The organism is Cetobacterium somerae, assembly GCF_022430525.1.
GTDB lineage: Bacteria > Fusobacteriota > Fusobacteriia > Fusobacteriales > Fusobacteriaceae > Cetobacterium_A.
Genome location: NZ_CP092519.1, coordinates 1,441,787 through 1,499,457 on the forward strand (window position 1 = coordinate 1,441,787; position 57,671 = coordinate 1,499,457).

A 57,671-nucleotide genomic window follows, 5' to 3' on the forward strand; every position below is an offset into this window, starting at 1 on the left:
AACAGAGATAGAAGCAAACGAAAAATTAATGAAAACTATGGAGGATTTCCAAGCTTTTATTGATTAAATCTTGGAGGTGCTTATGTTAAGCGGAATGTATATACATATTCCTTTTTGCCTTAATAAATGTAATTATTGTGATTTTTTATCTTTTAAATCTACTGATGAAGAAAGAGAGAAATACGTAAATGCACTTATTAATGAAATTAATATGTATCCCAAATTTCCACTTGAAACTGTTTATTTTGGGGGAGGTACTCCCTCTTTATTGACTCCTGAGCAAGTTAGTAGAATTTTAAATAACTTAAATATTAAAAATAATGCTGAAATTACTCTCGAGGTTAATCCCAAAACAGTTACACTTGAGAAATTTAAACTTTTTAAAAAAGCTGGTATAAACAGAGTTAGTATTGGAATACAAAGCTTTAATGATGAACTACTTAAAACTCTAGGTAGACTCCACTCTTCTTCAGAAGGAGATGAAGCTTTTTATTTTGCTAGAAAAGCTGGATTTGATAATATCAGTTTAGACTTAATGTTTTCCCTACCAAACCAGACTCTAAATGATTTAAAATCTGATTTAAATCATCTATTTTCATTAAGACCTGAGCACTTCTCTATATATTCTTTAATTTGGGAAGAGGGTACTGATTTCTTTACTAAACTTGAAGCTGGAATTTATAAAGAAACTGACAATGACTTAGAAGCATCTATGTATGAACTAATTATTGAGGAAGCTCAAAAAAATGGATATATTCATTATGAAATCTCAAACTTCTGTCTTCCAGAAAAAAGAGCTATACACAATACAAAATACTGGAAAAATGAAGAGTATCTTGGAATCGGAATTGGAGCATCTGGGTATTATCAAGATATCAGATATAAAAATGTCTTAAAAATTCCTGAATATTATGCTAAAATATCTGATAACGTTAAACCTGTTTTAGAAGAGGAGTTTGTAGATTCTAATGAAAAAGAGATTTATGAATATATTCTTGGTTTACGAATTATTCCTGATGGAATTATTCCTAAAGGAAAATATATAGATCTTTGTAATAATTTAGTTGACGAGGGATTTCTAATAAAAAATAATTTTAGATATATTTTATCTAAAAAAGGTGTTCTCATGGCTAATGATGTTTTTAGTAAATTTATTTAATTATTTAGGAGGAAATTGTGGGAATTTCAGAAAATATTAATGATATCTTATTAGATATAAAAAAACTCTCTCCATATCCTGAAAAAGTAAATCTTGTTGCTGTCACTAAATATGTTGATATTGAGACTATAAAAGAGGTACTTAAAGGTGGTGCCCATATTTTAGGAGAGAATAAAGTTCAAATTTTGACTAAAAAATATGAAGATCTTTCAAATTATTCTATTAATCATAAATGGCACTTTATTGGAAATCTTCAGAAAAACAAAGTTAAGTATATTGCTCGTTTCATTGACATGATTCACTCTATTAACAAACTTTCTTTAGCTGAAGAAATTAATAAAAGAGCTAAAGAACATGATAGAGTTATTGAAGTTTTAATAGAGATAAATCTCTTTCAGGAAGATAGCAAGGAGGGTTACGATTATCAAGATTTTTTAAATGATATTCCTGCTCTTTTATCTCTTGAAAATATCAAAATTAAAGGTCTTATGACAATGGCTCCGTATACCGATAATGAAGATTTTATTAGAAATGGATTTAAAAAATTAAGAGAGTTAAAAGAGGAGTTAAATATTCTTTATTTCAATGATTCTTTAACTGAACTTTCTATGGGAATGAGTAATGATTATAAATTAGCTCTTGAAGAGGGAGCAACTCTTATAAGAGTGGGTAGTAAAATATTCGAATAAAATATGGAGGTATCAATGAAAATTACTAAATTTAAAAATGCTTTTAAAGATTTTACTGATAGTGTTGGACTTACTTTTGATCCTGATGAAGAAAATTATGAGGAATATCAAGAGGAAAATGAATTGTCTGCTCCAACTCCTAAGTTTGGCTTAAATAACAGTAGTAAAGAAGATGTTGTTCCAGCTTTTACAAACTCTATTCCTAAAGCAGAAATTAAAACACCTATTAACAATACTGTTCAAGAAGATTGTCAAACAATTTTTGTCAATCCGAAAAGTTTTGCAGAATGTAGAAAAATTGCAGATTATATAAAAAATGATAAAGTGGTTACACTAAATCTAGAAAATGTAAATGGAAAAGATGCACAAAGAATTCTTGATTTTTTAAGTGGTGCAATCAATATAAAAGAAGCTAAATGGATTCCTATTAGTAGAAATGTATTTACTTCTGTTCCTAAAAATATCAACTTCCTATATGATGGAAAAAATGATTTAAAACAAAATACTTTTTTAGATATTGACCACGAATAATTAATTTATGGAGGTTAATAATGAAAGCATTAGCGCTTTTTTCTGGAGGACTTGATAGTGCTCTAGCAATTAAAATTATAAAAGATCAAGGAATTGAGGTTATCGCTCTTAACTTTGTATCACATTTCTTTGGTGGAAAAAATGAAAAAGCTGAAAATATGGCTAAACAACTTGGCGTTCAATTAGAATACGTTAATTTTAGCAGTGTTCACACTGAAATTTTAAAAGATCCTGTTCATGGACGTGGAAAAAATATGAATCCTTGTATTGATTGTCATGCTTTAATGTTTAAAACAGCTGGTGATCTTATGGAAAAGTATGGAGCTTCATTTATTATTTCTGGTGAAGTTCTAGGACAAAGGCCTATGTCACAAAATTATCAGGCTCTAGAAAAAGTTAAAGCTCTTTCTCCTGGTCTTGAAAATCTTATTGTAAGACCTTTATCAGCAAAGCTTTTACCAGAAAGTGAACCTGAAAAATTAGGATGGATTGACAGAAGTAAACTTTTAGATATCCAAGGAAGAAGTAGAAAAACTCAAATGGAACTAATGGATAAATTCGGTATTGTAGACTATCCAACTCCTGGTGGAGGATGTCTTCTTACTGACCCAGCTTATTCAAAGAGACTTAGAATCTTAGAAGAAGATGGATTATTAGAAGATGAAAACTCTAATCTATTCCACCTTTTAAAAATTGGAAGATTTTTTAGATTCGAAAAAGGAAAATATTTAATAGTTGGAAGAGAGCAAGAAGATAATTTAAAAATAAATGAATTTAAAGACTATGGTTCTTTATTTATTAGAGGTAAAGAAGTTCCTGGACCTCATATGGTTGGATTTGGAGATCTTACACAAGATGAAATAGATTTTGCTTTAGATTTATTTTCTAGATACTCAAAAGTAAAAGGAACTACTGAAATAACTCTTTTACTAAATGGAAAAGATATAACTATTCCTGCTGTTGATCTCGAAAATTTAAACGAAAAAATTAAAAAGTATCAAATTACTATGTAGTTTTTGACAGCTAAGATATTTTCTTAGCTGTTTTTTTTTAATTTTTATTTTAATTTATTCAAAAACGTTATATAATTATTTTGTGTTCACATATACTAAATAATGTTAAGGAGGGGACAAATTATGAAGTTGTCCAGTTATCTTTCAGAAGATAAGATTATATCTAACCTAAAAGGAGAAACCTTTGAGGAACTTATTACAAATCTGCTTAAGGAACTTGCTAAGACCAATAAACAAGTTAAAGTAGAACAAGAAATTATGAAAAAGGCTATTTTAAAAAGAGAAAGTGAAGCTTCCACGTATATTGGAAATGGTGTTGCAATACCTCATGCCAGACTTGAATATTTTGATGATATTGTTGTTTCGATTGCTTTTCCTGAAAAAAATGTAACTATGAAAAATATAATGGGAGAAGACGAACCTGTTGATTTTATTGTTCTAATTGTTGCTGATGTTTTAAAAAACAAAAATATTCTTAAAATTATGTCTGGAATATCTAGACTTTGTCTTAAAAATAAGGATGTTTTCAAAGAGATTTTAAAATACAAATCTCCTGAAAAAACAATTGAAATTTTAAATAAAATGAAAATTGAAATAGATCATAATATTACCGCTGAAGACTTATTTACCACATCTATACTCCCTGCTAAAGAAAATAATACTCTTGAAGATATTGCGAAACGAATCATTATGGATAGAGTTTCTGGAATCCCAGTGGTTGATAACCATAATAACTTTTTAGGAGAAATAACAGAGCGAGAACTCATTTCTTTTGGTATGCCAAAACATACTACTATTTTAAATGATTTGAGTTTTCTTACTGTAGGAGAACCTTTCGAAAATTATTTAGTAAATGAAAAAATAACAACTATAAAAGATTTATATAGAACAGAAGGAATAATTACAATTGATAAAGATGCCTCTCTTATGGAAATATCATACATATTTATGAATAAAGGTGTTACAAGAATTTATGTTCTTGAAAATAACAAATATATTGGTCTCATATTTAGATCTGATATAATTAAGAAAATTTTACATATATAAGGAGAAAGTTTTTATGTATTCAATTAAAGCAGTTTCTGAAATGGTAGGTCTTTCTTCCCATACGATTAGATACTATGATAAATGTGGCTTGATGCCATATATAGCTCGAAATAAAAATGGAATTCGTTCCTTTTCTCAAGATGATATATTTTGGATTGAAATAATTAAATGTCTTAAAAATACTGGAATGACTATTGAAGACATTAAATCTATTGTCGATTTGAGTTTAAAAGGAGATCATACAAAAGAAGAAAGACTAGCTATTCTTTTAGAACACAGAAAAAAAATACTAGAACAAATTGACGAATTAAATAATAATTTAAAGAAACTTGATTTAAAAATTGCTTGGTATGAGAATAATTCTATTTCTTGTAAATAAATCTCTTGACTTAGAGTTAACTCTAAGGTTTATAATCTCACTAATTAATAATAGGAGGTTGATTTCATGTTAAATTTTAATTTTTATAATCCAACTCATATAGTTTTTGGAAAAGATACTCTTGATCAATTAAATACTTTAGTTCCTTTAAATGCTAAAGTACTAGTAACTTATGGTGGGGGATCTGTTAAAAAATTTGGAACATTAGAAAATGTTATTAAAAATCTTCCTGGAAGAAAAATTTTTGAATTTGGTGGAATTGAACCAAATCCACAATATGAAACTTTAATGAAAGCTGTTGATATTGCTAAAAAAGAAAATATAGATTTTCTTCTTGCTGTTGGTGGTGGATCTGTTATGGATGGAACTAAATTTATAGCTCTTGCTTCTAAATATGATGGAGATTGCCTAAATCTACTAACTCCAGATTTTGATTTAGCTCCAGTTGATTCAGCAATTCCTTTGGGAACTGTTGTTACTTTACCAGCTACTGGATCTGAAATGAATAATGGTGCTGTTATCAGTCATAAAGGATTAAAAGTTCCTGTTTTTAGTATGCATACATTTCCAAAGTTTTCTATACTTGATCCTACTTTAACATTTACTTTACCTAAAAATCAAGTTGCTAATGGTATTATTGATACTTTCATTCATACTGTTGAGCAGTATGTTACTTATCCTGTAGACGCTAGATTTCAAGATAGAACTGCTGAAGGAATTTTAAAAACACTTATTGAAATTGGTAAAACAACAATCGAAGAACCAACTAACTATGATGCTCGTGCTAACCTGGTTTGGTGTGCTACTATGGCATTAAACGGATTAATTGGTGCTGGAGTTCCTCAAGATTGGACTACACATATGATTGGTCATGAAATTACTGCTATGTTTGGTGTTGACCATGGAAAAACTCTTGCTATACTTCAACCAGCTATATGGGAAGTTAGAAAAGAGAAAAAAAGAGAAAAATTAATTCAATATGCTGAACGTGTTTGGAATATTGAAGAAGTTAACAATGATTTAAAAATTAAACAAGCTATAGAAAAAACTCGTTTATTCTTTGAAGAACTTGGAGTTAAAACTCATCTTTCAGATTATGGTATAACAAAAGATAAAATAGATGATTTAATTTTAGCTTTAGAAAAAAATCATAGAACTTCTTTATCAGAAACTGGAGATTTATCTTTAGAAATAAGTAGAGAAATTCTTGAAAAAGCATTATAATATTTTAAGAGGCTGAGAAGTTTTTCTCAGCCATTTTTTTAAAGAGGTGATTATTTTGAAAATAGATTTACTACAAGAAGCTAACCGTTGCTTAAATTGCAAAAAACCACTTTGTAAAATACATTGTCCTATATCCACAGACATACCTAATATTATAACTTTATTTAAAGAAAATAAAATAGATGAAGCTGGAGAAGTTTTATTTACAAATAATCCTTTATCTATATTTTGTTCTATTGTATGTCCTCATGAAGAGCAATGTAAAGGTCATTGCATAAAAGGAATTAAAGAAACTCCTGTTGAGTTTCCACTTATTGAAAAAGAAATTTCAACTGAATATCTTTCTAAGTTACCTTTAAATAAAAAAGAAAATAAAAAAATAGATATAGCTATTATTGGTGGTGGCCCTGCTGGTATTACTTCTGCTATTCTCTTAGCTAAAGAGGGATTTGATGTTACTATATTTGAAGCTTTTTCTAAATTAGGTGGTGTTTTAAGATTTGGTATTCCTGAATTTAGATTATCTAGAGAATTAATGGATACTTTTGAAAAATACCTTTTAAATTTAGGTGTTAAAATAAAATATAATACTTTAGTTGGTCCTACTCACACTATTCAAAATTTAAAAAATGATGACTTTAAGTACATTATCATTACGACTGGTGTTTGGAATCCTAAGCCTATGGATATAAAAGGAGAAACTAAGGGAAATGTTCACTATGCTATTAACTACCTTGTTTCCCCTGAGTCATATAACCTTGGACCTAATGTTTTGGTTATTGGTGGAGGTAATGTTGCTATGGATGCTGCTAGAGTTGCCAAAAGATTGGGTAGTTCTGTAACAGTAATGTATAGACGTGGTGAAGAAGATATGCCCGCTACTAAAGTTGAAATAGCTGAAGCAAAAGAAGATGGAGTAAATTTCAAATTTTACTATGCTCCAAAAGAGATTCTAGACGATACTATGATTTTTCTAAGAACTGAATCGCATACTGATGAAAATGGAAGAAAAAAACTTGTTACTTTAGAAGATACTGACATTGCAATACCTTACAGTTCGATTATCGTTGCTGTTAGTCAAGGACCTAAAAAAAATATTGTCTCTTCTGAAGATAGAATTAGTCTTGAAAAATGGGGAACGGTAATTGTTAATGACAATTTTGAAACAACTTTAGAAAATGTATTTTCTTGTGGTGATGTAGTCACTGGTCCTAAGACTGTTGTTGCTGCTGTTAATGATGCTAAGAAAGTAGTTGCCAATATTTTAAAAAAAGAGGAGTTGATTTAATCAACTCCTTTTTCTTATCTCTCTATTCTATTGTATTCTTCTAATGCTCTTCTTAAAATTATCATTGAATTTTCTATATCATCAACACTTGTACAGAAAGAAAATCTCACTTCATTCTCTCCCTTTCCTTCACTTTGATAAAATCCAGGACCTGGAGCTAATAACAGTGTTTGATTCTCATATGAGTAATCTGTTAATAACCATTTCGCGAATTTTTCTGCATTATCTATTGGTAATTTTGCAAAAGCATAAAATGCTCCATGAGGTTTATAACATACCACTCCTGGTATTCTATTTAAATATGAAAACAATAAATCTCTTCTATTCTGATATTTTATTCTTACATCTTCTAAATAGTTATCCATTGTATTTATTAAATTCGATGCTGCATGTTGTTCAATTGTTGAAACACAAAGTCTAGCTTGGCTAAATTTCATTATACAACTCATTAGCTCTTTATTTTTACTAGCTATTAAACCTATTCTTGCTCCACACGCACTATAATGTTTAGATATACTATCTACTAGTATTACTCTATCTTTCACATCATCTAATTGCATAAAAGATGTATAAGGAATGTCATCATAAACAAATTGTCTGTATACCTCATCCGCTATTATATATATATCTTTTTCCTTAGCTATTTGTGCTATCATTTCTATCTCATCTTTTGTATAAACAGTTCCTGTTGGATTAACTGGATTTGATAACATTATAGCTCTTGTTTTGTCTGTTATCAAAGACTCAATTTTTTCCTTTGATGGTAAATGGAAACTAGTTTCTATTGTTGTTTCAATAGGTACTACCTCTGCCCCTGCAAACTGGCAAAAACTTGTATAGTTTGAATAAAAAGGCTCTGGTATTAATATATTATCTCCCTCATTACATATAGCCATTAAGACAAACATAATAGCCTCACTACCACCTTGAGTTATTAATAAATCCTCTTCTTTTACATTAATTCCCATCTTTTGGTAGCTTTTAGCAAAACTTTCCAATAATTGTGGTATTCCTTGTGAATGAGAGTATTTAACTATTTTCTCTTTATAGTTATGTAATCCTTCAAAAAATGAATCTGGTGTCACTACATTTGGTTGTCCTATATTTAATTTATAAACTTTTATTCCCTTTGCTTCTGCTGCATCGGCCAGAGGAATCAACTTTCTTATTGGTGAAAAATTCATTTCTAATGCTCTTTTTGATAATTTCATTTTGTTCCTCCTAGCTTTATATTTGTATATTATTTTAAAAATTTTTTTTAATTTTCTAAATATGATACGATATTTTTTAAATAAAGTCAACTATTCCTTTATAAAAAAGAAGCAGAATTAATCTGCTTCACATCTCTTATCTATTATTTTCCCCAAGTATCAGGAGTTTTATTCCACTTTAAAGCTATTTCAGCTTCTTCTGAATCTATATAGTTCTCCTCTGTTGCAACATTAATTAATGAAGCGAAGTTTGAAAGTGTAACCCAAGGAATATGGTCTTGTTCAAAATTCTTATATGCTTTTTCAAACTCATATGAGAATATTGCTAATACTTCAACATCAATAGCTCCTGCTTCTCTTGCAGCTGCTACAGCCTTTATCGAGCTTCCTCCTGTTGATATTAAGTCTTCTATTATTATTACTTTTTTCCCTTCAAATTCAGCTCCTTCAATTTGTCTTCCTGCACCATGAGCCTTCTTTTCTCCTCTAATATAAGCCATTGGTACATTCATCTCTTGAGCTATAAATGCTGCCCATGGAATTCCTGCTGTTGCTGTTCCTGCTACAATATCAAAGTCTTTTTCTTTTAAAACTTCTATAAAAGCATCTACTACAACTTGTCTCTCTTTAGGGAATCCTATCATTTTTCTATTGTCACAATAGATTGGACTTTTTATTCCTGATACAAAAGTAAATGGATCCTTTACACTCAATCTAACTGCCTCTGTTCCTAATAATGATTTTGCTATATTTTTTTCTCTAGACATTTTTATAATTCACTCCTTCTCCAATTTTTTCTATAAAATTTTTACCATCATAAACAATATGACCTCTTACCATAGTTAATAGTACTTTTCCCCCTCCTACTATCCCACTATAAGGTGTCCATCCACATTTTGAGATTACATCTTCATTTTTTATAATCTCTTTATTATTTAAATCTACTACAACTAAATCTGCATCATACCCAACTTCTATCTTTCCTTTTCCAGCAATCCCAAATATTTTAGCTGGATTTTCTGACATAACTTTCTGTAAAGTTTTCATGTCTATTTTTTTATTTAATTCTTTTAACATCATCTCTAAAGAATTCTCCACCCCTGGTATTCCATATGTTGTTTTAGAATTTTTTTCCTCTAAAGTATGTGGTGCATGATCAGTTCCTATTGTATCAATAGTCCCATCCTCTATTCCTAACCAAAGAGCATCATTATCCTCTTTGCTTTTTAGCTCTGGTTTCATTATAAGTAATGAGTTTGCCATACTTGAATCTAAAAATAAGTGGTGTGGTGCTACTTCTCCATATATTTTTAATCCCTCTTTTTTTGCAGCTCTTAACTTTTCTACCTCACTCTTTTTAGAAAGATGACATAAATATAGTGGTTTTCTAAATTTTCTAGCTAAATCTATAGCTTTATCTACCATCTCTTCCTCTGCATGAACTGATATTATTTTAGATTCTTTAAATAAATTTTCTAAAACTTTCTCCTCTTCAACTAACATATCACCTGTTGACATATTCAGAAATATTTTAGTTGAAGCTACTCTATCTCTTACCTTTTTTATCTCTTCACTATTATCTAATTTACTTCCCCCAAAGTGAAATCCATAATCTACATAACTTCTATTTTTAGAATTGCTCTCTTTAGCATCTAAAATCTCTTTTGTTGTTGTATTTGGAACTGTGTTTGGCATATCTATAAATGTTGTTACTCCACCCTTAGCACATGCTTTACTTCCTGTTTCAAAATCCTCTTTATAAGATAATCCTGGATCTCTCATATGAGTATGCACATCTATTACTCCAGGTAAAACCCAGTTTCCATCCATATCTACAATTTCATCTATGTCTAACTCTTCTACTTCTGAGCATCTATATATTTTAACAATCTTTCCTTTTTCTACTAAAATATCCTTTATATCTTCTTCTCCATGATATAAAACTCTACAGTTTTTTAGCAACATAGACTTCCCTCTTTTACTCCCTCCTCTATTTCAGCTAATACTTTTTTAGCTGCTTCTACAGGATTCTCATTTTTAGTTACTGGTCTTCCTACAACTAGATAATCACATCCATTTAGTATTGCATCTTTAGGAGTCATTATTCTCTCTTGATCATTAGCAACTGACCATTTAGGTCTTACTCCAGGACATACTGTTTTAAAGTTTTCTCCACATAGTTCTTTAATAGCTTTTGCTTCCCACGGCGAACATACAATTCCATCCATTCCAGCTTCTTTTGTTAATTTAGCTAAATTTAAAGCTAACTCTTTTAATGTTAATTCACTTTTAAAAGTCTCTTTTAATCCCTCTTCTGAAAAACTTGTTAAAATTGTTACAGCAATTGATAGTATTTCCGGATTTACCTCTTTTACTCTTTTTGCAACTGATTCCATCATAGCTCTTCCACCACTTGCATGCACATTAAACATAAATACATCTTGTTTAGCTGCAAATAATGATGCCATTGTTGTTGTATTTGGAATATCATGGAATTTTAAATCTAAAAATACTTTTTTACCTTTTTGAGTAAGATATTCTACCATCTCTCCCTTTGAGTTTAAAAATAGCTCTAATCCCACTTTATAAAAAGAAACTGTTTCTCCTAAAATTTCAACTATATTCTTAGCATCCTCCATATTTGAATAATCCAATGCTATTATTAATCTATCTTTAATATTCATTTTTCCTCCGTTATTTTTATCTATTAGTTGTGTGCTGCTCCTACAATCTCTTGTATATTTTCTAATCCATTCTCTTCACAAAATTTTTCTAATCCATCTTTTATCTCAACTGGTAAAATTGGATTTGAGAATAATCCTGTTCCTAATGAAACCATTGTTGCTCCTGCCATCATAAATTCTATTGCATCCTCAGTAGAAGAAATTCCTCCCATTCCAACTATTGGTATATTTACATTTTTATATACTTGATATACCATTCTTAAGGCTACTGGTTTTACTGCAGGTCCTGAGAACCCACCAAAAGTATTTCCTAATACAGGTTTCCTCTTTTTAATATCTATTGCCATTCCTAGTAAAGTATTTATTAAAGATACCGCATCTGCACCATTCTCTTCTACAACTTTTGCTATATGAACTATATCCGTTACATTAGGTGATAGCTTTACAATCAAAGGTTTTGTTGTTACTTCTCTAACAGCCTTTGTTACAGCTCCAGCTACTTCTGGCTTAGCACCAAATGCCATTCCTCCATCTTTTACATTTGGACATGATATATTTAATTCTATCATATCAACTTCTGGAATATTTTCTACTCTTTTAGCTATTTCAACATACTCCTCTATTACTTTTCCATTTATGTTAACGATTATTGGAGACTCAATTCCTGATGATTTTATATTTTTTACAATTACATTTTCAAAGTAATCAATCCCTGGATTTTCAAGTCCAACACAGTTTAGCATTCCTCCTGGAGTCTCTGCTATTCTAGTTCCATAGTTACCATCTCTAGGTTCCATTGTTATTCCTTTTACTACAATTCCTCCCAAAACATTTGGATCAAAATAATCCTTATACTCTAATCCAAAACCAAAACATCCTGATGATGTTACCATTGGATTTTTAAATTCTTTTCCTAAAAAATTTGTTTTTAATCTATTCATCTTTTCCACTCCCTTAGTTTCCACAGCTACACCCTGTATTTTCTTTAGGATTTACATCCACTATTATTTTTGAATCAAAAACCGGTCCATCATGACAAACTTTTTTCATCCCATCTAATGTTTTTATTGAACATCCAACACATGCTTTAACTCCACATGCCATTCTTTCTTCTAAAGATACTTCACAAAACACATCTGCTTTTAGCGTTGTTTCTGCTACTGCTTCCATCATTTTATGAGGTCCACAAGTTTGAACCATATCTATCTTTTCATCAGATAAAACTCTACTTAAAACAGATATTACATTTCCTTTTTCTCCTAAAGAACCATCATCTGTTGTTATATATGTTTTTATTCCATCTAAATTTAAATTTTCTAATATATTTAAAGCTTCTTTCCCTCTTCCGCCAGCTATAAATATAACTTCATTTTCTTTTTTTAACTCATCTATTAGTAGCTTTGTTGGAGCGATTCCCATTCCTCCACCAACAACAACACACTTTTTATTTTTTACTTCTGTTGTAAATCCTCTTCCTAAAGGTCCTTGAATATTTAAAATTTCTCCAACTTCAAGTGTAGCAAACTCCTTTGTCCCTCCACCTTTTACTTCATAATAAAACTCTAAAATATTTTTATCTTTATCTACATAATGAAGACTGATTGGTCTTCTTAAAATTCTTATTTCATTTTTTAATTTTAACATAAAAAACTGCCCAGCTTTTGAATATTGAGAAGCCTTCTCAGATTCTATTTTCATTAAGTAGTAGTCTTCTCCAACTTTATAATTTTCTAATACTTTACAATCCTCTAAAAACATTTTTTCCTCCCAAATCTATCTTAAAATATTTTATTTTTTTATATCTCTATTACAGTAATAACAATATTCATGTTCTTTATCTAAAACATATTTGTTTTCTGTTTCCTCAAACTTTGTGATACATTTTTCATTACTACAAATAATTTCAGTTGATTTTCTAATATCTTTTTCTAGCCTCTCATACTTTAATGTTTCTATTAATCCTAAAGCTATTGAAAAAATCGCTTCTCTTGTTGGAACTCCATTTGCTGCTTGCTCAAAATATTTAGCGTGTTTTGTTTCATCCAAATCTATTTTTATTTCATCTACTCTAGGCAACGGATGTAAAATTATCATATCTTCTTTACATTTACCTACAATACTTTCTTTATCTATAATATAAACTCCAGCTACTTTTTCATAATCTTCTTGATTATCAAATCTTTCCTTTTGAATTCTTGTCATATATAATACATCTATCTCTTTTAATACATCTTTATAATCATTTAATATATGATATTTTATATTTTTTTTCTCAAGCTCTCTTGCAATATACTCTGGTATTTGGATTACTTCTGGTGCTATAAAGTAAAACTCACAGTTGAACATCTCTAATGCTTTTGTTAATGAATGAACTGTTCTTCCATATTTTAAATCCCCTACAAAAGCCACCTTTTTTCCTTCTATACTTCCAAATTCTTTTTCAATTGTATATAGATCTAAAAGGGTTTGGCTTGGATGCTCATTAGCTCCATCCCCTGCATTTATTACTGGCACTTTTGCTATATCTGCTGCAAAACGAGCCGCTCCATCTCTATTATGTCTCATAACAATTACATCCGAATAAGCTTCTGTCATCTTTATCGTATCTCTTAACGATTCCCCTTTTTTTAAAGAAGTAGCATCTGGTGAATCAAATCCTAAAACTTTAGCTCCTAATCTATAAGCAGCTGATGTGAATGATAACCTTGTTCTTGTTGAAGGTTCGAAAAATAAGCTTCCAACTATTTTATTTTTCAAAAGTTCTTCATTTTTTTTCTCTAACTCTTTTGCTACTCTTAAAACCTCTAAAATATCACCTTTTGTAAAATCTTTCATTGAAATAAAATCTCTCATTTTTCCTCCTTAATAATTTTAGTTAAAAAAAAAGGAATAGAAATTACAAATTAATGTAACTTCTATTCCATATATTAAAATCAAAATTAAAAGATAAAAATAATGAAAATAGTATTTTTTTCTTTTTTTCTTTTTTTAATCCAAAAATACTTAACAACTTTTTCACTTTTTATCCTCCCTGCTTTTTTTACGCTTTGAAAAGTATATCATACCTTTTTAAATTTGTAAAGCAATATTTTCCAGTGTAGATAAGGCAAATTCAATCTCTTCATCTGTATTAAAATATCCAAAAGAAAATCTTACTGTTCCTGTTTCATAAGTTCCAATAACTTTATGAGCTAATGGTGCACAATGAAATCCCGGTCTTACAAAAATACCAAATTCTTCATCTAAAATTTGTGCTAAATCTCCGCTATCAACACCATCTATATTTAAACTTACTACAGGTCCTTGTTCTCCTGTTAAACTTTTATAAATTTTTATTTTTTCTATATCTTTTAATCCATCTATAAATCTTTTAGTTAATCGATTTTCATGTTCTCTTATTTCATCCAATCCTATCTCATTTATAAAGTCTATTCCAGCTCCTAAACTTATTACTCCTGGAGTATTTATAGTTCCGGCTTCTAAAAGTTCTGGCATCTCTTTTGGTTGTCTCGAAAGTTTTGAAAAACTTCCAGTTCCTCCTTCTAAAAGAGGTTCTATTTTTACATTATCTCTCAAGCAAATTGCACCTATTCCTTGTATTCCAAAAAGTGATTTATGTCCTGTTAAACACAATATAGATATGTTGTGTTTTTCCATATCTATATACGAATACCCTGCACTCTGTGAAGCATCTAATATAAATAAAAGATTATGTTTTTTGCATATTTTTCCTATCTCTTCTATATTTTGAATAGTACCATTTACATTAGATATATGATTGATTACAACTGCTTTTGTTTCTGAAGTAATATTTTTTTCAATTTCATCATATGTATTAACAAAAGTCAATTTTATATTTTTTTCATCTTGCATATAAAATAATGGTCTTAAAACAGAATTATGCTCAAAATTTGTTGTTATAACATGTGAATTTTGAGGAATACCACCCTTTATTGCAAAATTTAATGACTCTGTTGCATTAGCTGTAAATGCTATATTTAAACTATTTTTCACATTAAAAAACTTTGCTATTTTCTCTCTCACTTCATATATTTTTCTTCCAGTTTCTACAGCTTTTCTATGCCCTGCTCTTCCTGGATTTGCATTATACTCTCTTACACCAATCTCTAAAGCTTTATAAACTGCCTCTGGTTTTGGTGAACTTGTTGCTGAATTATCAAAATAATAGTTCTTCATACTTTTCTCCTCTTAAAAAATAATAAAGAGAGGATTTCTCCTCTCTTTTATCTTAGTTTATTTTTGCAAAAACTTCAACTATATTGTATAAGTGATCCTTTATTCTTCTATAGTTATTTAAAATATCCATATATCCTGTACTTAACATTGCCGGCATTACATTTTCTGAAACATGCTCTAAATGCTCTGCTCTTGCTCTTTTATACTCTTCTTTTATAAAGTTACATTTTTTTATTGTTCCTATAAATAAATCTCTATCTCTTAATTCATAAGCTCTATTTATATCATCAAATAAATCTTCAACATTAGCATGTAATTGATTTAAAGTAGCTCTTTTATACTCACTTAATTCAATTCCATTATCTTGCATTTTTTTCATTGTCTTTGCAATTCTTAATAAGTAATCACTTACAGTTTCATACTCATCACAAGTTTGTAAATTTTCTCTAGTATCTTCAGTATTCGCATGATCTAATGTTCCATTTAAAATATGGAAGTTTACATCTGAAATCTCTTTTTGGAATAAATCTAAAGTATCTTCTAACTTCTCTATTTTTCCAACTTGATTATCTATCTTTTCTCTACCTGAAAGAACATTATCTAATTTCATAAATATCTCTTTTATATGTGTACCCATAGTTAAAATTTCTTTTTGTGTTTGTTCAACTACTACTGATGGTGTATCTGCCATTAAAATATCTAAATGAGTTACTCTCTCTTTTGCAACTGGTGAGTCTGATTTTACTACTTTACATAAGAAATCAGCTAAATATCCAGTAAATGGTATAAATAAACATACGTTTATTATGTTAAACATTGTATGAGCTGTTGCAATAGCTGCTGTTAAATTATTATCTGGATCTAAAATATGCTCTAAGAATCCTAAATAAAATCTAAATATTGTTGTTGCCCATAAAACTCCAGCAATATTAATTATTGTGTGTGCATAAGCTGCTCTTTTTGCATTTGCTGTAGCATTTAAAGATGCTAATAAAGCTGTTATTGTTGTTCCTACATTTTCTCCTAGAACTAATGCTACTGCTGTTGGATAATCAATTAATCCTTGTACAGCTAGTGTTATTGTAATACCTAACGTTGCTGAAGATGACTGAACAACTGCTGTTAATAACGCTCCTACCGCTGCTGCCTTTAATACTCCAAAATATGTATCTGCTGTAAACGCATGGAAAAGTGATACGAACTCTGGTAGTGATCTTAATGGTTTTAATCCATCACTCATTAATTCTAATCCAAAGAATATAAGTCCTAATCCCATAATTGCCATTGCTCTTGTTCTAGCTTTTTCACTAGTGAAGAACATTGTTGAAATAGCTGCTGCTCCAGCCATTGGAAGTCCATATTTTCCTATTTTTAAAACTAGTATCCATCCAGTTATTGTCGTTCCTATATTAGCTCCTAGTATTACTCCTAGTGCTTGCTTTAATGTTAATAATGATGCATTAACAAATCCTATTGTCATTACAGTACTTACAGATGAAGATTGAACTAGCGCTGTTACGAACACTCCCATTCCTATTGCCATAAAACGGTTTGTTGTAAGCATAGCAAGAATTTTTTTCAATCTCTCTCCTGCCATTTTTTGCATTCCTTTAGACATATTTTCCATTCCATATAAGAATAGACCTAGTCCTCCTAGAACCTTAAAAAAGATATCTAAGTACATTTTTCCTCCTAAATTTTACTTTTTTATTTTAATTTTTTTGGTTAAATAGTCAATCTGGTAAATTTTAACATGTATTTTAATAAATGTAAAATAAAAAACCATTTTTTAACTTAAATTTTACACGTTTTTAACATTAAAATAATTTTTCATAAAATAAAAAAAGAGGTGTTTTTTTTCAACACCTCATTTAACCCTTGTTTTTATTGATATCTACCCTTAGATATTCCTATATATTATCAAAAAATTCTTTTGAATTTTTTTCAAGTTTAAATCCTGCTATTTTATTTACAATAATCGCTATTGCTCCATCTCCAGTTACATTACAAGCAGTTCCAAAACTATCTTGTGCTAAGTAAAGGGCAATCATTATTGATGTTAATGTTGGAGGGAATCCTAACATTGTTTCAATAATTCCTAACGCTGCCATAACTGCTCCTCCAGGAACTCCTGGTGCTGCAACCATTGTAACTCCTAACATTAGTATAAATCCAAACATTGTTCCAAAAGTTATACTCATTCCATTTAACATCATTATTGCCATTGCACAACTTACTAATGTTATTGTACTTCCTGATAAATGTATCGTTGCACAAAGAGGTACAACAAACTCAGCAATACCTGTATTTACACCATTTTCTTTTGTTTGATTCAGTGTTACTGGTATCGTAGCTGCTGATGATTGAGTTCCTATTGCTGTAAAATACGCTGGTAACATTGTTTTTAATAATCTAATTGGGTTTGCTCCTGCCATACCTCCAGCTATAAAATAAAGTATTAAAAGTATTGTTATATGTAATAAAATAATTACAGCAAATACTTTAGAGAATACTGTTAATATTGTAGCAACTTGTCCAGCATAAGTCATATTTGCAAAAATTCCAGCTATATGTAGTGGTAAAAATGGAATAATTATATTTCTTATAATTCCTTCTACAACTTTTTGGAATTCATTCATTACATCTTTTATTGCATGCCCTTTTACTATTGCAATTCCTATTCCCAAAATAAAAGCCATTAATAATGCTGTCATTACATCCATTATTGGCGGCATATTTATTGTTAAATATCCTGATAATAATGCATGTTCCGGATTATCTGCTGTTTCTAGCATTGATCCTGTTTTTAAAATCATTTTAAATACTGCCGTATTTACAAAATATGTAAATGAACCTGCTAAAACTGTTGAAATATATGCTATTGCTGTCGTTACTCCCAACAACTTACCTGCTCCAGTTCCTAAATCACCAATTCCAGGTGCAACGAATCCGATTATGATAAGCGGTATTGAGAATTTTAAAAAGTTTCCAAAAATACCATTAAATGTTGCTAATAATCTTATAGGTACCTCCATTCCTAACATACCTACTCCAATACCAATTATAATTGCCAAAATCAGTTTTGGTAAAAGACCTATTTTTTTCATTTTTTCTCCTCCCAGTATTTAACTTTGTTTATAAAAGAATCAATAATATATGTAATACTACATTTTTTTCGGATTTGCAAATATTTTTTATGTAAGTATCATTAAATTTGTATTTTTTATATATATGTAGTAAAATTAATATAAAAACTTAATTATATTAAGGTCAAGGATGTGAAATATGATAAAAGGTAATGTTGAAGGAGTTAGAGATTCTATTTTAGCAGAATTAGATACTATTTATAGTATGAGTGTTGAAAAAGGAAAACTTGTTAGTCCTGAAATTGTTGCACTTATAACTGATATAACTCGAGTTATAAATCGTGAAATTAGTGTTTCAATTGATAGAAAAGGAAAAATATTAGAAGTAGCTATTGGAGATAGCAATAGTGTTGAACTACCTATTTTAGAAATTTCTAGTAAAAAATTAAGTGGAGTTAAAGTTATTCATACTCATCCCAATGGATATTCTAAACTTTCTATGATTGATATTTCAGCTTTATTAAAGTTAAAATTAGATGCTATATTGGCTATTGGTGTAGGAGAAACTGAAATAACTGGTGTTAATATAGGATACTGCAAAATAGAAAATCAAGAACTAACTTATGAAGAAATTGAAAATTTATCTTTAGATAAAGTTATGTCTACAGATTATTTAGATAAAGTTTTAGAAATTGAATCTGAACTTAGAAAAAGTGATGTTGTTGAAGATGATAGCGAATATGCCATAGTTGTTGGTGTAGATTCTGAAGAGAGCTTAGATGAATTAGAAGAATTAGCTAGAGCATGTGATGTTAATGTTGCAGGAAGAATTTTTCAAAAGATAAAAAGAATTGACAATATCTTCTATATTGGTAGTGGAAAAGTTAGAGAATTAGCTTTACTAAGACAGATTAAAAATGCTAACTTAATAATTTTTGATGAAGAGTTAAGTGGAGTTCAGATTAAAAACTTAGAAGCTGTTACGGGATGTAAAGTTATTGATAGAACAATACTTATTCTTGAAATTTTCGCTAGAAGAGCTAGAACTAGAGAAGCTAAGATACAAGTTGAATTAGCACAACTTAAATATAGAAGCCAAAGACTTATTGGTTTAGGTAGTATTATGTCTAGAACTGGTGGAGGAATTGGAACTAAAGGTCCTGGAGAAAAAAAGTTAGAGATAGATAGAAGAAGAATTAAAGATGAAATCTTTGCTCTTAGACAAGAGTTAGAAAAAATAAAAAAAATTAGAGCTCTTCAAAGAACTAAAAGAGAAAGTTCAGGTATTCCTAGAGTTTCTTTAGTTGGATATACTAACGTAGGAAAATCAACACTTAGAAATCTTCTTGTTGAAATGTATCCAAGTGATAATACTGTTAAAAAAGAAGCTGTTTTTGCAGAAAATATGCTTTTTGCAACTTTAGATGCTACTACTAGAACTATGGTTCTTCCAGATAAAAGAGTTACTGCTTTAACTGATACTGTTGGATTTGTTAGAAAACTTCCTCATGATTTAATTGAAGCTTTCAAATCTACATTAGAAGAAGTTATTTTTTCTGATTTACTTGTTCACTTAGTTGACGCTTCAAGTGATACTGTTGTTCAACAAATTAAATCTGTTGAAAATGTTTTAACAGAATTAGGTGCAATTGATAAACCGACTATACTTGCTTTAAATAAATGCGATGTAGCTACTGATGAGCAAATTGAAAAATTAAAAGAATTATATAACCATATGGATATCGTTGAAATTAGTGCTAAAAATGAAATTAATATCGATTTATTAATGGATAAAATTACAACGTCTTTACCTAGAACAATGAAAAGAGTAGAGCTTTTAATTCCATATTCAGATAGTTCGATTAATGCTTACTTACATAGAAATGCTATTATCGAAAGTGAATCTTATGAAGCTGAAGGAACATTAATTATTGCTACTGTTAGTGATGAAGTTTACAATAAATGTTCTAATTTCATTATAAAAGAAATTTAAGCCACTAAATTTTAAATAAAAAGCCAAAATTTTTGGCTTTTTATTTTTAAAATTTTTTTAAAAAATTGCATTGACATTTTTTTTATATTATGATACTATATTTTTGTGATTGCGGGAGTAGCTCAGTTGGTAGAGCGTCAGCCTTCCAAGCTGAATGTCGCGAGTTCGACCCTCGTCTCCCGCTCCAACAAAATATTTGGTACACCTGCCCCGTTCGTTCAGTGGTAAGGACAATAGATTTTCACTCTATAAACAGGGGTTCGATTCCCCTACGGGGTACCATTGGGGATATAGCTCAGTTGGGAGAGCGACGCACTTGCACTGCGTAGGTCAGCGGTTCGACTCCGCTTATCTCCACCATTTGCCTAGATAGCTCAGTTGGCTAGAGCACCCGGTTCATACCCGGGCGGTCGAAGGTTCGAATCCTTTTCTAGGCACCATTTGAAACTTTACACTCTTAATAAGAGTGTTTTTTTTTACTTTATTTTTTCTGTATAATTGGTATTAAAAAAAGCTGCTTTAAGCAGCTTTTTTTATCTATCATACTTTATATATTTTAATACTTGAATTATTAATGTTGGTATAAATGCTAATATTGTCATTTCTCCAAAATTCATTACACTCAAATCAGATACTGCAAACATTTCATGGAATGACGGAACTAATAAAACCATATATAATAATGCTGCTCCTAATAAAAATGCATATATACTAAACATATTTTTTGTTATTCCTAATTTTATTATAGAACCGTTTCCTCTACAATTAAACCCGTGAAATAATCTTCCTAAACATAGTGTTGAAAATGCCATTGTACTTCCTAAACCAACATCTCCTTTAGCATATCCTAAATAAAATGCAATCATTGTTACAATTGCAATCAGCATCCCTTCCATCAAAATTCTTCCTGATAATTTTTTATCTAATAATGGTGAATTAGCTTCTCTTGGTTTTTCATCTAATACATCTCCATGAGAAGGTTCCATTCCTATAGCAATTGCAGGTAAACTATCTGTCAATAAATTTATAAATAAAAGATGTACTGGTGCAAATATTACAGGTAAACCCATTAAAGAAGCATAAAATACCGCTAAAATTCCCGCTGTATTTCCAGATAATAAAAATCTTATTGAATTTTTTATATTCGCATATAAATTTCTTCCAGTTACAACTGATTTTATTATCGTAGAGAAATTATCATCAGTAAGTATCATCGATGCTGCATCTTTCGAAACTTCTGTTCCTGTTATCCCCATAGCTATTCCTACATCTGCCTTCTTAAGTGCTGGGGCATCATTTACTCCGTCTCCTGTCATAGCACAAATTTTACCTAATTTTTGCCATGCTGAAACAATCCTAATTTTATGCTCTGGTGAAACTCTTGCATAAACAGATATTCTTTCTACATGCTTCATAAGTTCATCATCACTCATTTTTTCAATTTCAACACCGTTTAAAGTTTCATCTCCATCTTTATATATACCTATCTCTTTTGCGATAGCCTTAGCTGTAACTTTATAATCTCCTGTTATCATAACTGGTTTTATTCCAGCTCTTATACAATTTTTTACAGCTTCTTTAGATTCTTCTCTTGGAGGATCAATCATACTAATTAATCCTATAAAGATAAAACTATCTTCATCTGAAAACTCTAATTCTCTTATTCCTTCTATCTCTTTCATTGCAAAAGCTAAAACTCTTAAACCATGTTCTGCAAAATTTATATTTGCTTTTTTTATTTTTTCTACATCTGCTTCTGATATTTTTTCAATATTCCCATCTTCTCTCAATATGTATTTAGCTTTTTCTACAACAACATCTGGAGCACCCTTAGTTATTAAATAATTTTTACCTTCAATCTCATTTAAAGTACTCATCATTTTTCTATCTGAATCAAACGGTAACTCTTTTAATCTAGGGTATTTATTTCTAATTTCAACTTCTGCTAAGTTATATTTATGCCCCACATTTACTAAAGCTATTTCAGTTGGATCACCAATTTCTTGACCATTGTTATTTACTGCATCACTACATAAAATAGCGCTTCTTAAGAGTCCAATTTCAATTTTTGAGTTTAAATCAATTTTTTCAGATTCTACTACTTTACCATCTACATAAAGGTGTTGAACTGTCATCTTATTTTGTGTTAACGTTCCTGTTTTATCAGAGCAAATTACAGAAACACACCCTAAAGATTCTACTGAGTGAAGCTTTTTTATAATAGCATTCTCTTTGGCCATCTTTTGAGTACCAATTGCTAAAACTATTGTTACTATAGATCCTAAAGCTTCTGGTATTGCAGCTACCGCTAAAGCTACAGCAAACATTAATGAATCCAATATATTTATTCCTCTAGCCACACTCATAAAAAATACAACTATACATAAAACTATTATAGCAATTGATAGTTTTTTTCCAAATTTCTCCAATGATTTTTGTAGTGGTGTCATCGCATCTTCTGTTTCATCCAATAATGATGCAATCTTTCCTAGCTCTGTTTTCATACCTATTGTTGTCACCAATATCTTTGCTCTTCCATAAGTTACTAAACTTCCTGAAAAAACCATATTTTTTTGGTCCCCAACTGTTAAACCTGTTGTATCTATAGTTTGAGATATTTTCTCTACACTTTCAGACTCTCCTGTTAATGAACTCTCGTTTACCATTAAAGAATGAGTTTCTAAGACTCTACCATCACTAGGAACAACATCCCCAGCTTCTATTAAAACTATGTCTCCAGGAAGCAATTCTGATGAGTTTATCTCTTGCTTTTGACCGTCTCTTATAACTTTAGCTTTAGGAGAAGACATTTTCTTTAAACTTTCCAACGATTTCTCTGCTTTTAAATGTTGAACAGTACCTAAAATTGAGTTCATTATAATTACTGCTAAAATTACTATTGTACTTTCTTTATTTCCAGAAACAAATGAAATTGCTGCTGCAACTAATAAAATTATTACTAAAAAATCCTTAAATTGCTCTAAAAAAATCGCTATTGCTGTTTTCTTTTCTTTACTGTTTAGTACATTTTCTCCATATTCCTCCTTCAGTTTTTCTAAATCCTGTTTTTTTAATCCTTCTTCAGAAGTGTCAAAATATCCTAACAACTCCTCTTTACTTTTCGAATAAAAATCCTTCATAGATTTCCCTCCATATAATTTTATATTTTTAATTATTTACCGACTTAATAGATATTTTCATTTTTCAAAAATAAAAAAAGACTTTCAGTGTAGGTTAAAACCTACACTAAAAGTCTTGTCACCTTTTTTAGGTGTATAGTACCAGATTTTTTCAAATCGAGATGTTGACACTATACTTTTGACTACTCCCTTTGAGTATATCTTTATCTTTAATATTACTTAATGAAGTTTATACTTTTTTTTTATATTTGTCAACTTTTTTTATATTTGTGCTATATCAAATACATCTAAATCCATCTTATCAACATTTAATTCTTGAACTTTTATTATTGCATTTAAAGTATCTATCGAAGTTAATACCTCTACCCCATATTCAATAGCCGTTCTTCTTATTTTAAATCCATCTCTTTGAGCATCATTTGCCTTAGTTGGAGTATTTATTAATAAATCTACTTCTCTATTTTTTAATAAATCTAAAATATTTGGTGATTCTTCATTTATTTTTCTTACTGCTGTTGCTTCAATTCCTTTTTCTGCTAAATATTTCTGAGTTCCCTCTGTTGCAAACAGTTGACAACCTAAGCTTTTAAGTGATTTTGCAACTGGTAAAAATTCATCTTTGTCCTTATCTCTTATTGTTAAAAGAACTTTTCTATTTCTTACATTTTGAACTCTTCCACCACCTAAAAGACCTTTAAATATAGCTTCATCTGCTGTATGTCCAACTCCTAAAACCTCTCCTGTAGATTTCATCTCAGGTCCTAATGATACTTCTACTCCTGATAATTTCTCTGTTGAAAATACTGGAACTTTAACTGCAACTACAGATGGCTTTTTATAAATACCAGTTCCAAATCCTAAGTTTTGAAGTTTTTCTCCCATTATTACTTTTGTTGCTATATCAATTACTGGAACTCCAGATATTTTTGCTATATAAGGTACTGTTCTTGATGATCTAGGGTTTACCTCAATTACATATAACTCATTCTCATATGCTATAAACTGAATATTCATCATACCTTTTATTTTTAATTCTTTTGCTATTTTTCTTGTAATCTCTTCAATTTTCTTTTCTGTACCCTCGTATAAATTTTGTGGTGGATATATTGTTATTGAATCTCCCGAATGTATTCCAGCTCTTTCTAAGTGCTCCATAACTCCTGGTATTAAAATATCCTCACCATCACATATCGCATCTACTTCTACTTCAATTCCATTTAAATATTTATCTATTAAAACTGGATTTTCAGGATCTCTTTCAAATGAAGCTTTTAGATAATTTACAAGATTATATTCATCATGACAAATCTCCATTCCTTGTCCACCTAGAACATATGAAGGTCTTACTAAAACTGGATATTGTACTTCTGCTGCTATTTTCTTTCCAAGCTCAACATCCCATACAGCTTTACCTTTTGGTCTTTTTATATCTAATTTTTCCATTATATCTTCAAACTTTTCTCTATCTTCTGCAGCATCAACCATCTCTGCTGAAGTTCCAAGGATTGTAACTCCTCTATCTCTTAAGTCATTAGCTAATTTTATTGCTGTTTGACCTCCAAATTGAATGATTACTCCTGCTGGTTTTTCCTTATCAATGATATTCATAACATCCTCTGTTACTAATGGCTCAAAGTAAAGTCTATCTGCAGTTGAGAAGTCTGTAGATACTGTTTCTGGATTGTTATTTATAATAATACTTTCTATTCCCATATTTCTTAAAGTTTTTATCGAATGAACTGTACAGTAGTCAAACTCTATTCCTTGCCCTATTCTTATTGGACCAGATCCTATTACTATAACTTTCTTTTTATCTGTTACATCAACTTCATCAAATTGATCGTATGTTGAATAAAAGTATGATGAATCTGCAGCAAACTCTCCTGCACATGTATCAACCATTTTATAAACTGGTTTAATTCCATAATCTCTTCTTTTTCTAGCGATATCTTGTTCCGTTACATTTAGCAACTGAGCTATTCCTTTATCTGAGAATCCTTTTTTCTTAGCATTTTTTAAGAATTTTTCATCTAAATCTTTAAGCTCCATCTTTTTCATTAACTCTTCTTGTTTTACAAGCCACTCTAATTTCTCCATAAAGAACTTATCTATTCCAGTTAATTTCTGTAACTTTTCTTTTACATATCCTCTTCTTAACATCTCAGCAACAACGAAAATTCTTTCATCATCTGGTCTTACAACTATCTCTTTTAATTCTTCCATAGTCATTTTCTCTACCACAGGATGCTCTAAATTATATCTTCCAATTTCTAATGATCTTAGTCCTTTTAAAAATGCAGCTTCAAAGTTATTTCCAATAGCCATAACCTCTCCAGTTGCCATCATTTTCGTACCTAGTCTTTTATTAGCTTTCTTAAATTTATCAAATGGCCACTTTGGAATTTTTACTACTATATAATCCAATGCTGGTTCAAAACATGCAAAAGTTTTTCCAGTTACTTCATTTACAACTTCATCTAATGTATATCCTAAAGATAATCTTGTTGCAACTCTTGCTATAGGATATCCTGTAGCTTTTGAAGCTAACGCAGATGATCTAGAAACTCTTGGATTTATTTCAATAATTGCATATTCAAATGATTTTGGATGAAGAGCAAACTGAACGTTACAACCTCCAACTACCCCTATCTCATTTATTATTTTCAATGCTGATGTTCTTAACATTTGATACTCTCTATCTGAAAGCGTTTGAGATGGTGCTACAACTATAGAGTCTCCTGTATGGATACCAACTGGATCTATATTCTCCATATTACAAACAGTTATACAGTTTCCATCTTTATCTCTGATTACTTCGTATTCAACTTCTTTCCATCCTAAGATTGATTTTTCAATTAATACTTGTCCAACTCTTGACAGCTTTAATCCTTTTAATAAAATATCCTCTAATTCTTGAGGGTTATCTGCAATTCCCCCTCCTGTTCCTCCTAGAGTATATGCTGGTCTTACAACAACTGGATATCCGATTTCTTTTGCAACTCTAAATCCATCTTCTAAAGTCTCAACTATTTTACTCTCTATTGTAGGCTCTCCAATTTTATCCATAGCCTCTCTAAATAATTCTCTATCTTCTCCTCTTTTTATAGATTCAATAGATGTTCCTATAACTCTTACATTATACTTCTCAAGTATTCCTTTATCGTTTAATTCAACTGCCATGTTTAGAGCTGTTTGTCCACCCATTCCAGCTAAAATAGAATCTGGTCTTTCTTTTGCAATTACTTTTTCCACAAATTCTGCTGTAATTGGCTCTATATATATTTTATCTGCAACTGCCTTATCCGTCATTATTGTTGCTGGGTTAGAGTTTATTAATACAACTTCTATCCCCTCTTTTTTTAATGTTTCACATGCTTGAGTTCCTGAATAATCAAACTCTGCCGCTTGTCCTATTATAATTGGTCCCGATCCTATTACCAGTGTCTTTTTTATCGATTTATCTAACATTATACGCCTCCTACAAACTCTACTTAAATAGCCTCAAAAATTATCCCTCTATTACTTTTAAAAAATCATCAAACAGATATTCTGAATCAGCTGGTCCTGGCCATGCTTCTGGGTGATACTGTACACATAAAATTCTATGCTCTTCACTTCTCATTCCTTCAATAGAGTTATCATTTAAATTTATATGTGTTACTTTCATTGATTCAGGCACTTTATCTACAACGTAACCATGATTTTGTGATGTTATAAATATTCTATTTTTTTCTAAATCTTTAACTGGATGATTACACCCTCTATGTCCATACTTTAACTTTGTTGTTGTTCCACCTAAAGCCCAAGCTAATAACTGATGTCCTAAACATATTCCAACAATAGGTAATTTTCCAACTAATTTTTTTATTTCGTTTATTACTCCAGTTAACTCTGCTGGATCTCCTGGTCCATTTGATAAAAACACTGCATCTAAATCATGTGATAATAACTCTTCTGCAGTTACATTCCAAGGAAATACAATTTGATGAACTCCTCTTTTTTCAAATGATCTTAATATATTTCTTTTAACACCGAAATCTATCACTCCTATTCTTTTTCCAGGTCCAGGAATTTCATAAATCTCTTTTGTGCTAACTTTTTCTACAGCATCACTATTATTAAATTTTGCAAAATGCTCATCTATCTCTTTTTGAGTTAAATCTTTTGAAGTTATTAGAGCTTTCATCGCTCCTTCTTCTCTTATTATTTTAGTTAAATGTCTTGTATCTACACCTTTAAATCCAACTACATTATATTGTCTTAAAAATCCATCTAATGTCATTTCACATCTAAAGTTATTTGGAAGCTTTGCGTCCTCTTTAATTATAAATCCTTTTAACTTTATTCCGCTAGATTCCATATCCTCTAAGTTTATTCCATAGTTTCCAACCATTGGATAAGTCATAACAACAATTTGACCATAATATGATGGATCCGTAAGTAACTCTTGGTACCCTGTCATTCCTGTATTAAATACAAGCTCTCCAACGCTTTCACCTAATTCTCCAAAAATTTTTCCATCAAAACTCATTCCGTTTTCAAGAATTAACTTCCCCTTCATCTAAACCTCCTAAATTTTTTGCATAAAAAAAGGAATATGAAAATCATATTCCTTGTCTATATAAATATTAAAATTAAAAACTAATAAATTTAAAAACATAAATAAATTATTAATAAATGAAATAAATAAATTTAAAAACGACAAATAGTTTTTCTTTTTTTTCTTAATTTTTGTGCCATTTTTAAAAAACATATTCCATCCTCCTTTTTTTTGCTCTGAGAAAGAGTATATACTAATTTTAAAAAGTTGTCAATTTTTATTTTTTTACTCTTGATATATTATGATTTACGTTGTAATATTACTACTGAAAAATCATACACATAAAACGGGAGGTTTTTTATGGATTATAAAATCGTTACCAATAATAATAAAGTTTTCAATTTTTTCAAAGAAACAGATAATGTAGTTTATTTAGAAGGATATAATATTGAAAAAGTTCTAAATTTTATCGAACAAAAATGTTTAGAAGGACATAGATTATTAAGTGACCCTATTTTATATAATTTAGAAAATCTAGATAATCCTTTTAAATCAATTTTAATAACAGATAAACAAATTGAGGACAATACTCACTCAATTAAAATAATTGTTGGTGTTTTAGATATTATTAAAAAAGTTAATTTTACACCTAAAGAAGTTCAAGACGAAATCTCTTTAGAAGAATTTAGATTTGTTGATTTAAATTTAATTAGAGATAGTATCACAAAAATTAGTTTACTTTAAATTACATTATTTTGGATAGGATTAAGTCCTATCCATTTTTTATTTTTTTATATAATTTTAATCTTTATTATTGTATAATAAAGTAAAACATATTTGGAGGAAATATATCATGGAGCTAATCATTTTAACTGGACTTAGCGGCTCTGGAAAGTCCACTGGTTTAAAAACTTTAGAAGATTTAGGTTTTTTTACAATGGACAATATTCCATTTCGATTTGCAGGAGTAATTTTAAAAGATTTAAAGAATTCTACTAAGGGAAACGGTGTAAAGCGAATTGCTTTAGGTTTAGATATTAGAACAATTATCAACGAAAATGATTTTAATACTTTTTTTAACGAAATCGATAATCTAAATATCGATTATAAAATAATCTTTTTAGAAGCATCTACACAATCTATTTTAAATAGATATAATTTAACTCGAAGAAAACATCCTTTAACAAAAGAAACTCTTTTACAAAGCATCGAGGATGAAATTTTTCTTATGGAGGATATTAAAGATAAAGCTAATCTTATTATAGATACTAGTTTTTTAAGTGCTAAAGAACTTTCTAGAAAAATCGAACTTGCTGTAGCATCTTTTTCAAAAAATATTCTTTTAAATATTCATTTACAATCATTTGGTTTTAAACATGGAGTTCCCATTGACGCTGATATGATTTTTGATGTTAGAACTCTTCCAAATCCATATTACTTAGAAGAACTAAGAGAAAAAACTGGCTTAAATGATGAGGTTTACGATTATGTTATGAGTTTTGAAACTTCAAGAATTCTTTATGATAAAATTTTAGATTTAATTACTTTTTTAATTCCAGGTTATATAAAGGATGAAAAAAGACACTTAACAATAGGAATTGGTTGTAGTGGTGGAAAACATAGATCTGTTTCATTTGTTAGAAAACTTGAAAAAGATTTAAAAAATATTAATGAAGTTAACATTTTTTCTATTCATAGAGAAAATGAGAGAGGAAATTGGTAAGATGATATGATAACTATTTTTAATAAAGAGATTCCAGCTAATCCTGGAGTTTACTTGATGAAAAATAACTCCAAAGTCATATATGTTGGTAAAGCTAAGAACTTATCTAAAAGGGTTTCTTCTTATTTCAATAGAGATCATCAAGATGAAAAAACCAAAGAGCTTGTCAAACATATTGATGACTTAGATTTTATAATCTGCAATACAGAAATCGATGCTCTAATTTTAGAAAATAATCTGATAAAAAAATATTCTCCCAAATATAATATTAGTTTAAAAGATGAAAAAACTTATCCATATTTGTTAATTACAAATGAAATTTTTCCTAAAATATCCATCGTTAGAACTACTAAAAAATTAAATCTTAACTCAGGTGATTATTTTGGACCATACCCTTATGGTGCGTGGAATTTAAAAAAAACGCTTTCAAAATTTTATCAAATTAGAGATTGTAATCGAGATATGGAAAAAATTTATCCTCGACCTTGTTTAAAATTTTATATGAAACTTTGCAGTGGCCCTTGTATAGATAAATCTATCATCTCTAAGTACCAGGAAAATATAAAAGATATAAAAGAAATTTTAAAGGGAAATACTAAAACTATTTTAGAAAAACTTCAAATTCAAATGACTCATGCTGCTGAAAATATGGAGTTTGAAAAAGCTATTTTTCTTAGAGAACAAAAAAAAGAAATTGAAACAAATATTCAAACTCAAATAAGTGATGCTAATAACTCTATTGACGAAGATATTTTTACATTTAGCCTTGAGGATAATAAGATTTTTTTATGTGTTTTAAATATTCGAGATGGAAAAATTTTAGGTAAAAATTTCCATGTAATTAATTTAGAATATAAATTCTACGATGATATTTTAGAAGAGATTCTTATGACTTATTACTCTAAATTTCCTATTCCCAAAAATATTATTTTCCAAGAAAATTTAGAAAATTCTCAAGATAAAATTAACACTTTATTTCAAAATATTTTTAGTAAGAAACTCTCTTTCTTCTTCCCTAAAATTAAATCTAGGAGAAAAGAGTTATTAGATATGGGATTACTTAATTTAAAAAAAGATACTGATAATTTTTATAATAAAAAATCTATTATCGAAAAAGGATTAAATGATCTATATATAAAATTAAAATTAAAAAGATTTCCATTTAAAATTGAATGTTTTGATATTTCTAATATTCAAGGTAAGGATGCTGTAGCCTCAATGAGTGTCTCTGTAGAAGGACGTAAAGCTAAGAAATTTTATAGAAAATTCAAAATTACAACTAAGGATACTCCTGACGATTTTCAAATGATGAGAGAAGTTATTGAAAGAAGATATAGTAAACTTCCTATTAATGAATTTCCTGATGTTATTTTAATTGATGGTGGACTTGGACAAATTAATGCTGTTGGTGAAATTTTAAAAGGAATTGGTAGGGATGGAATATCCGAACTTCTAAGTATCGCAAAAAAAGAAGAGGAAATTTATAAATATACAGAAAATACGCCATATGTATTTTCTAAAAGTGATGAAGCATTAAAAATTTTACAAAGAGTTCGAGATGAAGCTCATCGATTTGGAGTTACTTATCATAGATTACTTAGAAATAAAAGAGTTATCTCTAGCGAACTAGATAACATCCCTGGAATTGGTCCTAAAAGGAAAGAACTTCTCTTAAAAACTTTTGGATCTGTTAAACAAATAAAAAATGCTACTTTAGGTGAACTCGAAGAAATAATTCCAAGACACCTAGCCTTAAAAATAAAGGAGATGATTTAATATTATGAAAAAAATTATTTTACTTTTTTCTTTAATTACTCTTGTCGGTTGTTCTCAATTCTCTAGTAGAAAAGATCAAAGCCAAAACATTGTATTTCAAAATTCTGTTCCTCAAGGAAAATATAACTTCACAATAATTTCCTTAAATTATCCTCAAAGTTATAGCGATAAAATATCTTTTTACAAAACTTTAGATTCAAATTTATCTAATTTAAATGATGTTCAAGCGAATGGAATTAATCTTCTTATTTCAAATGAAATGAATAAAGATTTTTCTTCTCTTTTAAATACTGGATGGTTTGATAAAGAAATTTTAGGTATGAAAGTTGTTGAAGATCTTACAAATGATGATGTTAATTATTTAAATACAATTACTGTTTCAACACCTGAAAATGCTGGTAATTTACAAAAACTTTTAAACAGACAATATTACTTATTACTACAACTTACTGATAACGAATACATGTATAACTCAGAATTTTTATATACTGAGCTTGATAAAAGTCTTCTTATGGAAAGCGTCTTATTAAATAGGAAATCTTTAATTGATAACTTAAATAAAATTAAAAAGAATTTTGTTTATTCTATGCATAATGATATAGCTAATGCTCCTTTGTACTCTTCAAGCGAAAATATTAACTTGAAAAACTTTCCCAATAATCCTGTTATTTTTGAGAAGTCAGTTAATAATTCTGGATTTAAAGTTCTTTCTGACAATTTAATTATTTTTGTTGGAAATGGAAAGAATATTTATTCAACTGAAAATTATGATTTTACAGCTAATATAGTAACTCCAAATTCTTTAGATGAACTAAAAAATATCTCTAAAGACTCTACTGGAGTATCTAGAATTTTAAAATGGAAAAGAAAAGAATGGAGAAAAAATTCAACTAATGAAAATTTAGAAAAAAAATTCTCTGCTTGGGAGGAGAATTAATTGATTACATATTTTTCTTTTATTATTTTATTTTTTATATTCTTTTTAATTTTAAAAAAGCAAGAGAAAAAAAACTTTGAAGAGACAAGTAAAATTTTAAAAAGTTTTGTCAGTAAAGAATTTTTAAATGATATATCAGAAGATTTAAAAAATGACTATGAAAGAGCTACTACAGCTATTACAAAACAAGATTTAGAATTAGATAACTCTATTGAAGAACTTAGAGAATATAAAAAAGAACTTGAAGTTACCTATGAATCTCTTTTAACTAAATCTAAACAACTTGAATATAGTAACCAAGTTCTAGAGCAAAGAGTTGCTAGTTTATCCAATATCAACTCGCTTTCGAGAACTGTTTTATCCATAATGGAATTAGATAAAATTATCTCTACTATTTTGGATGCTTACTTTGTTCTAACTGGAGCTAAAAGAATTTCTCTTTATTTATGGGAAGATGGTAAACTAATCAACAAAAGGATTAAAGGAGAGATTCATTTTAGAGGAGAATTAAGTTATCCTCAAGAAGTTCTATCACAATTTACACGAAAAGATTATAAAAAAATATATAACGAAATGCTAAAAGGATTTTCTATTACACCAGATGAAAAAATAATAGCTTCTCCTCTTACAGTTAAAGGAAAAGAGCTTGGAGTTATTTTTATAATTGAGGATAAATCAAAACTTATTAAAAGTGATGAAGAAACTATCTCAGCTTTAACTATTCAAGTTGCTATAGCTATCAATAACGCACAGATTTACTCTGATCTAGTTATTAAAGAAAGAATGTCTCAAGAACTTGAAGTAGCATCAAGAATTCAAAAAAGAATTATCCCTAAGAAAATTAAAAAAGTTTTAGGACTTGATGTAGCAACATTTTTTGAACCAGCGAAAGAAATCGGTGGAGATTACTATGACTACTCTCTTTTAGATAGTAATACTTTTAGCATTACTATCGCTGATGTAAGCGGAAAAGGAGTTCCAGCAGCTTTCCTGATGGCATTAGGTCGATCTGTTTTAAAAACTTTAGAGCTTCAAGGAGAACAACCTTCTTGTAATGTAAGAAAACTTAATAAGCTTATCTATCCTGATATTACAGAAGATATGTTCATTACAATGATGCATAGTAAATATGATTATAATACCAAAACTATTACATATTCAAATGCTGGTCATAATCCTTTAGTTGTATATAATAGTATTACTCAACAAATTGAAACTCATTCTGTTAAGGGAGTAGCAATTGGATTTTTAGATGATTATAGCTATAAACAAGATAAAATTCACCTTAATATTGGTGATATCGTTATCTATTATACTGATGGAATTAGTGAAGCTGAAAATCAAGATAAAGAACTATTTGGAATAGAGAGACTTAAAAATGTTCTGTTAGAAAGCTCTCATCTTTCTTCAAAAGAGATAAAACAAAATTTACTGTCTGAAATTAATAAATTTCAAAACGGTTGTGAACAAAATGATGATATTACATTTGTTATAATAAAAAGAGAAGAATAAAAAAAGTTGACTACTTTAATATAACATAATATAATTTTATAAGGTTATTTTTTAAATTAACCTTGAATAAATTTAGGGAGGATTCTAAGTGAATAATTATATCTTAGAAATGCAACACATCAGAAAAACTTTCTTAGATGGAAAAGTTATCGCAAACGACGATATTACTTTGAAAATCTTAAAAGGTGAAAAACACGCTATTGTTGGTGAAAATGGAGCAGGAAAATCAACACTTATGAAAATGTTAAACGGTCTTTATACTCCTACTTCTGGTAAAATTTTTTATCACGGAGAAGAAGTGCAAATAGATTCACCTAGTAAAGCTGCTGAATTAGGAATTGGTATGGTTTATCAACACTTTATGTTAGTTCCTACTTTAACTGTTGCTGAAAATATGATTTTAGGTGTTGAACCTAAAAAAGGTTTATCTTTAGACATCAATAAAGCTAGACAAGATGTTATTGATGTTTCAAAAAAATATGGACTTGCTATTAATCCTGATGCATTAGTATCAGATTTATCAATCGGTATGCAGCAAAGAGTGGAGATTTTGAAAATACTTTTTAAAGGAGCAAATCTATTAGTATTTGATGAACCTACTGCTGTTTTAACTCCACAAGAGATTAAAGAACTTTATAAGATTATGGATAATCTTATTGCTGAAGGGAAAACTATTATCTTTATATCACATAAACTTCAAGAAGTTTTAGATATTTCAGATAATATCACAGTTATTAGAAGGGGTAAAGATATTGCAAATTTCCCTACTAAAGAAGCTACTAAAGAGAAAATTGCAAATGCTATGGTTGGAAGAGCTGTACTTTTCACTACAGAAAGACCTGAGGTTGAAATCGGTGAAGTTGTTCTTTCTGTAAAAGATGTCAGTGTTAAAGATCATCACGATGTAATAAAAGTTAATAACGCCTCTTTTGAAATAAGAAAAGGAGAAGTTTTAGGAATTGCTGGAGTTGAGGGTAGTGGACAAACTGAACTTGTTGAAGCTCTTACTGGACTTAAAGAAATCTACTCTGGTGAAATGATCCTTGATAATGTTATCTTAAAAAAGAAAACACCTAGAAAAATATCTCAACTGGGATTAGCTCATATTCCAGAAGATAGACATAAAAGAGCTGCGGTATCACAATTTAGTGTTATGGAAAATTTTGCTCTTGGTCTTGAAAGAGATGAGTATTCTAAATTTGGACTTTTAAATTTTTCTAAATTGAGAAAAGATGCAGAAATGTTTATGGAAAAATATGATGTTAGACCTAGAAGTGTTGATACTGAGTTTGGTAGACTTTCTGGTGGAAATCAGCAAAAAATTATAGTTGCTAGAGAGCTAGAAAAGAAAAACAATAACCTTATTATTGCTGGACAACCTACTAGAGGAGTTGATATCGGTGCTATCGAATCAATCCATAAACTAATTTTAAATGAAAAAGCAAAAGGGAAAGCTGTTATGGTTGTTTCCTCTGAATTATCTGAAATTCTGAATCTTTCAGATAAAATTGCAGTTATGTGTGCTGGAAAGATAACGGGAATTCTTTCTAGAGAAGAAGCAAATGAAGAAAAAATTGGAATACTTATGGCGGGTGGTAAACTTGATTAAAAACAAAAAAGTTTTAAATATTCTTGTACCTATTATAGCAGTTTTATTAGCTCTATTAATTGGTGCAGGTATTATTCTGTATATGGGTGAAAATCCTGTAAAAGCTTATTATTATTTATTTACTGGAGCATTTGATGGACTTACTCCTATTGCAAGAACACTTTTAGAAGCAACTCCACTTATCTTTACAGGACTTGGAGTTTTAGTTGCATTTAAAGGTGGTATGTTTAACATTGGTGCTCAAGGACAGATGACTATGGCAGGACTTACTGCTGCTGCTCTTGGTGGTTTTGTTGCTAATATTTTTATAAGCAATGTTTTTGTTATATTACTAATAGGTGGCTTAGCTGGTTTCCTTTGGGCTGCAATTGCCGGTTGGTTAAAAGCTGAACTTGGAGTTCATGAGGTTATATCTACAATTATGCTAAACTATATCGCAGTTAGTTTTGAGCAATACTGTTTAAACTATCCACTAAAGGCTCCTGGATTTAATCCTCAAACTCCTGCAGTTGCTGAAGCTGCAAGACTAGGAAAATTATTAGATGTTAGAGTTCCTTTAAATTATGGATTTATTCTTGCCTTAGTTGCAGTATTTTTAGTTTGGTTTATTTTAGAAAAAACAGTTTTAGGATATCATATTAAAGCTGTTGGTTTTAATCCTACTGCTGCTGAAAATAATGGAATAAATGTAAAAAAAATCATCATTTTAACTCTTGGTATATCAGGATTCCTTGCTGGTCTTGGTGGTGTTGAAAGAGTTCTTGGTGGTGTTGGTCAATATGCTTATAAGACAGGATTAACTGCTACTTATGGATTTGATGGAATTGCAGTTGCCCTTCTTGGAAAAAATACTCCTATCGGTGCTTTATTGGCTGCTATTTTATTTGCTGCTCTTAGAGTTGGTGGTAGAGCTATGCAATTTAATACAAGTATTCCAAGCCAGATGGTTATAATGATTCAAGCTATTATTATTTTATTAATTGCTGCTGAAAATATGATTAGATCTTGGTTAGAAAAAGGTTCAAAAGGAGGAGCTGAGTAATGGTAAGTATTATTATAAGTTTAATTTTAGCCACAATCAGACAAGCTGCTCCAATTCTTATAACAGCTATTGGTGGAATGTTTTCTGAAGTTTGTGGAGTTGTTAATATTGGTCTTGAGGGAATGATGCTTATTGGTGCTTTCTCTTCAGCTGTTGTTTCTTATTATACAGGAAGTTGGGTTCTAGGAATTTTAGCTGGTGCTATATCTGGTGGATTAATTGCTCTAGTTCATGCTATAATAAGTATTAAATATAGAGGTAATCAAACTGTATCTGGTGTTGCTATCAACCTTTTTGCATCTGGATTCACTATTTTCATGCTAAGAGTTCTATTTGAACAGGCATCTAATAGTCCATCTGCAACTAGAATTCCATTACTATTTGACTTCTCTTTATTAATTTATATTATTTACGGATTAGCTATTTGGTCTGGTTACTTTTTATATAAAACAGTTACTGGTCTTAGAATGAGAGCCGTTGGAGAGTATCCTTTAGCTGCTGATACTGTTGGTATTAGTGTTGCTAAAGTTAGATATTTTGGTGTTGTTATGTCTGGTGTTTTTGCTGGTCTTGGTGGAACATATTTAGCTATTGGAGCTCTTAGTCAGTTTTCAAAAGAGATGTCAGCTGGAAGAGGATTTATTGCCCTTGCTGCTCTTGTTTTTGGAAAGTGGAAACCAAAAGGTGTTCTATTTGCTAGTTTATTATTTGGATTTGCAGATGCAGCTCAAACTGTTATTCAACAATATGTAACATTTATTCCTCCACAGTTCATCCAAATGATTCCATACTTATTAACTCTTCTAGCTCTTGCTGGAGTAGTTGGAAAAGCAGTTGCACCAAGTGCTTCTGGAAAACCTTATGACAAAAATACAATCTAATTAAATTTATGGATGGTGACAATGAGTAAAGAAAAATTTTCAAGCGTAGGTGGACAAGCAGTTATAGAGGGAGTTATGATGAGAAATGCAGATCTTCTTGCTACAGCTGTTAGAAAACCCAATGGTGATATAGTTTATAAAAAAACAAAAATATCGAAGAGTAGAAATAAACTTTCTACTATCCCTTTTATCAGAGGTGCAATAACTCTATTTGACTCTTTAGTACTAGGAGTTAAGGAGCTTACTTTTTCAGCTAATCAAGCTGAAGTAGAAGAAGAGCAATTATCTCAAAAAGAGGCTGTTATGACTACCATTGTTTCTTTAGCTTTGGGAATTGGTCTTTTTATTGTTCTTCCCTCTGTTATAAGTAGTTTTTTATTTAGAGATAATAAAATTCATAGTAATCTTTTAGAAGCTGGTTTAAGACTTTCTTTCTTTGTGCTATATATATTTTTGATTTCTTTTTCAAAAGATATTCAAAGAGTTTTTCAATATCATGGTGCTGAGCATAAATCAATTTATGCATATGAGCAGCATTTAGAGTTAACTCCTGAAAATGCAAAGAAATTTACAACACTACACCCTAGATGTGGTACTAGTTTCTTATTAATTGTTATGTTTATTGCAATTATCGTTTTTACTGGTCTTGATTTTATACTACCTCCTCCAACTAGTTTTGTAACAAAACTTTTTACTAAAGTTATTTTAAGAGTTCTTTTTATGCCTCTAATAGCAGGTATATCTTATGAACTTCAAAGATACACTAGTAATCATTTGGATAACTGGTTAGTTAAATTAATTGCTGCACCTGGAATGGCTCTTCAAAGAATAACAACAAAAGAACCTGATCTTCAGCAATTAGAAGTAGCTATTGTTGCTATTAAGGTAGTTTTAAATGAACCCGTTGAAAATGCTATAGAAGTGTATTAATATAATATATTAAACATTTAAAAACAGTCTAAATTTTTTATTTAGACTGTTTTTTTGTTTATTTCTCTTGATTTAATTATTCAAGAGTAGTATATTTTAGATATAGATTTTTTATTTATTTGGGAGGGATTATGAACTATAAATTTAATCAAAATAAAAATTGTGAATTTTTTCCATGTCATAAAATGGAGAATACTGAGAACTTTAACTGTTTATTTTGTTATTGTCCACTTTATATGCTAGGAAATGAGTGCGGAGGTAAGTATAAATATACAGCTGGTGGAATTAAAGATTGTTCTGACTGCATTCTTCCTCATATAAAAGATGTTGGTTACGATCATATACAAAAGAAAATGATGGAAGTCATTGAAATTGTTAGAAATGAACATCTAAAAGAGATTGGAGAAGAGGACAAAATAATCAGCTTAAAATAATTTAATTATCTTTTATTAAGAGGTGATATTTATGAATCCGAATAATTTTACAGAAAACTCGATGCTTGCATTAACTGATGCACAAACTATTGCTCAAACTTATATGCAGCAAAGCATTAAACCCGAAATTTTAGCACTAGCTTTAGTTGCTCATAAAGAGGGATTAATTGTTAGAGTTTTAACAAAAATGGGAGTTAATACAAATTCTTTACAAAATAGTTTAGAAGATCTTTGTAATAAACTTCCAAAAATTCAAGGAGCTACTAATACTTCAATTGGATTAGACTCTAAAACAAATGAAATTTTAATGGAAGCTCAAAAGCTTATGCAATTAATGGGAGATTCATATATTAGTGTAGAACATATATTTCTCTCTTTACTTGACAACACTAGTTTTTTAGCAAAATTAGGAATTGACCGTATTCTATTTGAAAAAACTATTTTAGAGATTAGAGGAAATAAAAAAGTTGATTCTCCTAATCCTGAAGTTAAATATGAAGTTTTAGAAAAATATGGTCGAGATTTAGTTGAGTTAGCTCGTCAAGGTAAAATTGACCCTATTATAGGTCGTGATAGTGAAATTAGAAGAACTATCCAAATTATTTCTAGAAGAACTAAGAACAATCCCGTATTAATTGGTGAACCTGGAGTAGGTAAAACTGCTATTGCTGAAGGTTTTGCACAAAGAATATTAAATGGAGACGTTCCAGACTCTTTAAAAAATAAAAAGGTTTTCTCTTTAGATATGGGTTCACTAATTGCTGGTGCTAAATTTAGAGGAGAATTTGAAGAGCGTTTAAAAGCTGTTTTAAAAGAAGTTGAAGATTCTAACGGTGAAATTATTCTATTTATAGATGAAATACATACAATCGTTGGAGCTGGAAAATCTGATGGTGCCATGGATGCTGGTAACTTACTAAAACCTATGTTAGCAAGAGGAGAAATAAAAGTTATTGGAGCAACAACATTAGATGAATATAGAAAATATATTGAAAAAGATCCAGCTTTAGAGAGACGTTTCCAAGTAGTTATGGTTAATGAACCAACTGTTGAAGATACAATCTCTATTTTAAGAGGTATCAAAGAGAAATTTGAAGTTTATCATGGTATAAGAATAACTGATGGTGCTATTGTTGAGGCTGCTGTTCTTAGTCATAGATATATTCCTGATAGACAATTGCCTGATAAAGCAATTGACCTTATAGATGAAGCTGCAGCTATGATTAGAACAGAGATGGACTCTATGCCAGAAGAGTTAGATCAATTAACAAGAAAAGTTATGCAATTGGAAATTGAAAAGGAAGCTCTAAAAAAAGAAACTGATCCGTATTCTAAAGAAAGACTAGAAATTTTAGAAAAAGAACTTTCTAGCTTAACAGAACAGAAATCACTTTTAAAAGCACAATGGGAAAACGAAAAACAAGATTTAAATAAAGTTAAAGATATTAAAGCTGAAATTGAAAAAGTTAAACTTGAAATTTTAGAAGCTGAAAGAAAATACGATTTAAATAGATTAGCTGAATTGAAATATGGTAAATTAGCTACTCTTGAAAAAGAACTTATAAAAGAGCAAGAGCGCCTTGAAGAAGTTCCAATTAATAAACTTGTTAAACAAGAAGTTGGAGTTGAAGAAATTTCAGAAGTTATATCTAAATGGACAGGTATTCCACTTTCTAAACTTATGGAAAGTGAAAAGGAGAAACTTTTAAAATTAGAAGATAACTTAAATGCTAGAGTTATTGGACAAGAAGAAGCTGTTAAAGCCGTATCTGAAACTATTTTAAGAGCTCGTGCTGGACTTAAAGACCCTAATAGACCAATTGGATCTTTCGTATTTTTAGGACCTACTGGTGTTGGTAAAACTTACTTAGCTAAATCTCTAGCTTACTTCCTATTTGATGATGAAGAAAATGTAATAAGAATAGATATGAGTGAATATATGGATAAATTTTCGGTTACTAGATTAATTGGTGCCCCTCCAGGATATGTTGGTTATGAAGAGGGTGGACAGTTAACTGAAGTAGTTAGAAGAAAACCATACTCTGTTATTCTTTTCGATGAAATTGAAAAAGCTCATCCTGATACTTTCAATATACTTTTACAGGTTTTAGATGATGGTAGATTAACTGATGGCCAAGGAAAAGTTGTTGACTTTAAAAATACTTTAATTATTATGACATCTAATATTGGAAGTCATTTAATTTTAGAAGACCCTAGTTTAAAAGAGGAAACTAGATTTAATATTAATCAAATGCTCCTTTCTAATTTTAGACCTGAATTTTTAAATAGAATAGATGAAACTATAATATTTAGAGGTCTTGGACTTAAAGAGATTAAAAATATTGTTCGTCAACTTTTAAAAGCTTTAGAAAATAAATTAAAAGATAGAAAAATCAATTTTAAAATTACTGATAATGCTGCTGAATTTTTAGCTAAAACTGCATATGATCCTCAATTTGGTGCTAGACCATTAAGAAGATATATTCAAAAATATATTGAAACTGAAATAGCTAAAATTATCTTAAAAGGAGATGTTAAAGAAAGAGAAACTGTCGAAGTTGACTATAAAGATGAAGAACTTATCTTTAATATTATTCATTAGAAAAAATGGACTTCGGTCCATTTTTTTTGTTGACATTTTATAAAAAAAATGGTATTATTATATAGCTTGGCAACGATAGCTACGGAGGTACACCCAGTAACATTTCGAACCTGGAAGTTAAGCCCGTAAACGCCGAAAGTACTTGGGGGGCAGCCCCCTGGGAGGATAGGTAGTTGCCAAGCTTTTTTATTGGCTGATTAAATAAAAAACTAAAAATATCTTAGTGTAAAAAAAGGGACTTTAAAAAGTCCCTTTTTTATTTATCTTCTATGGTATCTTGGAATAATCTCTTCCTCTTCATCAAATCTTGGATTTGTTATATTATTTGATAAATCTTTATAATCTAACTCATATGACTTATTTTTTGGAATTGAACAATATATTTTATCTCCTGGATTAATTATTTGTCCCTCTTGTATATGTACAGCCCCGCTAATAAAATCTAGAACTCTCTGAGATTTCTCAGAATCTAAATCACATAAATTTATATGAACTATCTTTTCAGACTTTATATGCTCTACGCATTTTAAACAATCCTCGAATCTAGTGGGCTTTAAAAAAATTATATCAAAATCTGCCATTTACATACCCTCCTTTTTTTATAAAATTATACACTATTTATAAGTTTTCTACTACTTTTTTTATAATTTCCTCTAGTGAAAGCTCTGTTGTAAATCCAGCTGCTTTTATATGTCCTCCACCACCAAAAATTCCTGCTATTTTATTTACATCTACATCATGTTTACTTCTTAAACTTCCTTTTATTTTTCCACTTTCCTCTTCTCTTAAAAATAAAGAAACTTCACTACCACTATAGTTAATTAATTCTTCTACAATGCCTTCTGTATCATCTTTTATAGCATTTAAATTTTTTAATGCTTCATACGATAAATAAAAATACATTAATTTCTTTTCCTCTACAAAGACCATTTCACTTAATGCTTTTCCTAGAACCCTCATTCTTTCATAAGATTTTGTTTTAAAAAAATCATTTACAATTTTATTGTTGTTTACACCTATTCTCATTAATTCAGAAGCTACCAAAAATGTTTTATCTGTTACATTACTATGAGCAAAGTTTCCTGTATCATTTACTAATCCTAAATAAATTGCTTCACCCATTTCTAAAGTAATCTCTATATTCAAGTCTTTTAAAATTGAATACATAATTTCCGAAGTTGAAGAAATATCTTTCACTACATTTATATCTCCATACTTTGGATTACTTATGTGGTGATCTATATTTATTTTAAATATATCTCCTATTAATTTCGCAACTTTCCCAACTCTTTCCACTGTAGCAGAATCTACAAAAATAGCTAAATCATAATTTGGATTTATGACATCCTCTGTTTTTTTTATTTTGTCACATCCCTTTAAAAATGCTATATTCTTTGGAACATCATCTTGTAAAACAAAATCTATTTGTTTCTCTGGATATTTTTTTTCAAGTCCTAATAAAAGAGCTAATCCAGCCCCTACTGTATCTCCATCTGGGTTTACATGGCCTACAATAATTATATTATTGCTTTGCTCTATCTTTTCCTTTATTTCTTTCATTATTTTTCCTTTCTATTTTTTAAAGCACTATCTATATCGAAAGTATAACCTCTGCCTAATACTTCATGAACATCTGAAACAACAACAAAAGCCTCTTTATCAACCTCTGTTATAAGTTCTTTTAATAAAAATATTTCTCTATTTCTAAGAACTGTTGTTACAACATCTCTTCTATTTTTTGAATATAATGCTTCTGCTTGATAATAGTTTCCTGTTTTTCCTAAATCCTCAACAATTATTTTTCGCACTTTTTCAACTTCAGAAGTCACTATATAGGCCATTTTTGCGTTACCTAAACCATTAATTAACTTATTTATAACTATTCCTGTTGCATATAAATTTATTAATGCATACAATGCTTTTTCTGCACCAAAAATATATGCAGCTAGTAAAACTACTGTTGAATCTATTAGTATTAATGCTTGACCTATTGGAATTCTAAAAAATTTATTTAAAATTCCTGAAATTATGTCACTCCCACCTGTTGTTCCACCATTTTTTATAACTGTTCCTAATCCAATTCCCATTAAAAGTCCTCCATATAGAGTTCCTAGAAAAATATTACTGGGATTAGTAAAATCTATAATCTTATCTATTTCAGGTATAATCTTTTTTATTAATTCAACATTCAAAGATAAAAATGAAATTCCAGCTAAAGTTTTAGCTCCATAAGATTTTCCAAAAATTTTAACTCCTATTATAAATAGTGGTATATTTATAACAAATATTAATGTCCCTACAGGTATTCCTGTTATATAGTTTATTAAGATTGAAAGACCTGTTGCTCCACCTGGTGCCAAATTAGATGGGACTAAGAATGCATTTATAGCTATTGAAGCAATTAATGTCCCTATATAAATATAAATATACTCTCTCAAAATCTTAAATTTATTTCTTTTCAATTTAAATCCCCCGATTCTTAATCATTATAATTTTTATTTTTTAATTCTTTCAAGTAAACTTCTTCTGAGTTATACCCCATTCTCTTAGCCATAAGATTCATTACAGCTATCTCCACCATTGCAGCTGCATTTCTTCCAGAAGAGATATAAAGTTTTATTTTAGGAATTTCATTTCCTAATAAGACCTCTGTTGACTCTTGATAATCCATAGCTGTTAAATAATCTTCACTTTTTAATTCTTGAAGCTCAATTATCATATCAAGTCTTTTGCTAATTCTTACTGCCCCAACACCGTATAATGCTTTAACATCTATAATTCCTAATCCACGTATCTCCATAAAATATGGTAACTTTGATGCTCTTCCTGTTATATCACCTATCACACCTTTTTCAAATCTAACTGAATCATCTGCTATTAACCTATGCCCTCTATGAATAAGTTCTAAAGCAGTTTCACTTTTTCCAATTCCACTTTTTCCAGTTAACAAAACACCAAAACCATATAACTCTACAAAAACTCCATGAACTGATGTTGAAGGTGCAAAGTAATTTTCTAAATAAGCACTAAATGTAGCCACAACATGACTTGGTCTATCTAATTTTGTTTCTAATAATATAATTTTCTTTTCAATAATTTTATTTAAAAAATAATCGGGAATATTTTTTACTCCAGAAATTATAATAGCTGGAAAATCTTCATCTAAATATCTTTCTAAATTTTTTTCTTTATCTATTGTTGGTATACTATCTAAATATTTAAATTCAGTTTCTGTAAATAATTGCAATCCTTTATATCCGTCCTCACCATACATATCGAAATAACCAGTAAGAGCTAAAGATGGTCTGTAAACTCCTGTTGTTGTTATGTACTTATTATCTAAAAACTCTTCTCCATTTAAAACATTTAAATTAAATCTAGATTTTATATATCTAACTGGCATACTTGTTTTATCATTCACAACTAAACCTCTCTTTTTATTTTCTCTGTTTTCTTCAATTAACTTTTTAGATTCTTTCCAAAAATACTCTGCTGAATTTACTCCTGTTTTTTTCAATCGATAATTTATTGCTGCTGTTTCAATTATAATAGCTAAATTTCTCCCTTTTCTTACAGGTAATGTTACTTTCGGTATTTTAAATCCTAAGAATTCTTCATATACTTCATCTAATCCTAGCCTATCATAAAATTTTCTCTCATCCCACTTTTCAAGTTCAATTAATAAAGTAATTTTTTTTCTTTTTCTTGTGCTTTTTATTCCAAAATGTGTCGTAACATCTATATCATTACCATCTTTTCCAAAAAGATAGAAGTGACTATCACCATTTTCTTTATCTGCTGTATTAGATCCTAATATAAATCTATTAGCTATATTTTGAACTTTTAATCTAGTATCTGTTATAAATTTATGTCCTCTTTCTAAAAGTTCAACTGTTGCACCAAGTCTAGCATCTTCATATCCTTTTAAAAGTATTCCAACACCATATATATCAAGTAGTATACAATTATCAATTATAATCTCTTCAGCTAATACTTTTTGTAAATAAAATTTAGCATTCCTTATAAACTCTATAGTTTTATTATTTGATTTTAATACAGGTTTTTTATATCTCTTAGCTATTTCTACTATTTCATCCACTATATTATTTTCTACAGTTACGATTAATGCCGGAAAAGGATAACTTAAATATTTTTCAAGAATCTCTTTTCTTTTTTGTTTTTCCACTCTTTCTAAATACCCAATCTCTTTTCTACCTAAAACATTTATATTACTTTGTAGCTCTTCTCCTTCTGAAAAAAAACCACTTAATTCATAACCAACTCTATAGACACTTTGAGTTTTTATTTCTTTTTCCATATTTACATCTAATAGTGGAATCAACCCCAAAACATTTGCTAAATCATTAACTTTTGGAAATATTCTTGCTCTAATTCTTTCCATTCTAAGCTCCTCTAGTTATTTTTATAGAAATCTTTCTCTCTCTCTTTATATGTTCCATTGATTTTTTCTAAAAACATGTTTTTGTGTTGCTCTCTTTTTATGTATTCATTTCTTAAAATAATTATGTGCTCATATAAAAAATACCCAATCGCCATAACTACTACGAATGTAAAAATCTTAAAAAAAAATCTACCTCTCATTATTTCAATACTTCCTCTTTAAATTTACTCAATAAATAAAATGACCCACAAAGTAAAATGATTTTTTTATTTTCTACTTTAGATAAATTAAATGCTTCAACGATATTCTCTCTATAATCCTTATTTTGTTTATTAGATTTTTCAAATAACTCTAGAGCACTTTGGCCTCGAGGATTTTCAGATAATGATGTAAATATAATTTTACTTACATTTTCTTCTAAAATTTCTAATATTTTTTTAGAATCTTTATCCTTTAATATTGAAACTATTGCCACAATCTCATTTTTTTTAAATCCTTTTTTTAAAGTATCACAAAGTGTTTTCATACCATCTTCATTATGAGCTCCATCTAGTACAATAACATTTTTATCAGTAGATATTATTTCAAATCTACACTGCCATTTTACATTTTCTATACCTTTTTGTATTACATCTGGCTTTATTCCTAACTCACTTAAGACTTCATAAGCACATAAAAAGTTTTTATATTGATAATCTCCAAATAATGAAAAATTATACAATGTATTATTTATTTCAATAACCGTTTTATATTTTGTAAAATCTAAAAAATATTTAAAGTTTTTATATTTCTCAATTACATTTACATATATTTTAGTTTTTTCTTCGATTCCTTTTAGAAATTCTAAATCAGAACTTCCTACAATAACTTTAGAGTTTTTCTTTATTATTCCAGCTTTTTCACAAGCTATTTCATATATATTTTTTCCTAAAAAATCAGTATGATCTAGACTAACATTTGTAATTACACAAATATCTCCCTCAATAACATTAGTTGCATCAAATCGTCCACCCATACCAACTTCTATTACTGCATACTCTACTTTTTTATCAGAAAAATATTTAAACATCATCGCTGTGGTAACTTCAAAAAATGTTGGAGTTAATTTTAAATTTTCAACTATTGATTTTACATAGGCATAATAATATGCTATATCTTTATCGCTTATTTCAATACCATTAATTGATATTCTTTCATTAAATTTTAAAATATGGGGGGATGTATATTTCCCAACTTTTTTTCCATCTTCTATTAATACCTGCTCTATTGTTGTCGATGTTGAGCCTTTTCCATTTGTTCCTGCTACATGAATAGTCTTATAATCTTTTTGAGGATTTCCCATAGCTTCGCAAATATCTTCAATATTTTTCAAACCTAGTTTTATTCCATGCAGTGAATAGGAATATAACTCGTTCAATAGTTTTTCAATATCCATACATTTCCCCCTTAATATACAATTTATATTAGTTCTAACATTCCTTCTATTATTATTTTTGAATTTTGTGCTGCTAATTTCACAAATTCATCAAAATTCATATTTGCATCGTGATTAGCTTTATCTGATATTGATCTTATTATTACAAAAGGTTTGTTTAAAACATAACATACATGAGCTACTGAAGCTCCTTCCATCTCTGTACACTCACCTACAAATGTATCTCTTAACCATTTTATTTTATCGTTTGATGCTACAAATTCATCTCCACTTACAATTGTTCCTGTAAATACTCTTTCTTTTCCAAAATTCTTTTCAGCAACTTTTTTAGCTAATTCTATTAACTCTTTATCAGCTTTAAATTTAGAGTTCTCCATTCTAGGTATTACTCCATAATCATATCCAAATGCTGTACAGTTAAAATCATGCTCTATTAAATCTGTTGATACAACTATATCTCCAATATTTATATCTGGATTCAAGCCTCCAGCTACACCAGTAAATAAAACTTTATCAACTTTAAACTCCTGTATTAATAGTGTTGAACATATTGCTGCATTTACTTTTCCTATTCCACACTCAACCAATACAATCTCTTTTCCTAATAAAGTTCCTCTATAAAACTTATATCCTCCTAGCTCCCTAGTTTCATTTAAAACCATAGCTTCTTTTAATTGAATTACCTCTTCATTCATTGCACCAATTATCCCTAATAACATTTTTCCTCCTAGCCTTTTATATTCTCATTTTTTATTTTTTTATAAAGTTTCCATCTATCATGAAACCACATCCATTGATTTGGATGATTTTTTATTATATTTTCTATTATATTCATCATAAGTTGAGTATTAACTTTAACATCATTTTTAAATGAGTTTGTTCTAACTAACTCTAACTCTTTTGTAAAATATGTTGTGCAAGTGTTATTCTCATGCATTACATTATAACCTATAACTATTGGTAAATTATGTTTTAATGCTATATTTATAGCCCCTGTTGGTGAAACTGTCTCTTCTCCAAAAAAATTTACTGTTGCTCCTTTATCTCTGTGATCTGAAAATAATGCTATTATATTTTTCTCTTCTATCTGTTCCAATAATTCTCTAGATGTTTGCTTAGATTTTTTTAGTAATATTACATTTAATTTTCTTCTTGCTTCTGTTATAAAATTATCTATATATGGATTTCTTTGAGCTTTCGCTACAGTTACACTTTTATATTTCTCACCAGCTTTTAAGGTAGCTTCCATATTTCCCATATGTATAAGAGCAACAACAATTCCATTCCCGTCTTCTTTTACAGAAGATACTCGATTAAAATCCTCTAACTCTACATTTGTTTTTAAATAATCCTCAAACCATAATGTTGAAATAAAGGCTTTTGCCATTATTTTATACGATTCTTTTGCTATTTTTTTTCTTTCTTTATATGTCTTATCTGGAAAAGCCAGCTTTAAATTTGCCAAAGCTATTAATCTTCTCTTTTTTATAAGATAATAACCTAGAATTCCTAACCTCTCAGCAAATTTAAACCTTGTTTTTTCTGGAAATAGAAGTAAAATATAACGAAAAATTTTAAATATTAAATACTGAATTTTATACATTTTTTTATCACCTATCTCTATTAATTTAACAAATTTATTATATCATAGAATAGAAAGTTATGCTATTTTTATAAGAAAGGGTGAGCTTTCGCTCACCCTTCATTAAAATACTATAACCATTACATTCTCATCCGGTCTTTGTTCATTAGATTTTCTATTAACTTTTCCATTTGTTACCCAATCAAAAAGAAATTTAATGTGTGATTCCATATTTCTAATACATTTTCTAGTTCCCTCAACGGTTCCTAATGTTCCATCTTTTTCTCTTAAGAAAAAGTCTCTATTTATATTTTCTTCAAAATTAATTGGTGTTCCATGAATATATCCTCCACCTGAAAAACGTATTGCATATTTTGCCATTCCAGCTGCATTATTATATTCATCTCTATAACCCATCTCATATTTCAAGGCAGGAACTATAAAGTATCCTTTAGGAGTATCAAATCCTAAAGTACTTTCCATACCTGTTTTGTTTAATGTATAAGAGATTAACTCCCACTGACCTTCAGAATTTTTTTGAAAAATACCTTGATTTTCATTTTCTAAGTCAATTACAATAGCTTTTCTAAAGTTTGCATTTACTGCTGGATATCTTGTTATAACATTTTTACTTACTTTTAATGGCTTTTCAGCTATTGAAAGTGCATTTACATATACATCATTTCCACTTGTAGATTCTATTGACATCAATGATCTATCAGGTATAAATATTGTTTCTCCATTATAACTTGCTCTAGCATTTTGATCTGCTGAAACTCCATATTTATCCTTAACTCTACTCATATTTTGATTACTAGGATTTGGAACATACGTATTTATTGATACCAGTTCTTTTCCTTTTGCTGATTCTGATTGTAAAAATTGTGATAACTTATGTAATCTATTGTTCATCTCTTCGAATTTAAATCTTCTTAATGTAACTAACATTGCTGAAATATATCCCTGAACTCTATTTCCATTTTTATCTTTTAACTCTACTTTATACCACTCATTTCCACTCGATTCAACTTTTTCTAAAACTTTTAATTTTGTATTAAATGGAAATCTTACAATCTCTTTAGAATATATTGATGAATCTTGTCTAATTGGTGCATCTACACTTTTTATAAAAACATAGTTTAAATATTCTGGCTCAGCCTCATTATTCATTATATTTACGTGAACACTCATTGGTATTACATTTTCGTACTTCTCTTTTAACGTTTTAGTAACAGCATGAAGTGGTTTTGATAAAAAAGTAAGTCCTAAAATCATAATCCCTAAAGAGATTAATTTGCTTTTTTTCATTATAACCCACCTATTTTAATTTCGATTCCATTAGTTCTGTAACTATCTTTGGATTTGCCTTACCTTTTGATAATTTCATAACTTGTCCAATTAATCCTTTTAAAACTCTTGGCTTTCTACCTTCATCAGAGTTTTTAAAGTCTTCTACCATCTTAGGATTTTCAGCTAACACTTGATCTACTATTCCTTCAATCTCTCCTAAGTCAACAACCTGTATCATCCCTTCTTCCTTTACTATAATTTCTGGATCTCTAGCATCATTTAATTTTATAGTAAATAACTCTTTCGCTATTTTAGAAGAGATAACTTCTTTTTGAATAAGATTTATTATTTTTCCTAAATCTTCAGAATTTATCTTAGATTCCTCTATAGATTTTCCACTCTCTTTTAATTCTCTTAAAACTTCTGTCATTATCCAGTTTGATGAAAGTTTAGCATTATTAGTAACTTTTACCACTCTCTCAAAATAATCAGCCAGCTCAATCTCATCTGTTAATATATTTGCATCATATTCTGGTAATGCATAAGTTTCAATAAATCTTTTTAATTTTGCCGATTTTGATTCAGGCATTAATTCTTTTACTCTTTCAATTTCCTCATCTTTTATAACAAGCTTTGGAAGATCTGGTTCAGCAAAGTATCTATAGTCCATTGCATCCTCTTTACTTCTCATTATTCTTGTTACTTGAGCGTCATCATCCCAAAGTCTAGTTTCTTGATCAATAGTTCCACCGTTTTCGATAGCCTCAATCTGTCTTCCTATCTCATAGTCAATAGCTCTTGCAACTGCTTTAAATGAGTTTAAGTTTTTTACTTCGACTCTTGTACCAAAAACTTTACTTCCTTTTTCCATAACAGATATATTTGCATCACATCTTAGAGATCCTAATTCCATCGATACATCACTTATTCCAGTATACTTTATTGTACTTTTTAAAAGGTTTAAATACTCATAAGCTTCTTCAGAACTTCTTAAATCTGGTTCAGATATTATTTCTAAAAGAGGCATTGATGCTCTATTGAAGTTTATTAATGATTCAGACCCTGCATGTATAGATTTTCCTGCATCCTCTTCTATTTGTATTCTAGTAATTCCAACAGTGAACTCTCTACCTGAATTTAACTTTACATCTAAAAATCCTTTTTCACAATATGGTTTTTCAAATTGAGTAATCTGATAATTTTTAGGAGTATCTGGGTAGAAATAATTTTTTCTATCAAATCCACTTACATTATTGATTTTACAATTTAAAGCTAATGCCGCTTTTACAGCATATTCAACTACTTTTTTATTTAACTTTGGTAACGCTCCTGGATGTCCTAAACATATTGGACATGTATGTGTATTTGTTGGTGAATTATCATAGTCTGCACTACATCCACACCAAACTTTTGTTCCTGTTTTTAATTGAAGGTGTACTTCAAGTCCTATTACCGATTCCCACTGTCTCGCCATTACACTCTCTCCTTTATCGCTTTTTCAAAAGCATCTCCTGCTTTTAAGATATCTTTTTCTCCAAATGCTTTTCCTAATAATTGTATTCCAACTGGTAGTCCTTCAGTCATTCCTGCTGGTATTGAAATTCCTGGTATTCCTGCTAGGTTTGCTGGTATCGTAAAGATATCCTCTAAGTATAACTCTACCGGAGTCTTTTTAGCATCCAATCTAAAAGCAGGTCCTGGTGTTACTGGAGTGAATATAATATCAACCTTTTCAAAAGCTTTATCAAAGTCATTTTTTATTAATCTTCTAACTTTTTGAGCTTTTTTAAAATATGCATCAAAGAATCCTGCACTTAAAACATATGTTCCTATCATAATTCTTCTTTTAACTTCATCTCCAAATCCTTCACTTCTAGATTTTGTATATAATTCATCTATATTTGAAGCATTTTTTGTTCTATGCCCATATCTAACACCATCAAATCTAGCTAAATTCGAACTAGCTTCTGCAGGAGCTAATACATAGTACGTTGGAGCTGCATATTTTGTATGTGGTAACGATATTTCTACTATCTCTGCACCTAAAGATTTAAAAGTTTCTAAAGCTTCATCTACAACCTTTTTTACTCCTGGATTTAGGCCCTCTATGAAGTATTCTTTCGGCACACCAATCTTCATTCCTTTTATATCTCCAGTTAAATAATCTAAATAATTTGGAACTTCTACTTCTTCAACTGTAGAATCGTAGTCATCTATCCCTGCTAATGTATTTAAAGCTAAAGCAACATCTTTAACTGTTTTAGCAAACGGACCAATCTGGTCTAAAGATGACGCAAATGCCATAAGACCATATCTAGAGATTCTTCCATAAGTTGGTTTTAATCCAACTACTCCACAAAATGATGCTGGCTGTCTGATACTTCCTCCTGTATCTGATCCTAGAGATATATAACATTGATTTGAAGCAACCGATGTCGCTCCTCCTCCACTACTTCCACCAGGAACTCTATCTAAATCCCAAGGATTTTTAGTTGTTTTTTCATAAGCAGATGTTGTTGTTGTTGAACCCATAGCGAATTCATCCATATTTGTTTTTCCAATTATTATAGCATCTGCATCTTTTAATTTTTTTACAACTGTTGCGTCATATATTCCTTCATATCCTTCTAGTATCTTAGAAGCTGATTGTGATGGTTCTCCAATTGATACCATATTATCTTTTATCGCTACTGGAATTCCTGCTAAAGCTCCTACAGTTTCTCCATTTTTTATTTTATAATCAACTACTTTTGCTTCTTCTATCGCTTTTTCTTTTCTAAGAGATACAAAACTTCCAATCTCACCATCAGTTTCTTCTATTCTATCAAAAATAGCTCTAACAACCTCTTCAGATGTTAGTTCTCTATTTAATATTTTTTCTTTTATTTCAAAAGCTGTTAACTCGTATATCTTTTTCACAGAAAAATCCTCCTTTAAAATTTATTCTCCAACTACTTTAGGTACTATTAATGCTCCATCCTCTGAAGCAGGTGCATTTTTCATAGCTTCCTGGACAGTTAGAGACTCTCTTATTATATCTTCTCTTAACTTAACTCCAGTTTCATGAATTTGTACTAATGGTTCTACCTCATCAGTATTTATTTCACCCAAAACATCTATATACTCCAATATATTATTTAGGTCTGCTTGGAATCTTATAATTTCCTCTTCATTAAATTCTAATCTTGCTAATTTAGCAACATTTAGAACCTCTTCTCTTGTTAAAGACATCTATCTTCCTCCTATATTCTATAATGATTTTAAATACTTTATCTCTTGTGATGTTAGTTTTCTATATTTTCCTAACTCTAAATTTCCTAAATTTATCTTTCCAATAGCTTCTCTTCTTAAATATACTACTGGATGTTTTACTGCATCAAACATTCTTCTAACTTGACGATTTTTTCCCTCTCTAATAGCTATTATAACTTCACTTCTACCTTGAGCTCTCTTTAATATCTTTGTCTTAGCTGGTAATGTTTGTCCATCTTCTAAGTTTATACCTTTTGCTAATTTTGAAAGATCTTTATCTCTTATTTCACCTTTTACAATTGCAAAATACTCCTTATAAACTTCTCCTTTTGGATGTATAACTTTATTAAAGATATCTCCATCATTTGTCAAAATTATTGCACCTTCAGTATCAGCATCTAATCTTCCTATTGGATATAATCTTTCTTTAGTATCTATTAAATCTGTAACTGTCTTTCTTCCTCTATCATCTTTTGAAGCACTTAAAACACCTTTCGGTTTATTCAATAAAAAATAAACTTTATTTTCTGATTTTGGTTTTTCAAATAGCTGTCCTTTTATATAAATCTTATCTTTATCCGTAACTTTTTGTCCTGGTGTTACATCATTTCCATTAACTTTTATATCACCATTTTCAACAAGCTTATCTATCTCTCTTCTTGACGCATAACCACTCTGGGCTAAGTACTTATTTATTCTCATTGGTTCCATTTAATTTCTCCTTCATATCTTCATATTGTGGTAGTTCTTCTACCGATGAAATTCCTAGGTAACCTAAAAACTTATCTGTTATTTCATATAAATTTGGTCTTCCTATAGTTTCTCTTTTTCCACAAATTCTTATAAACTTTCTTTCCTCTAAGGTTTGGACTACTCTATCTGTGGAAACACCTCTTACTGCTTCTATTTCACTCTTAGTTATAGGTTGACGATAAGCTATTATTGATAATGTTTCTAAGGCAGCATTTGATAATTTTTTAGGTTTTACATCTTGTTTAAAATAGAGATTTACTATTTCTCCACATCTTGGATTTGTTATTAAATACACAATTTCTTGATCTATTTCAATATTTATTCCCGTATTAAATCGCTCTTTTTTTAACTCTTCTAAAATTTGTAGAATTTTTTCTATAGATACTGAAAAAAACTTACTTAAATCTCTTACTTTTATTTCGTCTCCACCTAATAAAAGTATCGACTCTATCTGTTCCTTTATACCAATTATTTCTTCTTTAATCATATTAATCCCCTATATTGAATATTTATCAAATATAAATATACTTCTTCTAAATCTAATTCATTATATTTTTCATTATAATTGATAAAATAATCTATATTATAAAATATTTTATCACTTTCAACTATATAATTATTTTTATATAGTAATAGTGATAAACTTAAATTAGCTTTACTATCTATATTATCATCTTTTTTTAATAATCTAATCAAATTTTTTGTATTTTCTAATAATTTATTTATATTTTTTATTTGATTCTCTTGTGATAAAATATCTAAATATTTTATATAGTTATTATTTTTAATAATTCCAGAAGAATTCAATATTTCTTTTTTTACTTTTTTACTTATATCTTCTTTCATTAATTCTATTTCATTAAATAACAACTCATTGTTTTGTAATTTTTCTATTTCTAATAAAAAATTATAAAATACCAGACTATTTTCTAACCAATCGCCCTCTTTATTTATTATACTTTTATAAGATTCTTGAATATCATCTTTAACTTTTATAAAATTATTCTTTAATAATATTTTAATATTTTTATTTTCTTTCAAATTAGATAATTTTATATAATAATAATATGTAAACATATTTTGAATACTATCGCCTCTATCAAAGTTAAATTCAGGAATCACTCTTTCTCTATTTAATATACCATTTAAATATATGACTTTCAATTGCTCCATATACTTTGCTCTACTCATGTTCATATTTAAACTATTTTGATTACTAAAAGATATCAAATAAAGTTTCTTTATTTGATTAATAACTGTTTCTCTTAAATAATAATATTTTTTATTAAAGTTATTCCAAAACTTTTGTTCTCTAGCCATAACTTCTGAAAAAGAAATATTTAAAAATCTTGGTTTCTTTTTACTAAATACGATTTCTAAGGAGTCATCTTTTTTATTCTTAATATCTTTTACTAAGTATATTCGTTCATTCAATCCTTTTAATAAAGTAGTTTCTAATGACTTTACTTTAAAGTTTTCAAAATCTCTTTCTGTCGCCACAAGAATATTAGATTTATTATCTTTCGAGAAATTCAACATATCATATTTATAATATCCATCTTTATTCTCGATATTTCCTTCTAAGATTAATGGAGAAAATTTATAAACTAACTTATATGGCTCATTCCATTTAACACCATTTAAATTAGTATAAATAAATATATCATTCTTATTTTCATTGGATAATATTATATACGATTCCACAATATTATCATTTATGTTGTATTTCATATAAAAAATATTCTTACCATCTATAAATTTTGTTTGCGTATAGTAATTTCTTGCTCTATATATTTTATAATCTTTTATTAATAATATTTGTAAATTTGATAGTACATCCTTACTAAATTCTCTAGCTTTTACATTTGTTAAAATATTATTTTTGCCATCATAAAAAAGAGCTATCTCACCATTTGTGATGAGATAGTTCGCTCTCAATATTGAAGATACAAATAAAATTAGTAATATTACTCTCTTCATAATGCCTCTTTTTAATAGTCACTTTCAGGAGAAATTAAAACTCTTTTATATTTATCAAATTCTTTTAAAAGTTGTTGAATTCCATTTACAACTGCATTTAAAGGATCTTCTGCAACAGTAACCTCTAAACTTAAGCTCTCAGCTATTCTCTTATCAATTCCTCTTAATAGAGCTCCTCCTCCAGCTAAATAAATTCCTTTTCTTTTTATATCAGAAGATAATTCTGGTGGAGTTTTTTCAAGAATACCTTTTATCTCTTCTATTATTAAAACTACAGCTTCTTCTAAAGCTTCAGCAATTTCAGATGAATAAACTTTTACATTTTTAGGTAATCCACTTAATGCGTTTCTTCCGCTAATTTCAATAAAAATATCCTCTTCTAAATCTGTTACTGCTCCAACTGCAATTTTTATCTCTTCAGCTGTTTTTTCACCAATAAATAGGTTATGTTTCTGTCTAATGTAATCTATGATTAAAGAATCAAATTTATCTCCAGCTATTTTTAAAGATGATGTTTTCACTATTCCTGCTAAAGATATTACTCCAATCTCAGTAGTTCCACCACCAATATCAACAACCATATTTCCTTCTGGCTCAAATATATTTAATCCAATTCCTATCGCTGCTGCCATAGGCTCTTCTATCAAATAAGCTTCTCTCGCTCCAGCTTCTCTTGTTACATCCATAACAGCTCTTTTTTCTACTTGAGTTACTCCAGCTGGAACACATATAATAACTCTTGGACTTGACAAACTTTTTCCTCTATTTACAATTTTATAAAACTCTCTTAACATCTTTTCAGTTATTTCATAATCTGCAATAACTCCATTTTTAAGAGGTCTTATGGCCTCAACTGTATGAGGTGTTCTTCCTATCATTTGTTTAGCTTTATCTCCAACCTCAAAAATATCTTTTGTTTTTGTATTAATTGCTACAACTGATGGAGCATTCATTATGATTCCTTTATTTTTTACACAGATTAATGTGTTTGAAGTTCCTAAATCTATTCCTAAATCATCTGAAAATATTCCTAAAACTTTTCCAAATATTTTTTTCATTACAACTCTCCTTAAATTAATTTATATTTTATTTAAACTTTCTATTGGTATTTTTAAATTGTTTAAAGTTTTTATAAAATGATTTATTGGAAACCCCATAATTGCAAAGAAATCTCCATCTATTTTATCTACAAAAATTGAACCTAATCCTTGAATTCCATAAGCTCCAGCTTTATCCATAGGTTCTCCACTCTCTATATACCACTTTATCTCTTCATCACTTATCGGCTTAAAATAAACTGTACTTTCGACAGAATTTGTTATTTTTATATTTTTCTCTAAATTTATCAAT

The 57,671-nt window shown here is 29.1% G+C and carries 53 protein-coding genes, 4 tRNA genes and 1 rRNA gene (2 of these 58 running past the window's edge); 26 read left to right on the forward strand and 32 right to left on the reverse strand.

The genetic code is table 11. The annotated features are described in order from the left end of the window. The 9 genes from MKD34_RS06590 to MKD34_RS06630 all read left to right on the forward strand — a co-directional run. Positions 1-67, forward strand: the final stretch of a protein-coding gene (locus MKD34_RS06590) for a phospho-sugar mutase (protein ID WP_240218799.1). Its footprint begins 1,625 nt before the window's first position; the window shows 67 of its 1,692 coding nt (coding positions 1,626-1,692); its start codon lies off the left edge, out of view; it ends in the stop codon at positions 65-67. A gap of 15 nt (positions 68-82) precedes the next feature. After that, positions 83-1,159 (forward strand): radical SAM family heme chaperone HemW, encoded by a 1,077-nt coding sequence (gene hemW / locus MKD34_RS06595; protein WP_240218800.1) that lies wholly within the window; start codon positions 83-85, stop codon positions 1,157-1,159. A gap of 17 nt (positions 1,160-1,176) precedes the next feature. Next, complete coding sequence (locus tag MKD34_RS06600; protein ID WP_240218801.1) at positions 1,177-1,848, forward strand: YggS family pyridoxal phosphate-dependent enzyme; 672 nt, start codon at positions 1,177-1,179, stop codon at positions 1,846-1,848. A gap of 15 nt (positions 1,849-1,863) precedes the next feature. Continuing rightward, on the forward strand, positions 1,864-2,379 hold the full coding sequence (locus MKD34_RS06605) for a cell division protein SepF (RefSeq protein WP_240218802.1): 516 nt from the start codon (positions 1,864-1,866) through the stop codon (positions 2,377-2,379). Between the two features lie 20 nt (positions 2,380-2,399). After that, positions 2,400-3,392, forward strand: coding sequence for a 7-cyano-7-deazaguanine synthase (locus tag MKD34_RS06610; protein WP_240218803.1), 993 nt, complete (start codon positions 2,400-2,402; stop codon positions 3,390-3,392). A gap of 123 nt (positions 3,393-3,515) precedes the next feature. Then, positions 3,516-4,439 (forward strand): PTS sugar transporter subunit IIA, encoded by a 924-nt coding sequence (locus MKD34_RS06615; RefSeq protein ID WP_240218804.1) that lies wholly within the window; start codon positions 3,516-3,518, stop codon positions 4,437-4,439. Between the two features lie 13 nt (positions 4,440-4,452). Continuing rightward, a complete protein-coding gene (locus MKD34_RS06620; protein ID WP_240218805.1) occupies positions 4,453-4,818 on the forward strand; it encodes a MerR family transcriptional regulator in 366 nt (121 codons plus the stop codon). A 66-nt stretch (positions 4,819-4,884) separates the two neighbouring features. Further along, a complete protein-coding gene (locus tag MKD34_RS06625) occupies positions 4,885-6,042 on the forward strand; it encodes an iron-containing alcohol dehydrogenase (RefSeq protein WP_240218806.1) in 1,158 nt (385 codons plus the stop codon). A 55-nt stretch (positions 6,043-6,097) separates the two neighbouring features. Beyond that, positions 6,098-7,330, forward strand: coding sequence for an NAD(P)-dependent oxidoreductase (locus MKD34_RS06630; RefSeq protein WP_240218807.1), 1,233 nt, complete (start codon positions 6,098-6,100; stop codon positions 7,328-7,330). A gap of 14 nt (positions 7,331-7,344) precedes the next feature. Here the strand turns inward: MKD34_RS06630 and MKD34_RS06635 are convergent, their stop codons facing one another. From MKD34_RS06635 to MKD34_RS06680, 11 genes are all read right to left on the reverse strand, one after another. Further along, positions 7,345-8,541 (reverse strand): pyridoxal phosphate-dependent aminotransferase, encoded by a 1,197-nt coding sequence (locus MKD34_RS06635; RefSeq protein ID WP_023052013.1) that lies wholly within the window; start codon positions 8,539-8,541, stop codon positions 7,345-7,347. Between the two features lie 143 nt (positions 8,542-8,684). After that, the gene (gene pyrE / locus MKD34_RS06640; RefSeq protein WP_240218808.1) at positions 8,685-9,308 is read right to left on the reverse strand and encodes an orotate phosphoribosyltransferase; all 624 of its coding nucleotides are present in this window, start codon (positions 9,306-9,308) and stop codon (positions 8,685-8,687) included. Next, positions 9,301-10,506: a dihydroorotase gene (locus tag MKD34_RS06645; protein ID WP_240218809.1), complete on the reverse strand. Its 1,206-nt coding sequence runs from the start codon at positions 10,504-10,506 to the stop codon at positions 9,301-9,303. The genes pyrE and MKD34_RS06645 overlap by 8 nt, the downstream gene beginning before the upstream one ends. Continuing rightward, complete coding sequence (pyrF, locus tag MKD34_RS06650; RefSeq protein WP_240218810.1) at positions 10,497-11,225, reverse strand: orotidine-5'-phosphate decarboxylase; 729 nt, start codon at positions 11,223-11,225, stop codon at positions 10,497-10,499. Before pyrF ends, MKD34_RS06645 begins: the two co-directional genes overlap by 10 nt. A gap of 23 nt (positions 11,226-11,248) precedes the next feature. Further along, on the reverse strand, positions 11,249-12,166 hold the full coding sequence (locus MKD34_RS06655) for a dihydroorotate dehydrogenase (protein WP_040406266.1): 918 nt from the start codon (positions 12,164-12,166) through the stop codon (positions 11,249-11,251). Positions 12,167-12,179: 13 nt separating this feature from the next. Further along, positions 12,180-12,983 (reverse strand): dihydroorotate dehydrogenase electron transfer subunit, encoded by an 804-nt coding sequence (locus tag MKD34_RS06660; RefSeq protein ID WP_240218811.1) that lies wholly within the window; start codon positions 12,981-12,983, stop codon positions 12,180-12,182. A 30-nt stretch (positions 12,984-13,013) separates the two neighbouring features. Next, a complete protein-coding gene (gene pyrB, locus MKD34_RS06665) occupies positions 13,014-14,078 on the reverse strand; it encodes an aspartate carbamoyltransferase (protein WP_240218812.1) in 1,065 nt (354 codons plus the stop codon). A gap of 43 nt (positions 14,079-14,121) precedes the next feature. Next, positions 14,122-14,244, reverse strand: coding sequence for a hypothetical protein (locus MKD34_RS14080; RefSeq protein ID WP_023052020.1), 123 nt, complete (start codon positions 14,242-14,244; stop codon positions 14,122-14,124). 50 nt (positions 14,245-14,294) lie between these two features. Continuing rightward, entirely contained in the window at positions 14,295-15,422 is a 1,128-nt protein-coding gene (locus MKD34_RS06670; protein ID WP_240218813.1) for an aminotransferase class V-fold PLP-dependent enzyme, read from the reverse strand. Between the two features lie 52 nt (positions 15,423-15,474). Further along, positions 15,475-17,106 (reverse strand): Na/Pi cotransporter family protein, encoded by a 1,632-nt coding sequence (locus MKD34_RS06675; RefSeq protein ID WP_023052022.1) that lies wholly within the window; start codon positions 17,104-17,106, stop codon positions 15,475-15,477. Between the two features lie 226 nt (positions 17,107-17,332). Further along, entirely contained in the window at positions 17,333-18,529 is a 1,197-nt protein-coding gene (locus MKD34_RS06680) for a dicarboxylate/amino acid:cation symporter (RefSeq protein ID WP_240218814.1), read from the reverse strand. A 178-nt stretch (positions 18,530-18,707) separates the two neighbouring features. On the opposite strand from MKD34_RS06680, the gene hflX reads away from it, so the two are divergent. From hflX to MKD34_RS06705, 5 genes are all read left to right on the forward strand, one after another. Beyond that, positions 18,708-20,501, forward strand: a complete 1,794-nt coding sequence (hflX, locus tag MKD34_RS06685; protein WP_240218815.1) for a GTPase HflX — start codon at positions 18,708-18,710, stop codon at positions 20,499-20,501. Between the two features lie 111 nt (positions 20,502-20,612). Continuing rightward, positions 20,613-20,688 (forward strand) — tRNA-Gly (locus MKD34_RS06690). A 20-nt stretch (positions 20,689-20,708) separates the two neighbouring features. After that, positions 20,709-20,783 (forward strand) — tRNA-Glu (locus MKD34_RS06695). 2 nt (positions 20,784-20,785) lie between these two features. Continuing rightward, a tRNA-Ala gene (locus MKD34_RS06700) sits at positions 20,786-20,861 on the forward strand. Between the two features lie 3 nt (positions 20,862-20,864). After that, a tRNA-Met gene (locus MKD34_RS06705) sits at positions 20,865-20,941 on the forward strand. Between the two features lie 93 nt (positions 20,942-21,034). Here MKD34_RS06705 and MKD34_RS06710 read toward each other — a convergent pair. From MKD34_RS06710 to MKD34_RS06725, 4 genes are all read right to left on the reverse strand, one after another. Then, positions 21,035-23,641 (reverse strand): cation-translocating P-type ATPase, encoded by a 2,607-nt coding sequence (locus tag MKD34_RS06710; RefSeq protein WP_240218816.1) that lies wholly within the window; start codon positions 23,639-23,641, stop codon positions 21,035-21,037. Between the two features lie 261 nt (positions 23,642-23,902). Then, positions 23,903-27,109, reverse strand: coding sequence for a carbamoyl-phosphate synthase large subunit (gene carB / locus MKD34_RS06715; protein ID WP_240218817.1), 3,207 nt, complete (start codon positions 27,107-27,109; stop codon positions 23,903-23,905). Positions 27,110-27,149: 40 nt separating this feature from the next. Next, positions 27,150-28,202, reverse strand: a complete 1,053-nt coding sequence (locus MKD34_RS06720; RefSeq protein WP_240218818.1) for a carbamoyl phosphate synthase small subunit — start codon at positions 28,200-28,202, stop codon at positions 27,150-27,152. Between the two features lie 9 nt (positions 28,203-28,211). Further along, positions 28,212-28,394 (reverse strand): hypothetical protein, encoded by a 183-nt coding sequence (locus MKD34_RS06725; RefSeq protein WP_240218819.1) that lies wholly within the window; start codon positions 28,392-28,394, stop codon positions 28,212-28,214. Between the two features lie 147 nt (positions 28,395-28,541). Between MKD34_RS06725 and MKD34_RS06730 the strand changes: the two genes are divergently transcribed. The 12 genes from MKD34_RS06730 (at position 28,542) to rrf (ending at position 41,809) form a co-directional block, all read left to right on the forward strand. Next, positions 28,542-28,925, forward strand: a complete 384-nt coding sequence (locus MKD34_RS06730) for a GrdX family protein (RefSeq protein WP_240218820.1) — start codon at positions 28,542-28,544, stop codon at positions 28,923-28,925. A 109-nt stretch (positions 28,926-29,034) separates the two neighbouring features. Further along, positions 29,035-29,904 (forward strand): RNase adapter RapZ, encoded by an 870-nt coding sequence (gene rapZ, locus MKD34_RS06735; protein WP_240218821.1) that lies wholly within the window; start codon positions 29,035-29,037, stop codon positions 29,902-29,904. 9 nt (positions 29,905-29,913) lie between these two features. Continuing rightward, a complete protein-coding gene (gene uvrC / locus MKD34_RS06740; protein WP_407933862.1) occupies positions 29,914-31,680 on the forward strand; it encodes an excinuclease ABC subunit UvrC in 1,767 nt (588 codons plus the stop codon). Positions 31,681-31,684: 4 nt separating this feature from the next. Then, positions 31,685-32,617 (forward strand): hypothetical protein, encoded by a 933-nt coding sequence (locus tag MKD34_RS06745; protein ID WP_240218823.1) that lies wholly within the window; start codon positions 31,685-31,687, stop codon positions 32,615-32,617. After that, positions 32,618-34,129, forward strand: coding sequence for a PP2C family protein-serine/threonine phosphatase (locus MKD34_RS06750; RefSeq protein WP_240218824.1), 1,512 nt, complete (start codon positions 32,618-32,620; stop codon positions 34,127-34,129). Between the two features lie 88 nt (positions 34,130-34,217). After that, positions 34,218-35,738, forward strand: a complete 1,521-nt coding sequence (locus MKD34_RS06755; RefSeq protein ID WP_282441575.1) for an ABC transporter ATP-binding protein — start codon at positions 34,218-34,220, stop codon at positions 35,736-35,738. Further along, positions 35,731-36,780, forward strand: a complete 1,050-nt coding sequence (locus MKD34_RS06760; protein WP_040406654.1) for an ABC transporter permease — start codon at positions 35,731-35,733, stop codon at positions 36,778-36,780. The genes MKD34_RS06755 and MKD34_RS06760 overlap by 8 nt, the downstream gene beginning before the upstream one ends. Beyond that, the gene (locus MKD34_RS06765; RefSeq protein ID WP_023050170.1) at positions 36,780-37,661 is read left to right on the forward strand and encodes an ABC transporter permease; all 882 of its coding nucleotides are present in this window, start codon (positions 36,780-36,782) and stop codon (positions 37,659-37,661) included. Before MKD34_RS06760 ends, MKD34_RS06765 begins: the two co-directional genes overlap by 1 nt. A gap of 21 nt (positions 37,662-37,682) precedes the next feature. Then, complete coding sequence (locus MKD34_RS06770; protein WP_040406652.1) at positions 37,683-38,591, forward strand: DUF1385 domain-containing protein; 909 nt, start codon at positions 37,683-37,685, stop codon at positions 38,589-38,591. Positions 38,592-38,722: 131 nt separating this feature from the next. Beyond that, a complete protein-coding gene (locus MKD34_RS06775) occupies positions 38,723-39,025 on the forward strand; it encodes a cysteine-rich small domain-containing protein (protein WP_023050168.1) in 303 nt (100 codons plus the stop codon). A 31-nt stretch (positions 39,026-39,056) separates the two neighbouring features. Then, on the forward strand, positions 39,057-41,627 hold the full coding sequence (gene clpB / locus MKD34_RS06780; RefSeq protein WP_240218825.1) for an ATP-dependent chaperone ClpB: 2,571 nt from the start codon (positions 39,057-39,059) through the stop codon (positions 41,625-41,627). Between the two features lie 65 nt (positions 41,628-41,692). Continuing rightward, positions 41,693-41,809, forward strand: a 5S ribosomal RNA gene (gene rrf / locus MKD34_RS06785). Between the two features lie 78 nt (positions 41,810-41,887). Here the strand turns inward: rrf and MKD34_RS06790 are convergent. The 17 genes from MKD34_RS06790 to MKD34_RS06870 all read right to left on the reverse strand — a co-directional run. Then, entirely contained in the window at positions 41,888-42,208 is a 321-nt protein-coding gene (locus MKD34_RS06790) for a cell division protein SepF (protein ID WP_240218826.1), read from the reverse strand. Between the two features lie 37 nt (positions 42,209-42,245). Beyond that, positions 42,246-43,187, reverse strand: coding sequence for a DHH family phosphoesterase (locus MKD34_RS06795; protein ID WP_240218827.1), 942 nt, complete (start codon positions 43,185-43,187; stop codon positions 42,246-42,248). Beyond that, positions 43,187-44,089, reverse strand: a complete 903-nt coding sequence (locus MKD34_RS06800; protein WP_240218828.1) for a YitT family protein — start codon at positions 44,087-44,089, stop codon at positions 43,187-43,189. Before MKD34_RS06800 ends, MKD34_RS06795 begins: the two co-directional genes overlap by 1 nt. A gap of 17 nt (positions 44,090-44,106) precedes the next feature. After that, positions 44,107-46,029, reverse strand: a complete 1,923-nt coding sequence (hprK, locus tag MKD34_RS06805) for an HPr(Ser) kinase/phosphatase (RefSeq protein ID WP_240218829.1) — start codon at positions 46,027-46,029, stop codon at positions 44,107-44,109. An 11-nt stretch (positions 46,030-46,040) separates the two neighbouring features. Continuing rightward, the gene (locus MKD34_RS06810) at positions 46,041-46,229 is read right to left on the reverse strand and encodes a hypothetical protein (RefSeq protein ID WP_240218830.1); all 189 of its coding nucleotides are present in this window, start codon (positions 46,227-46,229) and stop codon (positions 46,041-46,043) included. Next, on the reverse strand, positions 46,229-47,464 hold the full coding sequence (locus MKD34_RS06815) for a bifunctional folylpolyglutamate synthase/dihydrofolate synthase (protein ID WP_240218831.1): 1,236 nt from the start codon (positions 47,462-47,464) through the stop codon (positions 46,229-46,231). Before MKD34_RS06815 ends, MKD34_RS06810 begins: the two co-directional genes overlap by 1 nt. Positions 47,465-47,487: 23 nt before the next feature. Continuing rightward, positions 47,488-48,183: a 5'-methylthioadenosine/adenosylhomocysteine nucleosidase gene (locus tag MKD34_RS06820; RefSeq protein WP_023050160.1), complete on the reverse strand. Its 696-nt coding sequence runs from the start codon at positions 48,181-48,183 to the stop codon at positions 47,488-47,490. An 8-nt stretch (positions 48,184-48,191) separates the two neighbouring features. Then, on the reverse strand, positions 48,192-49,067 hold the full coding sequence (locus tag MKD34_RS06825; protein ID WP_240218832.1) for a lysophospholipid acyltransferase family protein: 876 nt from the start codon (positions 49,065-49,067) through the stop codon (positions 48,192-48,194). 102 nt (positions 49,068-49,169) lie between these two features. Next, positions 49,170-50,354 (reverse strand): L,D-transpeptidase family protein, encoded by a 1,185-nt coding sequence (locus MKD34_RS06830; RefSeq protein WP_240218833.1) that lies wholly within the window; start codon positions 50,352-50,354, stop codon positions 49,170-49,172. Between the two features lie 10 nt (positions 50,355-50,364). Further along, on the reverse strand, positions 50,365-51,810 hold the full coding sequence (gene gatB / locus MKD34_RS06835; protein WP_240218834.1) for an Asp-tRNA(Asn)/Glu-tRNA(Gln) amidotransferase subunit GatB: 1,446 nt from the start codon (positions 51,808-51,810) through the stop codon (positions 50,365-50,367). Beyond that, the gene (gatA, locus tag MKD34_RS06840) at positions 51,810-53,255 is read right to left on the reverse strand and encodes an Asp-tRNA(Asn)/Glu-tRNA(Gln) amidotransferase subunit GatA (protein WP_240218835.1); all 1,446 of its coding nucleotides are present in this window, start codon (positions 53,253-53,255) and stop codon (positions 51,810-51,812) included. Before gatA ends, gatB begins: the two co-directional genes overlap by 1 nt. A gap of 21 nt (positions 53,256-53,276) precedes the next feature. Further along, positions 53,277-53,567 carry an Asp-tRNA(Asn)/Glu-tRNA(Gln) amidotransferase subunit GatC gene (gene gatC / locus MKD34_RS06845; protein WP_023050155.1) on the reverse strand — a complete coding sequence of 97 codons (291 nt, stop codon included), beginning with the start codon at positions 53,565-53,567 and terminating at the stop codon, positions 53,277-53,279. An 18-nt stretch (positions 53,568-53,585) separates the two neighbouring features. Then, complete coding sequence (locus MKD34_RS06850; RefSeq protein WP_185892089.1) at positions 53,586-54,290, reverse strand: pseudouridine synthase; 705 nt, start codon at positions 54,288-54,290, stop codon at positions 53,586-53,588. Next, complete coding sequence (gene scpB, locus MKD34_RS06855; RefSeq protein WP_240220091.1) at positions 54,277-54,810, reverse strand: SMC-Scp complex subunit ScpB; 534 nt, start codon at positions 54,808-54,810, stop codon at positions 54,277-54,279. Before scpB ends, MKD34_RS06850 begins: the two co-directional genes overlap by 14 nt. Before the next feature lie 14 nt (positions 54,811-54,824). After that, positions 54,825-56,321 carry a hypothetical protein gene (locus tag MKD34_RS06860; RefSeq protein ID WP_240218836.1) on the reverse strand — a complete coding sequence of 499 codons (1,497 nt, stop codon included), beginning with the start codon at positions 56,319-56,321 and terminating at the stop codon, positions 54,825-54,827. 11 nt (positions 56,322-56,332) lie between these two features. After that, positions 56,333-57,379, reverse strand: coding sequence for a rod shape-determining protein (gene mreB / locus MKD34_RS06865; protein ID WP_023051969.1), 1,047 nt, complete (start codon positions 57,377-57,379; stop codon positions 56,333-56,335). Positions 57,380-57,400: 21 nt separating this feature from the next. After that, positions 57,401-57,671 carry the end of a Maf family protein gene (locus tag MKD34_RS06870; protein WP_240220093.1) on the reverse strand. The gene runs 308 nt beyond the window's last position, so only the last 271 of its 579 coding nucleotides appear in the window; its start codon lies beyond the right edge, outside the window; the stop codon is at positions 57,401-57,403.

Excerpts from the sequence above, each read along its gene's own strand:
- pyrB (WP_240218812.1), bottom strand. The coding sequence starts at position 14,078 with ATGAGAGATTTTATTTCAATGAAAGATTTTACAAAAGGTGATATTTTA.
- MKD34_RS06765 (WP_023050170.1), top strand. The coding sequence starts at position 36,780 with ATGGTAAGTATTATTATAAGTTTAATTTTAGCCACAATCAGACAAGCT.
- pyrF (WP_240218810.1), bottom strand. The coding sequence starts at position 11,225 with ATGAATATTAAAGATAGATTAATAATAGCATTGGATTATTCAAATATG.
- hprK (WP_240218829.1), bottom strand. The coding sequence starts at position 46,029 with ATGGAAAGAATTAGAGCAAGAATATTTCCAAAAGTTAATGATTTAGCA.
- rapZ (WP_240218821.1), top strand. The coding sequence starts at position 29,035 with ATGGAGCTAATCATTTTAACTGGACTTAGCGGCTCTGGAAAGTCCACT.
- MKD34_RS06720 (WP_240218818.1), bottom strand. The coding sequence starts at position 28,202 with ATGAAGGGGAAGTTAATTCTTGAAAACGGAATGAGTTTTGATGGAAAA.
- MKD34_RS06725 (WP_240218819.1), bottom strand. The coding sequence starts at position 28,394 with ATGTTTTTTAAAAATGGCACAAAAATTAAGAAAAAAAAGAAAAACTAT.
- pyrE (WP_240218808.1), bottom strand. The coding sequence starts at position 9,308 with ATGTCTAGAGAAAAAAATATAGCAAAATCATTATTAGGAACAGAGGCA.
- gatC (WP_023050155.1), bottom strand. The coding sequence starts at position 53,567 with ATGTCTTTAACAAGAGAAGAGGTTCTAAATGTTGCTAAATTAGCAAGA.
- MKD34_RS06615 (WP_240218804.1), top strand. The coding sequence starts at position 3,516 with ATGAAGTTGTCCAGTTATCTTTCAGAAGATAAGATTATATCTAACCTA.
- hflX (WP_240218815.1), top strand. The coding sequence starts at position 18,708 with ATGATAAAAGGTAATGTTGAAGGAGTTAGAGATTCTATTTTAGCAGAA.
- MKD34_RS06860 (WP_240218836.1), bottom strand. The coding sequence starts at position 56,321 with ATGAAGAGAGTAATATTACTAATTTTATTTGTATCTTCAATATTGAGA.
- clpB (WP_240218825.1), top strand. The coding sequence starts at position 39,057 with ATGAATCCGAATAATTTTACAGAAAACTCGATGCTTGCATTAACTGAT.
- MKD34_RS06825 (WP_240218832.1), bottom strand. The coding sequence starts at position 49,067 with ATGTATAAAATTCAGTATTTAATATTTAAAATTTTTCGTTATATTTTA.
- MKD34_RS06655 (WP_040406266.1), bottom strand. The coding sequence starts at position 12,166 with ATGAATAGATTAAAAACAAATTTTTTAGGAAAAGAATTTAAAAATCCA.
- MKD34_RS06770 (WP_040406652.1), top strand. The coding sequence starts at position 37,683 with ATGAGTAAAGAAAAATTTTCAAGCGTAGGTGGACAAGCAGTTATAGAG.
- MKD34_RS06660 (WP_240218811.1), bottom strand. The coding sequence starts at position 12,983 with ATGTTTTTAGAGGATTGTAAAGTATTAGAAAATTATAAAGTTGGAGAA.
- MKD34_RS06675 (WP_023052022.1), bottom strand. The coding sequence starts at position 17,106 with ATGTACTTAGATATCTTTTTTAAGGTTCTAGGAGGACTAGGTCTATTC.
- MKD34_RS06830 (WP_240218833.1), bottom strand. The coding sequence starts at position 50,354 with ATGAAAAAAAGCAAATTAATCTCTTTAGGGATTATGATTTTAGGACTT.
- MKD34_RS06850 (WP_185892089.1), bottom strand. The coding sequence starts at position 54,290 with ATGAGAATAAATAAGTACTTAGCCCAGAGTGGTTATGCGTCAAGAAGA.
- MKD34_RS06620 (WP_240218805.1), top strand. The coding sequence starts at position 4,453 with ATGTATTCAATTAAAGCAGTTTCTGAAATGGTAGGTCTTTCTTCCCAT.
- mreB (WP_023051969.1), bottom strand. The coding sequence starts at position 57,379 with ATGAAAAAAATATTTGGAAAAGTTTTAGGAATATTTTCAGATGATTTA.
- MKD34_RS06730 (WP_240218820.1), top strand. The coding sequence starts at position 28,542 with ATGGATTATAAAATCGTTACCAATAATAATAAAGTTTTCAATTTTTTC.
- MKD34_RS06605 (WP_240218802.1), top strand. The coding sequence starts at position 1,864 with ATGAAAATTACTAAATTTAAAAATGCTTTTAAAGATTTTACTGATAGT.
- carB (WP_240218817.1), bottom strand. The coding sequence starts at position 27,109 with ATGTTAGATAAATCGATAAAAAAGACACTGGTAATAGGATCGGGACCA.
- MKD34_RS06820 (WP_023050160.1), bottom strand. The coding sequence starts at position 48,183 with ATGTTATTAGGGATAATTGGTGCAATGAATGAAGAGGTAATTCAATTA.
- hemW (WP_240218800.1), top strand. The coding sequence starts at position 83 with ATGTTAAGCGGAATGTATATACATATTCCTTTTTGCCTTAATAAATGT.
- MKD34_RS06680 (WP_240218814.1), bottom strand. The coding sequence starts at position 18,529 with ATGAAAAAAATAGGTCTTTTACCAAAACTGATTTTGGCAATTATAATT.
- MKD34_RS06670 (WP_240218813.1), bottom strand. The coding sequence starts at position 15,422 with ATGAAGAACTATTATTTTGATAATTCAGCAACAAGTTCACCAAAACCA.
- MKD34_RS06795 (WP_240218827.1), bottom strand. The coding sequence starts at position 43,187 with ATGAAAGAAATAAAGGAAAAGATAGAGCAAAGCAATAATATAATTATT.
- MKD34_RS06790 (WP_240218826.1), bottom strand. The coding sequence starts at position 42,208 with ATGGCAGATTTTGATATAATTTTTTTAAAGCCCACTAGATTCGAGGAT.
- MKD34_RS06610 (WP_240218803.1), top strand. The coding sequence starts at position 2,400 with ATGAAAGCATTAGCGCTTTTTTCTGGAGGACTTGATAGTGCTCTAGCA.
- gatB (WP_240218834.1), bottom strand. The coding sequence starts at position 51,810 with ATGGCGAGACAGTGGGAATCGGTAATAGGACTTGAAGTACACCTTCAA.
- MKD34_RS06775 (WP_023050168.1), top strand. The coding sequence starts at position 38,723 with ATGAACTATAAATTTAATCAAAATAAAAATTGTGAATTTTTTCCATGT.
- MKD34_RS06645 (WP_240218809.1), bottom strand. The coding sequence starts at position 10,506 with ATGTTGCTAAAAAACTGTAGAGTTTTATATCATGGAGAAGAAGATATA.
- MKD34_RS06625 (WP_240218806.1), top strand. The coding sequence starts at position 4,885 with ATGTTAAATTTTAATTTTTATAATCCAACTCATATAGTTTTTGGAAAA.
- MKD34_RS06815 (WP_240218831.1), bottom strand. The coding sequence starts at position 47,464 with ATGGATATTGAAAAACTATTGAACGAGTTATATTCCTATTCACTGCAT.
- MKD34_RS06745 (WP_240218823.1), top strand. The coding sequence starts at position 31,685 with ATGAAAAAAATTATTTTACTTTTTTCTTTAATTACTCTTGTCGGTTGT.
- MKD34_RS06810 (WP_240218830.1), bottom strand. The coding sequence starts at position 46,229 with ATGAGAGGTAGATTTTTTTTTAAGATTTTTACATTCGTAGTAGTTATG.
- MKD34_RS06635 (WP_023052013.1), bottom strand. The coding sequence starts at position 8,541 with ATGAAATTATCAAAAAGAGCATTAGAAATGAATTTTTCACCAATAAGA.
- MKD34_RS06710 (WP_240218816.1), bottom strand. The coding sequence starts at position 23,641 with ATGAAGGATTTTTATTCGAAAAGTAAAGAGGAGTTGTTAGGATATTTT.